The sequence below is a fragment of the Natrinema sp. H-ect4 genome (assembly GCF_041894845.1).
Classification (GTDB): Archaea; Halobacteriota; Halobacteria; order Halobacteriales; family Natrialbaceae; genus Natrinema.
Window position 1 is genome coordinate 1 of the sequence record NZ_JBHDYC010000017.1, and the last position, 55,258, is coordinate 55,258.

Sequence of the window (55,258 nt, forward strand, 5' to 3'; positions counted from 1 at the left end):
CACCACAGGTCCCCCACGCTTTTGGCCTCCGACGACTCGAGTCACCGTATGGAAGGTGCCGACCGCGAGCGCACGGAGGCCGGGTTCAAGGTGCGGACGCCGGTCGACGAGGCGCGTCGGATTCTACAGGAGGCGCTCGAGGGGCGCGGGGACGGCGATTCGGACGTGCCCTGCGGGACCGAGACCGTCGACGTCGACCGCGCGGACGGCCGCGTCCTCGCCGCGCCCGTCGCCTCGGCTCGAGACGTGCCACACTACCGGCGGGCGGCGATGGACGGCTACGCGGTTCGGGCCGCGGACACGTTCGGGGCCAGCGATCGGTCGCCCGAAGTGCTACGAATCACCGAACCCGCTGTGAGTTCCGACGACGAGCACGCTACCGCCGACCGGATCGAGCCCGGAACGGCCGCCCGGGTCCACACCGGCAGCGCGCTCCCCGAAGGAGCCAACGCCGTCGTCGTGATCGAACGGGTGACCGAACTCGAGTCGGCCGGCGAACTCGAGGTCGGAGACGCCGTTGCGGAGGGGGAAAACGTTGCACCCGTGGGAGAGGACGTCGAGGAGGGCCAGCACCTGTACGACGCCGGCCACCGGCTCCGACCGTCGGATCTGGGGCTCCTGCGATCGGCGGGCTACGGTCGCGTCGCGGTGGCCCAGCAACCCACAGTCGGTGTCGTGCCGACCGGCGAGGAACTCGTCGCGGGCGACCCGGACCCCGGCGAAGTCGTCGAAACCAACGGGCTCACCGTCTCGCGACTGGCCCAGCGCTGGGGCGCTCGAGCCACCGACCGCGACGTGGTCACCGACGATCCCGAGTCCCTTCGCGTGGCAATCCAGCGGGATCTGACGAAGGACGTGATCGTCACGACCGGCGGCTCCTCGGTCGGCGAGCGCGACCTCCTCCCGGAAGTGATCGACGACCTCGGCGAGGTGCTCGTCCACGGCGTCGGGCTCAAACCCGGCCACCCCGTCTGTCTCGGAATCGTCGAGGACACTCCCGTGCTCGCGCTACCGGGCTACCCCGTCGCCTGCATCGTCAACGCCGTCCAGTTCCTCCGACCGACCCTGCGCTGGCTCGAGGGGACGACGGCCGATCCCCATCCAACGACACGGGCGACCCTCGAGCGCAAGATCCCGAGCGAACCCGGGAGCCGGACGTTCGCGCGGGTTCGGCTCGAGGCGCGCGACGAGGACGAGGGTGATCGGGAGCGTGACGAACCCGAGTACGCGGCGATTCCGACGCGCGCGAGCGGTTCGGGCGTCCTCTCGAGCGTCGCGCTGGCGGACGGCTGGGTGGTCGTCGACGACGACCGCGAGGGGATTCCGGCCGGCGAGACGGTCGCGGTTGAGAACTGGGAACCGAACATGTGATCCAAGACGCCGACGAGGAGCGCTGAAACGGGTTCAGGAGGGGCGTTCGTCCCGGCGATGCCGCAGGAGGAACCACGTCCCGATCGCGAGCGCGAGGAGCGCAATCACACCGCTGAGGGCCGGCCGATCGGTGACGACGGCACCGGCGGCCCCGAACAGGGACTCCCAGTGGCCGTAGTAGACGACGGCACCGATGGCCGCGTAGAACAGGACGGTACCGACCGCCGTGTAGACGCCGAACCGAACCCGCCGCATCCCCGCGAGCGCCGCCGGGATGGAGACGACGGAGCGTAGCGCCGGCAGAAATCGTCCCCAAAAGACCGAGGACGCGCCCCAGCGACGGAACCAGCGCCGACCGCGTTCGGTCGTTTCCTCGGAGACGTTGATCCGCTCTCGAAGTCTGCCGAGCCCTCGTGACCCGGGGCCGCGAAACGCGTAAAAGGGGACGAACGCGCCGAGGGTTCCTCCGATACCCGCCGCCGCGACGAAGACGAGAAACGAGACGGGATCGGTGATCAACACCGCAGCCGCGGCCGGAACGACGACCTCGCTCGGGAAGAACGGAAAGAGCATCGACGCCTCGAGAAACGTGAAGACCAGCAGTGCGAGCGGGCCGTACAACTGAATGAATCGCAGTGCGGCCGTCCCGAGATCCGCCATGGGCGGGCTATGAATGGGCGACGTATTACTGTTCGGACGGCATTCTCGAGGCGGTTGTCAAAGTCGGACGGCTGCGACTGCCTCACCGAAGCGCCTGCCGAACTGCGTCAGCCAGCGCGTTCACGCGGGCGACGTGCTCGTACGAGCCGTCGCGAACGCCGTTCGTCACGTACGAGAAGCCGATATTTTCCTCGGGGTCGGCCCAGCCCACGCTACTCCCGAGGCCGGCGTGGCCGAAGACGTGCTCGGGCGAGAGCGAGCCGTAGGGCGCGACCGTGGTGCCGCCTTTCCAGAAGCCGAGCGCGAACCGTCCCTCGCGGCCGATCGTGCCGTCGGCGTCCGTCTCGGCCTGTACCGTGGCCATTTGCTCGACGGTCTCGGGCTCGAGGAGCTGCGTTCCCTCGAGTTCGCCGCCATTCGCGAGACAGGCGTAGAACCGGGCCATGTCGCCGGCGGTCCCGATGCCGTTGGCAGCGGGGATCACGGCGCGGTGGACCTCCTCCGAATTGAACGGGGCCGCGACCTGTGTGTGATCGCCCAACCCCTCGCCGGGGTCGCGACAGCGGTCGAATTCCTCGAACCCGACGAGCGTCGCCACGTCGTCCTCTTCGTCCTCGCGGAGGCCGATGCCGGTGTCGTCCATCCCGAGCGGATCGAACACGCGCTCGGCCGCGGCCGCTTCGATCGGCGTTCCCGAAACGCGACGGACGAGTTCCCCGACGAGCCAGCCGAACGTTAGGGCGTGATAGGCCGGCGTCTCCCCCGGCGGAAAGTTCGGCTCCATCGCCTCGAGTTGCTCCACCACGGCGTCCCAATCACCCCAGAGGTCGGGCCGGTCGTCGATCTCGCCGCGGTTCAGTCCCGACGTGTGGCTGAGCACCTGTCGCACCGTTATGTCGGCCTTCTCGGATCCCTCAGCGGCGAACTCGGGCCAGTGATCGACCACTCGGTCGTCGTACGCGAGTTCCCCCTCCTCGACGAGCGAGTGCAACGTAACGGCCGCGTAGGGTTTCGTACTCGAGAAGAGGACGTGGCGCGTCTCGCGGGTCTCTTCCGGGCCGTCCGGTGCTTCGACGCCGCCCGCGAGGTCGATCACCGACTCGCCGTCGATGTAGACCGCTAGCTGCGCCCCGTGGTGGAGTCCGACCTCGAGGTGACGATCGAAGAGGGCTGCGATGCGCTCGCGATCCGATTGGGCAAGTCGTGACATACCACAACCATCCAGCGGCGGGGTTGTAACCGTTCCCCTCGCGATCCGAGCGCGCCAGCAGGCTGTGCTGGGGTTCCGGGCGATTCGAACCCGATCGCGTCCGTGTCGAGGGCTAATCCCCGGGCGATGACCCGGGACGATACGATCGACTGATAGCCTTCCAGTGGCCGGTCGAAAACCGGTAGTACGTGACGACGGCGGGAACGAACGTCTCGAGGACCAACGCGGCGTAGAGCGCGCCGATCCCCAGCGGCGTGACGGCCTCGAGGAACGGGAGCGGAACCGAGACTGCACCGAGGAAGGCCACGGGGAGTGCGGCGCCGTAGAGACCGAGTACCTGCCCGTAGAACGGCCAGCGGGTGTCGCCGCTGGCGCGGAGCGGCCCGGTCGCACCGCTGCTCACGCCGCGGAAAACGACGCTGACGCAGGCGACCGCGATGAACGCGGTCACGAGCGGCAGGATCGACGGGTCGGCGACGAAGATGCGACCGACCTGTTCGGCGAAGACGAGGACGATCGCCCCGCTGACGACGTAGACGCCGGTCCCGAACCAGAGAACCTCGCGGCCGTACGTGTCGGCGTCCCGTTCGTCGCCGGTACCCAGTTCCTGTCCGACGAGACTGCTCGAGGCGAGCGAGAAGCCCCAGCCGGGCGTGTCCATCAGATCCCGGACACGGCGAGCGACGACGTAGGCGGCGAGCACGTTCGGCCCGAAGAGGGCGACGATCGCAAGCATCGGAAACTGCGCCGCTCGCCGGGCGATGTTCGTGAAGACGAGCGGCGTTCCGATGTCTAGGACGGTCCGGAGTTCACCGATCGTCGGACGCGGCCACGCCACGTCGATAGTAATGGGGAACTCACCGATCAGCGGGAGCCGACCGACGGTGAACCCGGTGACGAACGCAGCCAGGACGAGCACGTTCGCGACGACGGTCCCGATGGCCGCGCCGACGACGCCCAGCTCGAGGCCAAAGATCAACACCGCGTTAATGGTCACGTTGACCACCGCACCGCCCGCTCGAAGCATCATCGGCGTCCACGCGTCGTCGGCACCGACGAGCGCCCGACTGCCGATGAGATTCAGCCCCGCGAACGGAACCCCGATCGCGACGACCCGGAGGTAGTCCGCACCGTAGGCGATCGACGCGGGGTCGTTACCGACGAGCGCGATCAATCGCTCGGGAACCGTACCGTACAGCGCGGCGAGCGGAAGCAGCAATGTGAGGACGATAACGCCGCTCGTCGTGACCGCCAGCGTGACGCCTTTCGCCGTCCCCCCGCTGTAGCGCTGGGAGACCAGGCCGATCGTCGCGCCGGCGATCCCGCCACCGATCGCGAACGCGATCGCCCAGTAGGGAGTCGCGAGCCCGACGCCCGCGATCGCCGCCGGTCCGAGGGCGATTCCGACCATCGCAATGTCCGCCGCGGACTTCGACATCCGGGCGATCCCCGTGACGATCCGCGGCCAGGCGAGATCGGTCGTCCGCTCGACGCGTCGGGGATCGATGACCCCGAGCCGTGCGAGCAGGTAGCCGACCGCCAGCAGGAACCACCGGAAGGGGTTCGGGACGGTACTCAATCGGAAAGACACGGACGACGGTCAGTGATCCGGCGCTAAAACACTTCACATTCCGACATTTATAATTAAAAATCGGCCTGTTAGAGAGTGTCAATTGCCACATATCGGTTGTTTCGTCACAATCGTTCGGTAGTGAGTAACGAATACCGAACGACGTGATGGAAGCCACTGTTGTCGAAGTGGTCACCGAGCCGGCGGGACCATCGAACTGGTGAGCGCATCCCCCGGTGGGATCGCAGGCTCGTTCGACCGACGTTTTTACCCTCGGCACGCGAAGTGTCGCTATGAACCGCAAGGAGTTTCGCGATCTCGCCTCTCCCGACGAGGCCCGCGAGGCGATCGACTCGCTCTCGCTCGAGGGCGGCATCGAGCGCGTCTCGCTCGAGGACGCTCGCGGTCGGGTGCTCGTCGCACGACTCGACGCCGAACTCGACGTGCCGGGGTTCGACCGGGCGAGCCTCGACGGCTACGCCCTCCGGGCACGGGACACGTTCGGCGCGGACGAAGCCGATCCCGCTCGCCTCGAGCTCGTCGGCGAGGTCCACGCCGGCGCGAAACCCGACGTGGGGCTCGAGGCGGGACAGGCGGCAGAGATTTCGACCGGCGCGGTGATGCCCGACGGAGCCGACGCGATGGTTCCGGTGGAGCGAACTGATACGGACGCAGACGGCGACGAGGTGCTGATCCGCACCGCGGTCGCACCCGGCGACAACGTCATGTTCGCGGGGGCGGACATCGCCGCGGGTGAACGCGCGCTCGGTCCCGGGACCGTGATCACGCCTCGAGACATCGGCCTCCTGTCCGCGCTGGGCATCGATGAGGTGCCGGTCCGGGCGAAGCCGCGCGTCGGCATCGTTTCGACCGGCGACGAACTGGTGCGACCGGGCGAGAAACTGCACAGCGAGCGCGGGGAGATCTACGACGTCAACAGCTACACGATCGCCGCGGGGGTCGAAGATGCGGGCGGCGAGGCGGTCCTCTACCCCCACGCCGGCGACGAACAAGAGGAGATGGAGCGGATTCTTCGGAGCGCGGCCGAGGAGTGCGACCTCGTGCTCTCCTCGGGGTCGACCAGCGCCAGCGCGGTCGACGTCATCTACCGGGTCATCGAGGAGCAGGGCGAATTGCTGCTCCACGGCGTCAGCGTCAAGCCGGGGAAGCCGATGCTGATCGGCCGGTTGGAAGACTCCGCATACGTGGGTCTACCGGGCTATCCCGTCTCCGCGATGATGGTCTTTCGAACGTTCGTCGCACCGGCGATCCGTCAGGCTGCCGGCGTGCCGGAGCCCGCATCCGCAACGGTTTCCGGCCGGCTCGCCCGGCAAGAGCGGTACGAGGAAGGCCGTCATCGGCTCATGCCCGTCGGGTTGGTTACTGACAGTGCAGGCGAGACGCTCGTCTACCCCGTCGACAAGGGCAGCGGTGCGACGACCAGTCTCGCCGACGCCGACGGGGTCGTTGAAGTCGGCCCCGAGACCGATTACCTCGAGGCGGGCGAACCCATGACGGTCACGCTGTTCTCGCCGGACGTCCGGCCGCCGACGCTGTTCGGCGTCGGCGAGGGCGATCCGACGGTCGCTCGGCTGCTCGACGGTCTCGACAACCCCCGCTATCTCTCCGTCGGAACTCGGCCCGGTCTCCGGCGACTCCGCGAGCGCGTCCCCGACGTGGCCGTGGCCGCAGGGCCGCTCGAGTACGAGGGGGCGACGACAGCCGCTGAATCGGAGCGCGCCGACGGGCGCGCGAACGACGCGACCGAACTGGGCCACTGGGAGCGCGAGTGGGGGCTGGTCGTCCGGCCCGGGAACCCCGACGAGATCGAGGGACTCGAGGACCTGATCGATCGCGATCTGCGCTTCGTCAATCGGACGACGGACTCCGGACTGCGCTCGAGTCTGGATGCTGCGACCGCCAGCCTCGCCGAGGAGCGGGGAGCGGATCGCCACGAGATCGTGGACGCGATCGACGGCTATGACCTCGGACTGCGGGCCCACGAGAGCCCCGCTCGCAAGGTTATCGCGAGCGATGCCGACGCCGGCCTCGGTCTGCGCGAGACCGCCGACCGGCTGGACCTCGGCTTCGTCTCCCTCGGCGAGCAACCGGTTCGCGTCCTCGCGAACCCCGACCGGACGGAGAAGGACGGAGTTCGCGAACTCGAGGCGGCGCTCGCAGACGTCTCGTCGGCGCAGCGATAGCAGCGAGACGCTAGTCAACACCATAGTATGCCGTTCCATTCGCGCTTCGTTCCTCGAGGCCGCCGTTTTTGGTCACCCGCTCCCTACGAGCAGCCATGCGAATCGTCACGACGCTCCCCTCGGCGACCGAGACGGTGGCCGCGCTCGACTGCGAACCGGTCGGCGTCTCCCACGAGTGCGACCACCCGCCGAACGCCGCGGACGCGCCCGCCGTCACACGCTCGCGGATCGATACGTCGGGCTCGAGCGGCGAGATCGATCGACAGGTCCTCGAGACCGCCGACACCGAGGGCGGCGTCTACGATGTTGACGTCGAAACGCTCGCCGACCTCGAGCCGGACGTCATCGTCACGCAGGGGATGTGTGACGTCTGTGCGGTCGACGTGGCGGTCATCGAAGACGCCGTCGACCGGATTTCGGCCGAGCCGGAAATCGTCCCGACCGATCCCCACGGCGTCGCGGACGTACTGGACGACCTCGAGCGGATCGGCCGGGCGATCGGGCGCGAAGAGCGCGCCCGTTCGGTGCGCGCCGACCTCGAGTCGCGGCTCGACGCGATCCGGGAGCGGACCGCCGACGCCGACCTCGCGGCCGACGAGCGCCCCCGCGTCGCCGTCTTCGACTGGACCGACCCCGTCATGGTCGCGGGCCACTGGACCGCCGAACTAGTCGAGTGGGCCGGCGGTGAGTACGGGCTGGCCGACGTCGGCGAGGCCTCGAGTCCCCGGGAGTGGGAGGAGATCCGCGAGTACGACCCCGAACTGATCGTCGTCGGGCCCTGCGGATTCAGCCTCGAGCAGATCGCGCGGAACGGAACCGATCTCACCGAACGCGAGGAGTGGAGCGAGCTGACGGCGGTCCGGGAGGGTCGCGTCTGGGCGATGGACGGCGATCACTACCTCAACCGGCCCGGGCCGCGACTGGTGGACACGCTCGAGGCGCTGGCGCCGATTATCCAGCCGGAGCTGTTCGACGGGCCGGCTGCGGATATCGCGGTCCCGTTCGACGAGCTCGAGGGACTCGAGGCCCTCGAGACGGAGGACGAACCCATCGCTCCCGACTCGCGAGCCGAAATCGACTCAAGCCCGTGATCGTCCTCCCGACCGCCGCCCGCGAGGCGATTCTCGAGCGCGCTCGCGAGGGGATGCCCGACGAAGTCTGTGGCGTCCTCGGCGGCGCGTACGAGCCCGACGGGCGGAGCCGCGTGCGGTCGCAGTATCCGGCCGAAAACGTCGCCGAAACGCCTCGGACGCGCTACGAGATCGATTCCGAACAGCAGCTTCGGATCTTCGAGCGCCTCGAGGACCGCGGCGAGGAAATCGTCGGCTTCTATCACTCCCATCCCCGCGGCCCGCCGCGACCGAGCGCGACCGACGCCGCCCGAGCGACCTGGCCCGATCGGTCATATCTGATCGTCTCGCTGGAGCCACTCGAGGTGGGGTCGTGGCGGTGGCGGACCGGCGGGGACGGAGCCAACGCTCCCGGCGATCGGTTCGAACGAGAGGAACTCGTCGTCGAGTGAGAGCCGATTTCACGGCGAACGAGGGGCCCTCACGGAGAGACTCGTCGTCCGAACTCGGACGGGACGCGAAAAGACGTGACGGGCCTGCCCCCGCTGGCCCGGCACGTCGACGATTCCCGGGAACCGTCACTCGAGGGTTGGCGCTAGTCGAATGTCATTCTTTCGCAGGTCGCGAGAGACAGTCGCGACAGAGTGACGGTATCGGCGGGCGTAATCTTCGTCGTTCGAACACCGTACGCGAGCAGTACGCTGCGATCCATATCACTCGTCGCCGGCGTTCTCGAGTTCGTCGGCCCGCTCTCGGGCCTCCGCTGCCCGCTCGCGGAACTCCTCGATCCGCTGGGTCAGCTTCTTACCGGCGGTGTAGGCGAACTCGTCGGGCATCATCCCGTACTCGATCTCGAGGGTGATCATCGTGTCACAGCCCTCGACGATCTCGGGGGCCCAGCTGCCCTGTGCCAGTTTCGACTCGTCCGCGATCACCGCCTCGCCGTCCTCGACGTCGATGAACGCGCTCACGATGTTCCAGATGTTCGGATCGCTCGAGCTCACCTCGTCGAACAGGCCCTCGAGGCGCGAGCCCTTGATGTCCTCGTCGCGCAGTTCTGCGAGGAGGTCCTCGAGGGCGTCGGCGATCTCCTCGTCGCGGGCGGCCCGCTCGCGGAGGTCGGCGGGCGAGTCGTCGGTGTCGCGCGTCATTGCTGTCCCCCCGTCTCGTCGGTGGCGGCAGTCATGGACGATGGTATCGGCTTCGGCACCGTAAACGTACGCTTCCGTCTCGGCATCGTGTCGCGGAGTCGTCTTGAGAGGTGCTTCTTCGAACGAAAGCGCCACCAAGCGCTCTGCTCTCGGTACGGACGATAGTAACGGTGAGCGCTCTGCTATCGTGGCAACACGGAGAAGCCACACCCTCCCCAACCGATTTCTACTCACGGGCCGAAGGCCCGTTCGTATGGTTCGCGGGACCGACGGTCCCGCGCTAACGCTCACTCACTCCGTTCGTTCGCTCATCCCTCGCACGAGGGTATCAGCCGCTCTCGCTAGCGCTCGACCGGCAGACAGCGCGCGCCACTGCACGTTCCAAAACGGCCGAAAGCTACGACGCGTTTTCCAACACGCCGCTCACCCACATCCGGTTCGGATCCGCCGTCTCGTCCATCCACTCGATCAGCCGCTCGCGCATTTCTCTCCGGGCGTCCGCGTACTCGGGATGATCGATCAGATTTTGCAGCTCGTCGGGGTCGGCCTCGAGGTCGTACAATTCGTCGATATCGGGGCCGTTGTAGACGTACTTGTACCGGTCCGTGCGGACCATCCGCTGGCTGTAGAGGCCGAACTCGTCGCCGTGGTACTGGGCGAATGTGGAGTCCCGCCAGTCGTGCCCCTCGGGCAGATCGCCTCGGTTCTCGAGCAGGGGGACCAGGCTTCGCGAATCGAAGTCGTCGGGAACCGGCACGTCCGCGATCTCGAGGAACGTCGCCGCGAGATCATGCAGGTGGACTGGGACCTCGCACCTCGAGCCACCGTCGGCCACGCCCGGCCAGCGCACCTGCAGCGGGATGCGGTAGGTGTCGTCGTACATCAGCGGCCCCTTGTTGAACTGACGGTGGCTCCCGGCGAAATCGCCGTGATCCGAGGCGTGGACTACGACCGTATCATCGGCCAGTCCCCGATTCTCGAGGGTCTCGAGGATCCGCTCGAGTTGGTGATCGATCAGCGTGATGAACCCCCAGTACTTCGCGAGGGCTTCGGCCCAGAGATCCCAGTCGAAGCCGGTCACGCCGCGGTAGGCGAGGTAGTTCTCGTGGACCTGTGGCTTCCCGTCGTAGGTCTCGGCGTAGCTCTCGGGGGGCTCGATCTCGTCGGGATCGTACATTGAGGCGTAGGGTTCCGGGACGACGTAGGGGTGGTGGGGTCCGTAGAAGTCCGTCCGGTGGAAGAACGGACCGTCTCGGTCGCCGTCCGCGTGCGATTCGATCGCGTCGATCGTCCGTTCGGCGAGAAAGTAGGCTCGCGTGTCCTCGACATCGACGGACGTTTTCGCGGCGACGAACGTCCCCTCGTCGGCGTTTCGGGGATCGTCTCCGGTATAAATCTCCTCCTCGAGGTCGGCCTCGCCAACCGGGACGCCTCGCTCCTCGCGGTACTCGCGGAACGCCTCGTCGATGTCGTCGTGGTGTTTGTCGCTGCCCCCGAGATACGAGAACCCGAAATCGGCGGGGGTCTGGTCGCGGCCGGCGTGCCACTTCCCCGTATAGGTGAGGTCGTAGCCGGCCGCTACGAGTTCCTCCGAGAACGTCGACAGGTCCGCGGGCAGGTTCGTCCGAATCGCGTCCGGCTCGTGGCAGTTGTTCAACATCCCGTGACCGTGGGGGAACCGGCCGGTCAGTAACGACGCGCGAGCGCTCGAGCAGATACTGATCGGTGTGAACGCCTGCTCGAAGCGGACGCCCTCGCTCGAGAGCCGATCGATCGCCGGCGTTTCGATCGGGGGACCCTCGGGTGCGCTAGCGTCGTATCGCTCCTGGTCGGTGAGCACGAGCAGGACGTTCGGGCGGGTATCGGCGTCAGCGTCAGCCATCGGGTAAGGTACGCCGCCGCCGCAGTTAATAGTGAGACTTGCGCCTCGGAGCCGCCAGTACCCGGATAGAGGAGAAACCAACATGTGAACCCGACCGTTGATTAGCCCCCCGTTCGACGGTCCACGCGTGCCTATTGCGTACTGTGGTGAGTGTGAATGGCAGTGCCGAGTCGATGGGGACGACCCGGGCGATCTCAGCCGCGCGATGATCGATCACTTCGTTGAGACCGGTCACTCGCCCGTCGAACGATGTGATACCGACGAGCGCCTCGAGAATCACGTTGCCGAGTGAACGACGGAAACGGAGTCCGAACAGCCGTCAGCGTCGGTGTCGGAACGGAATTCGAACCCGCGTCTCGAGTGACTCAGTCGAGGTCCGCGAACGTCGGCCGCTCGAGGTCGCCCGGGAACTCCTCGACCGGAACCTGCGTCTGCTCGCCCGATTCCATGTCCTTGATCGTCACCTCGTCGTTCGCGAGGTCCTGTTCGCCGACGATGACGACGGTTTCGGCGTTGATCGAGTCGGCGTAGTTCAACTGCGCGCCGAAGGAGCGGCCCGCGACGTCGGTTTCGACGACGTGGCCCCGGTCGCGTAACTCGCGTGAAATACGAGCCGCTTCGCTCCGGGTATCACCGATCTGCAGGACGTAGTAGTCCGTCGTGACTTCTTCCTCGGGCCAGACGCCCGCGCGCTGTAACAGGAGCGGCAGCGTCGCGTGACCGGGGGCGACGCCGACCGCGGGCGTCGGCTGGCCGCCGAAGCCCTCGATGAGATCGTCGTAACGGCCGCCACCGAAGATCGACCGGGAGACCTCGCCGGCGGAGTCGAAGCACTCGAAGACGACGCCGGTGTAGTAGTCCAGTCCGCGGGCCGTCTCGAGCGAGACGGTGCAGTACTCGCGCGCGCCGAAGTCCTCGGCGGCCGCGAGCACGTTCTGGAGGTTCTCGACGGCCGCGGTCACGCGCTCGGTGTCAGCGAACGCGTCGACAGCCTCGAGGTCGCCGTCCGCGATGAGGTCGTCAAACTCGGCAGCCTGATCGGCCGAGAGGCCGGCGTCGATCAGGAGGTCGTGGTACTCGACGGCCGAAATCTTGCCGGACTTGTCGACCGCGCGGATCGCCGCCTCGGTGTCGACGTCGGCGTCGTAGCTCTCGAGGACGCCACCGAGGATGTCCCGGTGGGAGATCCGAAACTCGAAGTGGTCGCCGGTGAGTCCGAGGCCAGTGAGGGCGTCGGCGGCCCACGCGAGGATCTCGGCGTCGGCTTCCGGGGCCGAGGAGCCGAAGATGTCGACGTTGGTCTGATAGAATTCGCGCTGGCGGCCCTGCTGGACCTGTTCGTAGCGCCAAAACGGCCGCGTCGAGACCCACTTGATCGGCTTCGACAGCTCCTGTTGCTTGGCGACGACCATCCGGGCGACGGTCGGCGTCAGTTCGGGCGTCATCGCGACGTGGCGGCCGCCCTGATCCTCGAAGGAGTAGAGTTCGTCGACGATCTCGTCGCCGCTCTTGTCGGTCCATAGCTCGGCGCGCTCGAGTGCCGGCGTTCCGATCTCGCGGAAGCCGTACTCGCGGGCGGTCTCCTCCAGTACGTCGATAGTCGCCCGCCTGGCGGACATTTCGCCGGGATAGAAGTCACGAAAGCCCTTGATCCGGTCGTACATGCGAATTCGTTCGGGGACGGCGAACTTCTATCCTTTCGTTCCGCCGTGCCCGTCGCGACCGTCGGCGGTCTCGACGAGCGGGCGACGGACGTTTTGGTTCACTGCTGATTACCGTTAGTTCGACAGTCACCGCCTTGAGACCGTCCCGTACATTGATTGCGACCTACGGCGAGTAGCCACTGTGCAACGCGTGGCCGACGACGATTGGGTCGCGGAGATCGGCGAGCGACTGCCGGTTTCGCCGCTCTCGGCGCTCGGTCTCTTTCTCGCCGTGATCATCGGGATCCGCATCGCTCTCGAGCACGTGACGACCAGAGCGCTCCTCGAGAGCGTCTTTCCGCTGCTCGCGGCGACCGCCGTCGTCTTCGCCGACCGATGGCTGGTCTCCCGGGACGTCTCGGTCCGAGACCGGCTCACCGTCTTCGGCTACGGGCTCGGCGGCTTCCTCGCTGCCGCCCTCGTGACGGCGCTGCATCTCTACGTGCTGTATCTCGAGGAGACCGGCGCGCAAGCGCCCCTGTACCTGCTCTTGATGGGTGGAACGGTCGGCGTCGGCGCGGGTACCGTCGCCGGCATCTACGAGATTCAACAGCGGGCCGCCGTCCGCGAGGCCGAACGGCAGAGCGAGCGCTTAGAGGAGTTCGCAAGCGTCGTCAGTCACGATCTCCGAAACCCGCTCAGCGTCGCCCAGGGCCGGCTCCGAGCGGCGTTCACCGACGGCGACCCGGAGCACTTGCAGGAGGTCGACGCGGCGCTGAATCGGATGGACGAACTGATCGAGGAGACGCTGTCGGTGGCCCGCAGCGGGACGCAGGTGGAAGATCCCTACGACGTGCCGCTGGTCGAACTCGCGAGCGACGCGTGGACGGTCGTCGAGACGGACGAGGCCACCTACGAGATAGTCGGGAACCGAACGCTGGAAGTCGACCCGCTTCGGGCGAAACAACTCTTCGAGAACCTCTATCGCAACGCGATCGAACACGGGCGCGAGGACGTCCACATCCGCGTCGGACCCTGTGACGGCGGCTTCTTCGTCGCCGACGACGGCCCCGGTATCCCCGAAGACGAGCGAGCGGAGGTGCTCGAACAGGGGTACTCAACGTCCGCTGAGGGGTCAGGGCTCGGCCTCGCGATCGTCCGCGCAATCGCCGACGCCCACGGCTGGCAGGTCGCGATCACCGAAAGCGAGGCTGGCGGGGCCCGGTTCGAGTTTACTCGCGGCGGCTGAGAACGAAGAATCGACCGTTCGAGCTCACCGTACCTTCGTCACGTACGTCTGGTCGTGATCAGGGAAACACTCCCCGATCGCCGCTGGACCGTCTTCGTCCGCGATGTGCGCGCGGAGCTCCGCCTCGTAATCGGCCCTGTCGATCTCCTCGCTCGGCCCGACGGTCACGTCCAGGCGCGCCTCGACGAGTCGGTCGACGGCCGACCGGCCAAAGCCCGACAGCGGCGCGATGTAATCGATGTCGTGACGGTCCTCGAGGCTCTGGGCCTGCGCCCGCGACACCGTCGGAACGCGATCGTCGCGGCGGGTGCCGTCGGCGATCGCGTCGAACGCTCGAGTCGCCAGCTGTTCCAAGGCGTGCGTGTGGACCAGCTGGATCCCGTTTCGCGGGAAGCCATCCTCGCGGATCCGATCGGCGGCCTCGCGGGCGACGTCCGGATCACACTCGAGGCGTTCGAACGCGAATCCGGCGGCGTCGGCCGTCTCGCGGGCGTGTTTCCAGTCGTCACTGATACCGAAGTGCGCCGTCAGCAGCGTCACGTCGTAGAACTCCTCGAGCAAGAGCGCGGCGAGCGTCGAGTCCTTCCCGCCGCTGTAGAGCAGTCCGAGTTCCATTACCGGCGCTGGATATCGAAGCTCTGGGAGTCCGGCTTCAGCTCCTTGAGGAGCTGTTTCATCTTGTCGTCGTCAATCTTGCCCTGAATGCGACCACTTCGGGCGAGACTGACGACCTGGCGCTCGACCTGCTCGCCGAACTGGGGCTTGCTCATCTTGACCGTGTTGAGCCGCTTGCGAGCCTCGTCGGTCAGGTGCTGGCGCAACACGGCTTTCTTCTGGGCATCGGCCTGCTGCTGGGCCGCCTCCTGATTGCCCTCGCCCTGTGCGTCGGTGCGGTCCTGTAGCTGCTCCATTTTCTTCTGGCGAAGCTCCTCGAGTTTTTCCTCGTCTGGTGAGCCACTCATCGTTGTCTCGTACTTGTCCGCCACGCGGGAAAATGATTACGGACAACAGTAGCGATGGCTCTGGGCGGGGAAACCGACACGAAAACGAACGCGTGAATTAGGCGTAGCGCTCGAGTTCCGGACGGTCGAGCTCTTCGAGAACCTGGCCGGCGGTGTCGTCGAGCAGGCTCCGACCCTCGGCGGTGATTCGGCGACCCTCGCCCTCGGCGGTCTCGACGAGGTCTTCCTCCTCGAGCTGCTGGAGGATGGTCCGGATCAGGTTCTTCGAGCCGTCGGTGCGCTTGTCGGGTGCGACCTGATAGCGGTTCGAACCGCCCTTCGCGCCGCCGTACTCCGTCGAGAGGCGCTCGACGCCAATCGGGCCGCGGTCGGCGACCTTGCGCAGGAGACTCGCAGCGCGGGTCGCCCAGAAGTCGTCCTGTTCGGGCGGGAGTTCGTTGGCGACACCGCTCTTGGCGAACGCTCCCCAGTCGGGTTCCTCGAGTCGATCCGCGAGATCGTCGGCGAGCGCCTCGATGAGGTCGTCCGCCGGAACGTCGTACATCGTAGCCATTGGCGTGTGATTCCCGGCGGCGGCATTTAAGACCATCGTATCCGCACAGCCCGGCGTCGGCCCGGACCGTTTTTCGCCCTCGAGTCGAAACGGTGAGTATGGACGAACGCGCCGCTCTGGGGCTGCTGTCGGATGAACTCGCGGCGGCCGGCGACGACGCGGCCGTCGTCGACGGGCTCGTGGTGACGACGGACATGCTCCACGAGCGGACGGACTTTCCGCCGGGAACAACCCGCTACACGGCTGGTTGGCGCGCCGTCGGCGCGTCCCTGTCGGACGTCGCGGCGATGGGTGCCGAGGCCACGGCTGCCGTCGCCGCCTACGCCGCGCCCGAATTCGACCGTGACGAACTGCTCGACTTCGTTCGCGGCGCGAGCGACGTCTGCGAGCGCGTCGACACCGAGTACGTCGGGGGCGATCTAGACGGCCACGACGAGTTCACCGTCGCGACGACCGCCATCGGGCGCACCGACGAGCCCGTTCCGCGGAGCGGCGCTCGGCCCGGCGACGTCGTCTGCGTGACTGGCACGCTCGGCCGGAGCGCGGCCGCGCTCGAGTACTTCGAACGCGCCGCCGAACTCGACGGCGACGGGGACCGGCTCCGCGAGCGGGCGAACGATCTCTTTCGGTTCGAGCCCCGAATCGCGACCGGCCGGGCACTGGCACCCCACGCGAGCGCGATGATGGACTCGAGCGACGGGCTCGCCCGCTCGCTCCACCAGCTCGCCGAGGCCAGCGACTGCGGGTTCGCGATCGACTCCGACCGGCTGCCGATCGACGACAGCGTCCGCGACGTGGCAGACGGCGACGACGAAGCGCTCGAGCTCGCGACCACCTTCGGCGAGGACTTCGAGCTCGTCGCGACGCTCCCCGAGGACGCGCTGGCGGCGGTACGAGAGACGGCCGACGTATCGCTGTCGGTGATCGGTGTCGTGTGCGAGGCCGAGGACGGACTCACGATGGACGGCGAGCCGCTCGCGGATCGCGGCTATACGCACGGCTGAGGGAGGGTAACGTCGAGTAGAGAGGCAGAGACGTGTCGAGCAGAGAGACGGAACGGGGACCGGGGCCGAATCACCCCACGATCACGACCGGAATTGGCATGAAACAGAGCAACCCGAGGCCGAACGTCACGGTTCCGAGGAGGAACCGACCGCGGCCGAGCGACTCGTCCCGTACCGGCGTGGCGGGCCCCTTCGAGGCGAGCAGCGCGGTCAAGAATCCCCAGATGACCCAGATCAGGACCGTGTTCACGCTGTAGCCGTCGACGTAGTAGAGGTACGCGGCGAGCGCGAACAGCGCGCCCGGGACGATCGCCGCGATCGTCTCCTGCAATTCGCCGGCCATCGCCCGGAGGATGTGGCCCCCGTCGAGCTGACCGACCGGAATCAGGTTGAGGAAAGTGACGAGCATCCCAACCCACGCGCCGATGACGACCGGGTTCACCCCGGTCGTCGGGTCGTTCCGGTACAGCGGCTGATCGAATCCCGCCGCGAGCAACTCGAGCAGCGGCGGATAGCCCAGTTCGATCCGAACCGCGTCGGGGTTCTGGAGTAACGCGGGGTCGACCGAAACCGGCGGCAGGTGCAGTCCGATCACGGTCGCAACGACCGTCGCGACCAGTCCGGCCAGCGGGCCGGCAGCGCCGATATCGAACAGCGCCTTTCGATCCGGCATTCGGCCTTTCAGGGTGATAACCGCCCCCATCGTCCCGATGAGCGTCGGCACCGGAATGAAGTAGGGTAACGAGGCGTCGACCTGATGGTACCGGCTCATGACGTAGTGGCCCATTTCGTGGACGCCGAGAACCCCCAGAATAGCTGCTGTGAACGGCCAGGCCTGCCAGATCACGCCCGGATCGGCAATCGGATCGAGCTGATACCAGAACGAGCCCGCGAACAGCGTCGATCCGACCGTCAACAGGAACAACACGATGTTCGTCCAGGGGATCCCGTCGATCCCCACGCTGGTCGGCTCCGCCACGATCGCGTACTCGCCGTGACGCCGCTCGAGGTCGGCGTCGTACCCGCGTTCGCGGAAGATCGGCCAGAGTTCACGGACCACCCGCTCCGGGTGTGTCAACGGATCGCCATAGTAGACGATCTGGCCGTCTTCCTGACGCGCTTCGTAGACCGCGAACACCGTCTCGATCCGATCGATCGGCGGCCCGTCCTCGAGCGAGCGGCCGCCCCGGTTCGCCGCGCCGAATCCGGACCGGTCGACGTCGTCCATTAGGTGTAATTCATTAGGGCCGGGTATAAATCGACTGCCGTTGGCAGGACGATCCGTTTCTCCCGATCACGGCCTCGTCGCAGTTCTGGACCTCGTCGGAAGTCGGTGAGGTGCTGCGGCGGTATCGAATACGACGGAAGGGGCCGTATAGTAGCCACTGCAAGTCATTGCACGCCCGATCGAACGACAGCTGTCCGATCAGTGTGTGAATCGTTTCAGTGGCGACTATAATAGGGCGTGGAAACACGACGAGACAGCGGAAACCGAATCGTCAGCGAGGGGGAGAAAATCAGGGGAATTGCGCCGGATCGCGTCGGTAACGTGCCAGCGCGGAGTGAGGGGCGGGGACTGTCGTCCAAGCGGTTCGGCCGGGCCGATCGAAACAGCCGTTAGGCGGGTGCGACGCGCCACGTCGTCGCGCTCGTGTACGACCACTTCTCGATCTCGAGGTCGGTGACGGAATCGGAGAGCTTGACCATCAGCGCGCCGATTTCCTTGGGGGACATCCCGACATCGTCCGCGATGAACTTGCCTTTGAAGTACAGCTCGCCGTCTTCGGCGCGTTCGCGCAGGTAGCGTTTCAGGCGGTGTTCTTTGCTTTCCGTGGAGGGTTGGGCAGTGGTGCTCATCGACAGATTCTCCTTGTGGGGGATATCTGTTATAAAGGACGGTTGGTTAGCGGCGTTTCGATTGTGTTCAGCGATCTGGGGGGTAAGAGACGTTTTATTCTCGATTACTAGACTGTTAATCGAGCGAGGAGAAGCGTCTAGATGTTTTAAAACCGCACGTAACGTATTATTTCCGATTATACTGTTCCGATCAATGCAATATCGTCTTTCCCGACCGTTTCACAGTTTCATCGCGAACGGCGAACGAAAAGAACAGTCACGGCCGATCGTGGACCCAGAACTCGTCCTCGACCGTGACTTCCTTCTTGAACAGCGGTACCTCGTCTTTCAGGCGGTTGATCCCGTCTTCGACGGTCCGAAACGCCTCCTCGCGGTGGCCGGCGAGGACGACGACGAAAACGATGTCCTCGCCGTCCTCGACGACACCTGTCCGGTGGTAGAGTTCGACGTCGGAGACGCCGTCTCGAGCCTCGAGATCCGCCTCGAGGGCAGCCATCCGCTCGTCGGCGACGCCCTCGTACTTCTCGAACTCGAGGTGCTGGGTGCGCGCGTCGTCCGAACTGTCTTTCGCGCGGACCCGGCCGGTGAAGGTCGCGATCGCGCCCGCCCTGTCGGCCCGCGGCGATCGTTTGATGCGGGCCACCAGCGACTCGAGCGTCTCGTGGGGCTCTGCCGACTCGACGGCCCCCACCACGGCATCGAGTTCGAGGTCGCCGGGGCCGTTGACGCTCGCGATAATGTCACCGGTCGGCTCGCGCTCGAGGTCGGCTGCTCCCACGACGATCGAGGGATAGCGAAGCGTTGGCGTGCCGACGGCGACCGCGTACTCGCAGTCGGTCGCCAGACTGTCGAGCGCGTCACCGACGGACATCCCCGTCCCCGAAGCGAGCCAGTCGCCGTCGACCCCGAGGTCGTAGGTGACGTCCCCGCCGAAGGTGATGGATTCGCGCGCGTACGCACCGTCGGCGATCGTCGAATCGTACCTGACGACCCCGACGCGGCCTCGCTCGGAGAGCCGATCGACGGTCCGATCGACAACCGCCTCGAGCGCGTCGCCATCCGCTCCCCCGTCGCGAACACCCAGTACGTGCATGTTCGAACGATGGGGCGGTTGGGCTTTGTAGCTGTCGCCGGAAAGCCCCGCGCTGGGCGGGCACTGCATGCCCGCCCAGCGCGCCCCTTTCAGTCCCACCCGGCAGAGCAAGCCCGGGTGGGTACCGTGTGACGGAACGCTGGTCGAGAATCAGTAGCCTGGGATTTTGGGCGTGCACCGCGAACGTTCGATATGCCCTTCCGAATCGGCTTCACGGGCGACGTGATGGTCGGTCGGCTCGTCGACGACCGTCAACGCAGTCGCTCCGTCAATGCGGTCTGGGGGAACGTCCTCGAGCGCCTTCACAAACTGGACGGGCTGGTGATAAACCTCGAGTGCGTGCTCTCGACGCGCGGCCGAGAGTGGCAACGCACGCACCGTCCGTTTCACTTCCGAGCCGATCCCGAGTGGGCAATTCCGGCCCTCGAACGGGCGGGCGTCGATATCTGTGCGCTGGCGAACAACCACGTCCTCGACTACGAGGAAGTCGGGTTGTGGGATACTATGGAAGCGCTCGATGAAACAGGGATCGCTCACGCGGGTGCCGGCGAGACGATCGACGAGGCGCTCGAGCCCGCGATTCGAACGGTCGGGGGCTCGAGTGCCGGCGATGACGAGCCGAACGCGGGCGGCGACAGTGGACTCGACGTGGCGGTCATCTCGGGTACCGACAACACGCCGGAATACGCGGCTGACGAGGAATCACCGGGGACGGCCCGAATCGAAATCGATATCGACGATTCGGATACGCGTCGGCTCGTGTCGGATGCGCTCGAGCGCGCACGTGAGACGAATCCCGATCTGCTAGTTGCCTCGCTGCACTGGGGACCGAACATGGTCACGGAGCCGCCCGAGTCGTTCCGGGAGTTCGGCCGCTGGCTGATCGAGGACGGCGTCGACATCGTCCACGGCCACAGCGCGCACGTCTTTCAGGGGATCGAAGTCCACGAGGGCCGACCGATCGTCTACGACGCGGGGGATTTCGTCGACGACTATCGGGTCGACGACGAGTTGCGAAACGACCGGAGCTTTCTGTTCGTCCTCGCGGTGACGCCCGACGGACAGCCGACCGAACTCCGATTACACCCCACCGAGATCGACGACTGTGTGGTCCGCGAGGCGAGCCCGGCGGCCGCCGCGTGGTCCCGCGAGCGGATGCGCGAACTCTCGAAACCCTTTGGCACCGAGTTCGACCGGGACGGCGACGGGCTCGTCCTGTCGCTCGAGGCGTAGTCCGCCCCTCGGTCCGATCGCGCCGTTTGCGGTCATCCGATTCGCTACTCGAGGGGTGTGTCACCACGTCATCCGGGCAGTTGGCAACCCTTAAGATAGCAACTCCGCTACACCGGTGTAGTATGAAAGTGGTCGTCTCTATCGGCGGGAGCGTCCTCGTTCCCGAGCCCGGCGGGGATCGGGTCGCCGAACACGCTGCCGTCATCGAAGAGCTCATCGCGGAGGGCTGTCGGATCGGTGCCGTCGTCGGCGGTGGCGGCGTCGCCCGGGAATACATCTCGGCCGCTCGAGAGCTCGGCGCAAACGAGATCGAACTCGATCAGCTGGGAATCGACGTGACGCGACTCAACGCTCGGCTGCTCATCGCGGCGCTAAGCGAGGAGTCCGTGACCGCACCGGCCCTCGATTACGAGGAAGCCAGCGAGGCGCTCCGCCGGGACGACATCTGCATTATGGGCGGGGTCGCACCGGCCCAGACCACCGACGCCGTCGGGGCCGCCCTCGCGGAGTACATCGACGCCGACCTGCTCGTCTACGCGACGAGCGTTCCCGGCGTCTACAGCGCCGACCCGAACGAAGACGACGACGCGACCAAGTACGACCACCTCTCCGCCGCGGAGCTGGTCGACGTCATCGCCGGCCTCGAGATGAACGCCGGCGCGTCCGCCCCCGTCGACCTGCTGGCGGCGAAGATCATCGAGCGCTCCGGAATGCGCACTATCGTCCTCGACGGCACGGACCCCGACCGAATCGCCCGCGCGGTTCGCCACGGCGATCACGAGGGGACGGACGTCATCCCCGACGGTGCCGGCGAAGAACCGACCTACTGGGCGAGCAACGAGCAATGAGTTCAGACGGCGACGCTGACGGAGACACGACCGATGCGCCGGAATCCGACGCGATCAGCCCCTATACGCTCCAGCGCGAGGAGGCGAGCGAGACGCGACACGCGTTCTGGGCGGACACGGTTGCTGACCGGGTAGCAAAGCGGAACCCGGACGAGCCGATCGTCGTCAAGGGCGGCATTTCGCCCTCTGGGGTCCCCCACCTCGGCAACGTTAACGAGATCATGCGCGGCTACTTCGTCGCCGAGGTGCTGCGCGACCGGGGCCACGAGGTCCGGCAGGTCTTCACCGCCGACGACCGCGACCCCCTTCGAAAGCTCCCGCGGACCCTCTGTGACCTCGAGGGGAACCTCGTCGATCTCGGCGAGGTCGACGCAGGCGCACTCGGCCGGAATCTGGGCGCGCCCTACACCGATATCCCGGATCCCTTCGGCTGCTGTGACTCCTATGGCGACCACTTTGCGACGATTATCCAGAACAGCGCCGACGCCGTCGACGTCCCGATCGAACTCGTCTCGAACACTGAGCTGTACGAGTCCGGCGAGTTCGAGGCGGTTACGCGGTTCGTCCTCGAGCACCAAGAGCGCGCACGCGAGGTTCTCTCGAAGTATCAGGACACAGTCGACGCGGACGGCGACTACGTCCCGTTTAACCCGATCTGCGAGGAGTGTGGCAAGATCACCGAGACGGTGACGAGCGTCGATCTGGATGGCGAGGCGCAACGCGCCTCGAATAGTCGAGCGGGGAGCGAAGCGACCCGCGAGACGGGCGGCACGCCGACCGTCGACTACCGCTGTACCGACATGGACGCGGGCAACCAGACGATCGACGGCTGCGGTCACGAGGGCACGGCAACGCTGCGCGAGGGCAAACTCCCCTGGCGCTTCGAGTGGCCCGCCCAGTGGCAGCTCCTCGGCGTCGATTTTGAGCCCTTCGGCAAGGACCACGCCGAGGGCTCCTGGCCCAGCGGACAGGACGTCGCGCGCAACGTCCTCGAGATCGAGCCGCCGGTGCCGATGGTCTACGAGTGGTTCACCCTCGAGGGCGAGCCCTTTTCCTCGTCGGAAGGGAACGTGATTCTCGTCTCCGACGTGCTGGAACTGCTCGAGCCCGAGGTCCTGCGCTACTTCTTCGCGAAGGACCCCGCGAAGGCCCGAGACTTCAGCATCGAACGGCTGGACCAGCTGGTCGACGAGTTCGACCGGCTCGAGGCGCTCTACTTCGGCGAGATCGAAGGCAGCGAGGACGAGCGGGCGTTCGCCGAGCGCGTCTACCCGTTCGTGGTCGATGACCCACGAGAAGAGCGGATTCGACTTCCCTACACCTTCGCCGCGGTGCTCGGGATGACCGACGATCCCGACCTGCGCGAGGAGATCGCGCGTCGTGAGGGTCACATTCCCGACGACGCGCCCGATTGGGCAGTCGACGGGGCGCTCGAGCGCGTCGAGCAGGCCCGCAACTGGGCGCGTCGGACGGGCAACGAGTTCGATTACGAGCTCAAGCGCAGCGAGATCCCCGACCACGAGTTCGACGCGGACACCGAGGCCGCGCTCGCGGAACTGGCCGACTTCATCGAGGCGGGCCACGATCCTGAGGAGATCCAGGGCGAGATATACGAGACCGCGCGACGCCACGACGTCGACGTCGGCGACTTCTTCGCGGCGGGCTACCGGCTGTTCTTCGACGAGACGCAGGGGCCGAAGCTCGGCTCCTTCCTCGCGAAGGTCGACCGGGAGTTCGTCGTCGACCGGCTTCGGCGGGAGCGCTGAGTCGACTCGGAGCGTTGGGTCGATAGACAAAAGCCATTTGAGACCGCCGCCCGGAGATACTATCGATGGATCACGGTCTCTTCGCCTTCGTTTCGCCCCCCGCAATCTACGGATCGGAACTCCTGACGTGGGTTCTGCTCGGTCTTTTGCTCTACTGGCTCGCGGTCGTCGGCCTCCGAAACGGCGGCTATCTGCCCGATTACATCGGCACGCAAGGGCCGATTCTCACCTTCCACACCAAACGCGGCCGCGTGCTCCTCGACCGACTCGCCCGTCCGAAGCGGTTCTGGCGGGCGTGGTCGAACATCGGCGTCGGCATCGCACTGGTCGTGATGGTGGCCATGTTCGCGTTCCTCATTCAAGCGGCGATTTCCTCGCTTTCGACGCCGCAGATGGCGAACTCCGCGGTTCGACAGCCGCGCAACGTCCTCGTCATCCCTGGGGTTAACGACTTCCTGCCGCTGGCGGCGACGCCCGGAATCGTCGTCGGACTGCTCGTCGGACTCGTCGTCCACGAGGGCGGTCACGGCCTGCTCTGTCGCGTCGAAGACATCGACATCGACTCGATGGGGGTCGCGATGCTCGCCGTCCTTCCCGTCGGCGCGTTCGTCGAGCCCGATCAGGAGAGCAGTAAATCCGCGTCCCGCGGCGGGCAGACGCGGATGTTCGCCGCCGGCGTGACGAACAACTTCGCGATTACGATCCTCGCCTTCGCGCTGCTGTTCGGCCCGGTCGTCGGCGCGATCGGCGTCGCACCCGGAGCCGCCGTCGGCGGTGTGGCACAGGACTCCCCCGCGGCCGATGCCGGCATCGAACCCAACGACCGCATCACGGCGATCAACGGCACCGCGGTCGAGGGCAACGACGACCTCGCGGATCGGCTCGAGGCCGTCGACGGTGAGCAGGTCGCCGTCGAACTCGACGGTGAGGAGACGGTGACGGTCGACAGATCACTGATCGTGACCGCGGCGATGGACGACGGCCCCACGGGGCTCTCCGCCGGTGACGAGATTCGCGCGGTCAACGGCCAGACGGTGGCGACCGAGCGCGGCTTCTTCGACGCCGTCGGCGACGACGAACGAGTCACTCTCACGATCGAACCCGCGGACAGCGAGGAGGGTATCGAACGAGCGGTGACGATCGGCGCTGCGGTCTCGATCGCCGAGGACGAGCCGCTCGAGGCCGAAACCGGCCCGACTGACGAGACGTTCGTCATCACCCGCTTTGACGGCGACCGGGTGCACAGCTACGAGGATCTCGCTCCCCTGCTGGCGGACACCGAGCCCGGCCAGCAGGTCGAGGTGGCGGGCTACATCGGTGACGACCGACAGACGCACACCGTCACTCTCGACGAGAACCCGCGCTCCGAGAGCGGATTCCTCGGGATTCAACCGTATCCGGGAACGTCCGGCGTCGACGTCAGCGACATCGGCGTCCAGCTCTATCCCGCCGGCGAGTATCTGGGGCTGCTCGGCGGGGACGGCGAGACGCGCTTCGGTGGCGTCACCGACACCTTCCTCGGAAAAATGGGACTCGCACTCCTGTTGCCGGTCATCGGCGTCAGCGGTGCCTTACCGTTCAACTTCGCCGGGTTCACCGGCGGAATCCAGAACTTCTACGAGGTGCAGGGTGCACTCGGCGCGTTCGGAGACGGGTCCGTCTTCCTGCTGGCGAACCTGCTGTTCTGGACCGGCTGGATCAACGTCCAGCTCGGCTTCTTCAACTGTGTCCCGGCGTTCCCGCTCGACGGTGGGCACATCCTCCGGACGAGCACCGAGGCGATCGTCTCGCGGCTCCCCATCATCAACCCGACCCGGGGGATGGTCCGTCTGGTAACGACGACGGTCGGCGTGACGATGCTCGTCAGCTTCCTCATGATGCTGTTCGGGCCGCAACTGTTCTCGGGGTAGTCGTCCCCGCAGCCGGTCTGCTGTACCCACATATCGGCGCACCCGTATGGGTGGGTCGCGGGTGTGCCGGAACTGACGGAGCGTAGCCCGTCTCAGTCTTCCATATCGACGCCGTGGCGCTCGGAGAACTCCTCGGGCGTCGCCTCGAGGCGTTCGAACTCGGTATCGAAGTAGTGTTCGTGGTGACGGACGACCTGCTCGACGACCCAGTGGCTGAACACCTCGTCGAATCGCCACTCACCGTCCATCTCGGGGATCTCGAAGCGGTCGTCAGTCGAAAAGGTCGCGTAGACGTGGAAGAAGCCGAGGATGACGTCCGCGAAGTCACGGGCCTTCTCCGAACCGCTCTCGCGGCGCTCTTCGAGTTCGGCGAGACCGTCGGCAGTGAGTTCGAAGTACTTCCGATCGGGTTCGTCCTCGCGCTCGATGCGCTCGGCCCAGCCCTTCTCCTCGAACTTGTAGAGGATCGGATACACCGAGCCGTACGACGGCTCCCAGTGACCACCGCTGATCTCGCGAATCTCCTTGAGGATCTCGTAGCCGTACCGGGGCTTCTCCTCGAGGAGTTCGAGCACGAGGTAGGCGATGAGTCCCTTCGGCGGCCCACTTTTCCGCATATACGTCGTGGATAAAACGGACGCACGTAAAGGGTTTCGGTCGCGCTCGAGACGGGCGACTCAGGGCCTGGGAACCTAACAGCGGCGGTTCCCAGCCGATGGATGAACGCCGGAGCGAAGCCGATCGAAACCCGGTCCTTCTTAGCGTCCCCGTCCCAACCGACGAGCATGGAACGACGACGACCGCCACAGACCGAAGAGGGCTGGTACGTCCTCCACGACTTCCGGTCGATCGACTGGGATGCCTGGCGAGACGCACCCGATCGACGGCGCTCGCAAGCGATCGAGGAAGGAATCGACTACCTCGCGTCCAGCGAGGCCGTCGATGACGCCGACGAGGGCGAGTCGGCGACGTTCGCGGTGCTCGGGCACAAGGCCGACCTGCTCGTGCTCCACCTGCGACCGACGCTCGCCGACATCGACACGCTCGAGCGGCAGTTCGAACACACCGCGCTCGCCGAGTTCACCGAGCGGGCCGACTCCTACCTCTCGGTGACGGAGGTCTCGGGCTACATGTCCGAGGACTACTTCGACGAGGATGCGGAGGTCGAGGACACCGGCCTGGCGCGCTACATCGAAACGCGACTCACGCCGGAGATCCCCGACAGCGAGTTCCTGAGCTTCTATCCGATGGACAAACGTCGCGGTCCGGAGGACAACTGGTACGACCTGCCCTTTGACGAGCGCGCGGAGCACCTGTCCTCCCACGGCGACATCGGCCGGGAGTACGCCGGCCGCGTCACGCAGATCATCTCCGGCAGCGTCGGCCTCGACGACTTCGAGTGGGGCGTGACGCTGTTCGCCGACGATCCGACCGACGTGAAGGAACTCCTCTACGAGATGCGCTTCGATCCCTCGAGTTCCCGCTTCGCCGAGTTCGGCCGATTCCTCTCGGCCCGGCGCTTCCCGCCCGAACACCTCGGTGCGTTCCTCGCGGGCGAACCGGTTCCACAGGAGGGCGACACCGAGAGCGCCCACGGCGAGCACGGTCACTCACACGCCGAGAGCGACTCCGGCGACCATCATCACGGCGACTCGAGCGGCCACCACGACGGCTCCGGCGGTCCTCACGGCGACGAAGGCGACGATGACGAGGGCGTTCGCAGCGAACTCGAGGAACTGGGCGTCTACGCGGGCCAGCCACACGGCGAGGACGTCCACGCGGTCGTGCTCTACTCCGCGGCCGACCCCGACGAACTGTTCGAAGAGGTCGACGGGCTGCGAGGGAACTTCGATCACTACGATACGCACGTGAAGACGGCCGTGTATGAACCTCGAGACGGCGGTGACGATGCGGAAACAGCAATCGTCAGCCTCTGGGACACCGAACGCGCCGCGAACACGGCTGCCGGGTTCCTCGCCGATCTCCCCGAGATCGTCCGGCAAGCGGGCGACGATGAGGGCGATTCCTGGGGCACGATGGGGATGTTCTACACGGTCAAGCCCGAACATCGCGGTGACTTTACCGGCGCGTTCGAGGACGCCGCCGGCCTGCTCGCGGAGATGGACGGCCACCGAAAGACGGACCTGCTGATCAACCGCGAGGACGAAAACGACATGTTCATCGCCAGCCGCTGGGACTCCCGCGAGGACGCCATGCAGTTCTTCCGGAGCGACGCCTTCTCGGAGGCCGTCGAGTTCGGTCGCGACGTCCTCGTCGACCGACCGCGACACGTCTTCCTGGCCTGACGCTGCCGGCGCAGCCTCTCCACGATGGGGCGCCGATCGCCCGTCACAGGTGCAGGTTACTCTCACCGGTAGCGACACGTGTTGGTAGGCCCCGTTCATAGATCGGCGCCATGAGCGCAACTCAGGAATCGACGATGCGATCTGCCTGGAACCGATACCGGTCCGTCCCGATCGTCTACCGCATCGCGGTCGCGTTCGCCCTCGGAACCGCAGTCGGCGCGATCGGCGGTGAGCGAGCCGGCGTCCTCGGCCCGCTGGGCGACCTCTTCTTGCGCTTGCTCGAGATGCTGATCATCCCACTGATCGTCTTTACCCTGTTAGGCGGGATGCGCAAGCTGACACCGTCGAAACTCGGTAAGGTCGGCGGCCTCACCGTCGCGCTTTACGCCGCGACGACAACGGTGGCGGCCGTGATCGGTCTCGCGGTCGCGAATCTGTTCAATCCGGGGACAGCCGTGGAGTTTACCAGTGGCGAGGCGCAGGAAGCACAGCCGCCGTCCGTCTCGGAAGTCGTCCTCGGCATTGTCCCAGAGAACCCGCTGGCGGCGATGGTCGAAGGAAATATCCTCGCGACGATCTTCGTCGTGATCGTCTTCGGACTGGCGCTGACGATGGTCCGCGAGTCGACAACCGAGGATTCGATCGCGGACGCAATCGACGGCTTCTTCGCGTTCGTCGACGCCGGCACCGAGGCGCTATTCAAGATCGTCTGGGGCGTCATGGAGTACGGTGTGATCGGCGTCTTCGCGCTGATGGCGACCGCCATCGGTACCGAAGGGCTGGGTGCGATCGTCCAGCTTGGCGCGCTCGTCGCCGTCATCGCGGTCGGGATCACGATTCACATGTCGGTTACGTATCTCGGCGTGATGACTCTGGGGATCCTCGGGCAGTCACCGCTGGCGTTCCTGCGCGGCGCGAAAGACGCCATGTTGACGGCCTTTACGATCCGCACCTCGAGCGGTACCCTGCCGGTGACGATCGCTGACGCGGAGACGAACATGCGGATCGACGAGTCGGTCTACGGCTTTGGACTGCCCCTCGGCGCAACGATCAACATGGACGGGGCGGCGATCAGGCAGGCCGTGACGGTCGTCTTCGCCGCGAACATGGTCGGCGTCTCGTTGGGGCTGGCCGATCAGGTACTCGTCCTTGCAACTGTGATCCTGATCAGCATCGGCACAGCCGGCGTCCCCGGTGCCGGCCTGATCATGCTCACCGTCATCCTGAGCGCCGTCGGTCTTCCCCTCGAGATCGTCGGATTCGTCGCGGGCGTCGACCCGATCCTCGGCCGGATCGCGACAACGAACAACGTGACCGGCGATCTCGCCGTCGCATCGGTCGTCGGCAAGTGGACCGGTGGAATCGATCTCTCCGGGGGTGTCTGGAGCGACGGCTCGAGGACGGATACCGACCAACCCGTCTCGGTAACCGACTGAACTTAGATCTGGCCCGACTCCGTCGAGTCGTAAAAGAAGTAGGCCGCGATCCCTGCTAGTCCGAACGCCAGCGTCACGAACGGCCATTTGCCGGCGTCACGATCGGTCGCGAACGCGTGGACGGTGACGAAGATCGCGAACCCGATATGGCCGACGAGCGTCGCGGCGAGAAACGCCTGAAATTCCATTACCGAGAGATTCGACGCGGCGATGAAAGCCGTTACGAAGCCATTCGGCGGAGCCACAACCAACAGCCGCAACAGTCGGTGCGGTGGCCGAGAAGGTGGCTCACCGCACTCGCGGAGCCGCCTGACCCGACGGAAGAGCAAGCTCTTCCGAGCGGCGAGGGACCAGAGGTCCCTCGAGCAGTCGGCGCGAAGCGCCAACGACCTCGCGGACGCAAAGCGTCCGCTCAACGGGGGAAGGCAGGCGGTTCACCGATACGACCGCGAGCGAGTGAAACGAGCGAGCGGGCCGACGACCGACGTGGAAGGCGCTCGAGAGCGCCTGAAACGGAGGGAGGAGTGCTTTTGATCGACCTTTTACCGAGGGACGTTGCGAACGCGGCGCTCAGCGCCGCGCTCGCAACAGACCGCAGCGTAAAAGGTCGTTAGAAGTCGTGATCCGGATCGTCTTCGACCGTCCGCTTCATGGATTCACGACGGGACTTGGCGTCGCGACCGGTCGCCTCGAGCAGGAAGTCGTTTTTGGCGTCGACGGCGTCGCCCGCGGCCTCGAGTTCGTCGGGACCGAGTTCGGTGGGGTCACGCTCGTAGAACTCGACGCCGAGTTTGTCCTTCTTGCCGGAGTACTCGATGGTGCCGACGACGACTTTCTCGAAGACGGGGTTGTCGGGTTCGCCGATGACAAAGAGATCGCTTCCCTTGTACTCCTCGAACCCCGTGATCGAACCGAAGTAGTCCTCGACGGTCGACTCCATGTCCGGAATTCGCTCCTCGAGATATTCGCCGCGGCGCATCTTGTACTCCTTCATGGATTGGGAGAAACACGGCGGACCGTTTACCTCTTTTCATAGGGAACGTTTCGACCCGCTGATCGGTTTCGGTGGGAGAACGGATCACTGAGACAACTGCAATAGTATTCGAACTCGCTTCGGCCAGAACACTGACCGATCGACTTACGGACGGCGGATCGACCAGCGGACGGAGGCGTGAGTGAGCGGGAACACAACCACTCGAAAGAGATCGGGGTCGTGAGGGGGCTACTGGCGCTCGCGCTCGCTGATATACCCCTTTCGGCAGTCGGGACAGATGTCGCCGGCCCGCAGCGACGCGCGGTCGCCTGCGGCCACGTAGTCACACCGCGGGCAGTAGAACTCGGTCGGCACGGTAGTCGCAGGAGCGTCGTCGCTTTCGGCGGGCGTCGCGACCGATTCGGCCCGCTCGATACCGGTGCCCGACTCCGACGCGGCGTCACCCTGCTCCGCGGCCGGGGCCTCCGCGGTCACCGATCGGGCGTCGCCCGCCCCGCCCGCCGGCGCGTCGTTCTCGAGGACGACGGCGTCGTCATCTGGCGGAATCGGGTCGGCCTCGTCGTCTGCAGCGTCGGAGACCCCCTCGGCGTCGTCGGTCCCGGTGAGGATCTCGCCGCCGTCGCCACCGTCGTCACCGTCGTCGCCGTCGCCACCGTCATCGCCGTCGTCGGGCCACTCGGTCGGGTCGGCGTCCGCGCCGACCGGCGGGCCAACATCGCTCGAGTCGGGCCACTCGCCGTGTTCGCGGTCCCGATCGGTGGCCGAGTCGTCATCGTCGTCCTCGAGGATCTCGCCGTCATCGGTGACGGGATCGCCGTTCTCGTCGGTCGGAAGCTCGATCTCGTCGGCTGCGTCGTCGAAGCCATCGTCGTCGGTCGCGTCAGCTGTGGCGGCCACATCGTCCGCCGGGTCGGCCTCGCTTCCGGCGGTCGAGTTCGGAGCGGTGGACGCATCGAGATCGGAGTCGACGAGTTCGGCGTCTTCGGACGCGGGATCGGCGTCATCGGCGTCGATGAACGCGGCGTCCGAGTCGACGGCGGCGGCGCTATCGGCCGCGGCGTCTCGTTCGATGGGCGGTTCAGTCGGTTGGGGGTCGTGATCGTCGGAGAGCGAGTCGGCTCCCGTCCCGGCGGAGAGGCTGGTTACTTCGGTGTTCTCGCTGATGACGTTGCGCTGGCCACAGCGGGAACACTCCTCGTACTCCTGGACGGTAACGACGACCTCACTGCCCCGTTCTTCGCGCTCGCGTTCGACATCGGTCTCGCCGAAGTCGTGCCCGAGCAGCGAGCATCGCAGGACCATTGTCCCACCGTACCGACCCGGTCCATAAAAAACGTACTGCCTGTCAGTCGCCGAATTATGACAGTCATTCTACCACGAACGTACTGCGTCGGGAAACGACTCGTCGCTGACTCCTCGTGGCGGACCAACGCCGACGGTCGTCGGAACGACAAACGTCAAATCCCGGGTCGTCGAATGGGTAGACGGATGAGAGCAAAGCGGGAGTACCGGAACCGGGAGGGAACGGAGGTGGCGGTACTCGACGCGCTGGTCGATCGCACCGAGGATGGGATGACCGTCTTCGAACTCCGAGCGGCCGTCGAGGTCGATATCGACGAACTCGAGGACGCCCTGTCGACGCTCAAGGCGGACGACCTGATCGTCGTCGAATCGGGGTCGGAAACGGTGATCAAGCCCGCCGAGCGGGTGGTCCCCGACCGGAGCGCCGACGAGGACGACGACCAGTCGGTCGGGGAGTGGCTGCGCGAGCGGCTCCCTTTTTGAATCGAAACGCCTGAGAGGATCAGGCACCAGTGAGTACGCATGAGTGTCATCGAGTCGGTCCACGAGGATCACGGAGCGACGTTCGGCGAGCGCGCCGATCGACGGATCGTCGAACACTACGGGCGACCCGAGCGGACCCATCGCGCGGTCCGCAACGGCGTCGGCCTGCTCGAGTTCGCCTACGGCGTGATCGTCGTCGAGGGCGGGGACCGCGTCGAGTACGTCGATAACGTGGTATCGAATCGCGTCCCCACGGAAGACGGACAGGGGTGTTACGCGCTCGTGCTCGATCCCCAGGGCGGGATCGACGTGGAACTGTACGTCTACAACGCTGGCGAGCGACTGCTGCTCTTCACGCAGCCCGAGGCCGCCAAACCGCTCGCCGAGGAGTGGGGCGAGAAGGTGTTCATTCAGGACGTCGACATTCGGGTCGCGACGGACGACTATGCGGTCTTCGGGATCCACGGGCCACACGCCACCGAGAAAATCGCGAGCGTGCTCAACGGTGCCGGCTCGCCCGACCGACGCTACTCCTTCGTCCGCGGGACGATGGGCGACGAGGGCGTCTCCGTCATCCGGACCGACGCGCTCACCGGCGAGGAGAGCTACGAGGTGATCTGCGCCGCAGACGACGCCGCAGCCGTCCACGACACGCTGCTCAACCAGGGGCTCAACGCCGCCCCCTTCGGCTATCGCACCTTCGAGAGCCTCGCGCTCGAGGCCGGCTCGCCGCTCTTTCACACCGAACTCGAGGGGACGCTCCCGAACGTGCTCGGCCTCCGAAACGCGCTGGATTTCGAGAAAGGGTGTTACGTGGGTCAGGAGGTCGTCTCCCGCGTCGAGAATCGCGGCCAGCCCAGCCGGCGACTCGTCGGGCTGACGCTCACAGGAGACGGCAAGAGCGGGGACCGACCAGTTCCCGACGCCGGCGCGGCGGTCTTCGACGGCGACGCATCGGTCGGCGAGGTGACCCGCGCGGGCGAGAGCCCGATGCTCGGGGACGTCATCGCGCTGGCGATCGTCGACTACGACCTCGAGAGCGACGACCTGACGGTCCGAGTCGGGGGCAAGGAGGTAGCTGCGACTCGCACCGAACTGCCGTTCGTCGAGGGGTCGGATCGGTCGGATCGGCTCCCCGAGTATCAGTAGTCCGAGAGCGGCGTCGCGGCTCGTTCAGCGGTCGCTCCTCGTCCGCGGCGGCCGAGAAAACGGAGTCACGTTCCCGGATCCTTGATCTGGGGCAATCCGGCGGTCACCAGCCGACGAAGCAGAACGACGATCCCGTTCTCGAGACCGCGGGCGAAGATCGCCTGTTCTTTCGCGCTGCCGGCGGCGTTGGGATAGTACGATCCAACCAGGAGCGTTTCGCGGTCGACGAGGAGGATTCGACTGATCGCAACTTCGTTGTCGCTCTCGAACCCGGTGAGCCAGTCGAGACCGGTTTCGAACACGCGGGTGTTGGGGAGTTCAGTGCCGAGCGCGCCCGTAATCGCGTCCGTCTGCCCGCCCAGGATCATCGAGAGATCCCTATCGACTGCCCGCTGTAAGCTATCGAACATCGTCTCGGAAAGAATGTCCTCGTCGACGACGAGCAGCGCGATCTCTGACTCCGCCTCGTCGATGAGATCGATCGTTCGCGACTCGATCGCTTCGTGACCGGCGAGCGACCACACCTCCTGGACGTGTTCGTTCTCTGTAGCGTCCTGAATTTCCGTGCTCTCGAGGTAGCTCTCGAGTGTTTCGATCCGGTTGTCGTACTTCTGTCGCAGGGTCTGCGTCGCCTCGGTGACGCTGACGGCGCGGTACACCTGCGGACTGGTGTGTTGTACTTCGACCAGCCCCTGCGATTCCAGCACCCGAATGGCGTCGTACACCCTCGTTCGGGGCACCTCGGAAATCTCGTGTATTTCCTTTGCCGTTCCATTGGGGAGTTGGTTCAACGCCATAAAGCAGCGCGCTTCGTATTCCTGTAGCCCGAGGTCCTGCAACAGGCTAATCGCCTCTCTTGTAGTTTCGTTCTCTGTCATGGCCCAACCACGAGTCCGGATAGCCGAACACGTAGGATAACGCGCGAGGATGGAAAAGGATTCGTGTCTTCCACCGCAGTCACTGGCGTCACGTTGGACTCTCTCCGCGAATTGCCGTTTCACTCAGATTATCACACAAGCTACTTGAGTGCACGGGCGAAATGAGGGAGTGGTGAGTCCTGTTACGGCCCAACCACAATAGGGCTCGCCATTTACTACGAAACAAGATGGGAGAGGCTTCACTGGTTCCGCCAAATCGTACGGTCGGATGCGGACTGACTGTTAGTAGACAGATAGCTGTTCGCTCGTGCCAATCACGACGATTCGGTTCCTGTCAGTAAGCGTGGTAGGCAGAACCGACTCGAGTCCCAAGAGTGCAGGAGAGTACGCCGAACTCGGTGGAAGCTGTGCGTGTTAGAGCCAGAACGCTTCGAGTGCCGTGACGAACGAGACGACTCCTCGAGCGTCGACGGCTTCGGTACGTGGGCGTTGGCGTGGGTGCGATAACAGGTCACGATATCCACGCTCCTGTTCGAACCCGTCAGAACGATCACCGGAAGTCGCCTGAGTTGTGGCGTGTCCTCGATCGCTTCCAGGTACGTCGTGTCCATCCCTTCCGGGGAGGTTCAAATCGAGAAGACGAGATCCGGTCGAGGTGCTGAGTCGTACTGGCCCCGCCGCCGCAAGAAGTCCACGATGTCGTCCCCGTCGTCGACGACGTGCAGCGTCGTCTCCCGATCGATCGCCGTAAACGCTTCTCGCGTGAGACGGACGTCCCCATCGTAGTCTTCGACGTGGAGAACGTCTATCTACTCGTCGGGGTACCGCTGGTGGGCGAAATTCGGCACGAGAGATCAGTGGGACGTGGAAGAAACGATGTCTGTGGAAATTACACGCTATCGGCGGGCAATTCCTCCCGATTGTCGCGTAGCAGTTCCAGTGTCGGCGCGATTTCCTCGAACCGATTCCCCACTTCGACGGTGTTCGAACCCGGTTCCCAGTCGATGAAATCGCGGTCGTCTAACTTCGGTAGATGAACGTGATGCTGCTCGATACTGGCCGTTTCGCCGTCATCAGTCGTATCGGATGGTGCGTCGATATAGATCGGTGAGTTGTCCCGTAGATTTCGCTCCGCGAGGTCGAATAGTATTCGTCGTCGCTGCTCGTTCGCTAATGCGTCGAATAATTTATCAGAAATTTGCTCCATCAATATACAGTGATTGTGTATCTGTATCTATGAATCCAGCTCATTTTCACGAGAGTGTGAGTTTTGATTAACTGAGTGACAGTCGGTCTCAGCGTCGAATGACGGAGGCACGCCCGCGCAGCGAACGCGACACACCCCCTCGAAAACTCGCTGAGAGCTACTGTTATGTATCGGGCCTCCATCGGTGTAGTCATGTCACGCGACGTCCTCGAGCACGACTTGTTCGATCGGGCACCGGACGATCGAATCCGGGTGCTCGACGCCGACGGGACCGTCGTCGCACCCGAACTGGAACCGGACCTCGAGCCGGAGACCCTGCGATCGATGTACCGGGACATGCGGTTCTCCCGGCGCTTCGACGAGCGGATGATCAGCCTCCAGCGGCAGGGTCGACTGGGGACGTACTCCTCGCTGGCCGGTCAGGAGGGGTCGCAGATCGGGTCGACGTACGCGCTGGCTGACGACGACATGCTCTCCTTCCAGTACCGGGAGCACGGCGCGCTGGCCGCGCGGGGACTCCCCTGGGAGTACCTGCTGTACTGGATGGGCCACGAGGACGGGAACGCCGCGCTGGCGGACATCGAGGTCTTTCCGCTGAACATCTCGATCGCCAGCCACCTCCCCCACGCGGTGGGCTGGTCGTGGGCGGCGAAACTGAGCGGGGACGAGCGCGTGGGCGTCGTCCACTTCGGCGACGGGTCGACCTCCGAGGGGGACTTCCACGAGGCGATGAACTTCGCGGGCGTGTTCGACACGCCGACGATCTTTTTCTGTAACAACAACCAGTGGGCCATTTCGGTCCCGCGCGAACGCCAGACCGCGAGCGCGACGATCGCCCAGAAGGCCCACGCCTACGGCTTCACGGGCGTTCAGGTCGACGGCATGGACCCGCTCGCGACCTACGTCGTTACGGAAGCCGCGCGGGAGAACGCGCTCGAGGCAGACGGCGACCGGTTGCGGCCGACACTGATCGAGGCGGTTCAGTACCGGTACGGTGCACACACGACGGCGGACGATCCCAGCGTCTACCGGGACGACGAGGAAGTCGAGCGCTGGCGCGAGCGCGATCCGATCGACCGGTTCGAGGCGTACCTGCGGAACAACGGTGTCCTCGACGACGACGACCGAATCGACGCGATCGAAACTGAGATCGAGGAGACGCTCGAGACGCTGGTCGAGCGCGCCGAAGGCGTCGGCGGGGACCCCAGCGAGATGTTCGAGTACACCTACGCGGAGCCGACCTCGCGACTCGAGGACCAACGCGATTATCTGGAATCCCTGCGAGAAACCCACGGCGACGAGGCGTTACTCGAGGACGAGTGAGTTCCAGAATGGGCGTATAAAGCCGGTCGGTAGACAGGCGAACGACTATCCGACCATCGTGTCGAGGTGCAGTCGATATGCAACTCGAGCAGTCGTCCCGGGGTGCGACATCGACCTGGAGTGGCACGGTGCCGAGCGCGGTCGACGCGCGCGTGCTCGGGCTGGTCGTCGTGACGGCCGCGCTCGCGGCGTCGATAAACGTGCCCTACGGCGGCCTCCCGATGGCGGCCGCCGCGTTCGTCCTGCTGGCGAGCGGCGGCGTCGCGCTTCACCTGCTTGGCGAACGGAAACTCCGCCGGATTACCGACGAACTCGTCGGGAAGTGGGTCGCGGCCGGCGGGCAGGTCGATGACGTCACCCGGTCGTCGAACGGGATGCAGACGGAGTGGCGGGTCCACACCCCCGACGGCGAGATCGTCATCGGCGGCATCGCACTCGTCCCGATCGCTCGGTTGGCCGTCGAGTGGCAAGGGATCGGCGACACGATGGCCGCCAGCGAAGCCGAAGCGGACATCGATCGCCTCGCCGAGAGTCTCTACCGAGAGATCTTCGAGATCGGGGACGCGACCCAGCAGGCTTGACGCCGGGGCCCTCGACGTTCCCTCCTCGAGCGGTATCGGGAGCCGTCACTCGAACAGTTCTTCGTGGCGCTGGGCCAGATTCGTGTAGTCACCCGAGGAAAACGCCTCGAGGACCGCCGCCGCGTCGATCCCCGTCTCCGCGAGCGGCGTGATCTCCGCCGGGACGCCGCGGACGAACGATTCGGGCGGGATCGAGTAGCCGTCGGGAACGACGGTCCCCGCGGCGACGATGCTCCCGCTACCGATCGTGACGTCGGAATTAATCGTCGCGTTGAACCCGACCAGCGCCCGCTCCTCGACGGTCGTCTCGTTGAGCACTGCGCCGTGTCCCACCATGACCTCGTCCTCGAGCCGTGACACGTGAATCGTGGCGTTGTCGCCGACGTGTGTCTCCCGGCCGATACGGACGGGGCCGATATCTCCTCGAAGGACAACGCCGGGCCAGACGCTCGCGTCCGCTTCGACTCGGACGTCGCCGACGAGAGTCGCCTCCCTGCTCACCCGTGCCCCGTCGTCGATCATCGGTCGCTCCCCCTCGAATTCGTAGCGTCTGCTGTCGTCCATGCGTGAAACGACCACGATCGGACGGATAATACCGCGGTACCGCACTCGTGACAGTCTCTTTCGAGTCAAACTGCTCCTGGACGAAATCGAAGCGAGTGATTACACAGGTCACGAGACCGATTAATACCATTCAGAACCATTCAGTGGTATGCAAGGCCATTACTTATCCCGTATCGAACCGGACGGCTAGTCGAAGACAATGAGTCACTCAGAATCCCCCATCCGAGCGATGTTCGACGCACAGCGAACCGCAGTCAAACAGAGCCAGCAGCTGTTCAAGCAGGGAATGGCCACGCAACGAACCGTCGACACGATGGCCCTCACCGGGATCAAAGGCCAGAAATCGCTCCAGCGCCAGCAACTCGAGCTCGCGCAGGCGGCGACCCATGGCTACCTCAGTGCGACGGCCGCGATGCTGCCGAGCGACGACGCTCCCGAGGTCCACCGGACCATCGACGAGACATTCGACCAGCTGAAATCGACTCACGCGGAGTTCTACGACGCACTCGAGCGCGAACTCGAGCGAGATGTTGACTCTGCCAACGAGCTTTCCGAAGAGTTCGTCGACGCGCTCGACGAGCAGACCGACCAGTTCCTCGAGATTACGCGCTCCGTCGAGGACCAGACGGTCCAGAACGTCGACGAACTCTCGGGACAACTCCGCGAGCAACTCGAGCGGACCCAGGAGCTACAGGACCGACTCGAGGACCAACTCGAGGAACAGACCGGCGGCGTCGAGGAACTCCTTGAGCAGCAGGCCGACCAGATCGAGCAGTTCCAGCGGCAACTCGAAGCACAGACCGAGGCAGTCACCCAGCAGATTCCGGTTCAGGGGGCCAACGAGCCACACACGAAGATCGAAACCGATCCGGAGCACACCCTCGAGTCCGTCGAGGGAATCGACGCGGACGTCCGCGAACAGCTCTCGGAGGCCGGCATCGCGACGATCGACGACCTCACGCGCGCCGGTGCCGAAGCCGTCGCCGAGGCCGCCGATATTTCGGAGAGCCAGGCCGAAGAGTGGATCGAGCAGGCCGAAGCCTGATGGACTCGGCATAGCCGAGACTCCCAGCGCGAGGAAACCCCGGCGTTCACGCCGGGGAGGATGTCATAATCGGTGACGGTGCGACCGACAGGAACGGAACGCAGTTCAGGACTGAATTTTGTCGACGATCTCACGGGCCTGCTCCGTCGCTTTGTCCTCGCCGACGTGTTTCTCGATCAGGACGCTGGTGACCTCCCAGTCGTCTTCGCCTTCGACCTTTCCGGTCCGGACTTCGCTCCCTTCGGAGACCGACTCCGCCGGCTGCTCCGCCCAGTCGGGCGTCCGTATCTCGTCGTACCGATCCGGATCCCGGAACCGGACGTGGACGTAGTCGTCTTCCGTCTCTACCGTATTGATGTCTGGCGTGTCGGTCATACTCGGTTCTCCGACAGCCGTATGACTAAATCACGTCCCTGAATGTCCCGGGTACGCAGTCAATCACTCGACACCCAGTTTTGCGATCCGAAACGCAGCGAATCGGTAAGGCTCGGCGTGGATACTATCCGGGGCACCCACCTATGTGGTACCATGCTCGTCCTCGGTGACGCCCACGCGTCCGACCCCGACCGGTGTGAAATCCTGCTCGAGCTCTATCGAACCCTCGAGCCCGACCGGGTGCTCCAGCTCGGCGACCTCGAGCGATACGATCTGCCGGCGCCGACGTGGTTCATCGCGGGCAACAACGAGGACTTCGACGTGATCGACGCGCTACGGGCGGGCGAGCACCCCGCGGAAACGAACGACAACGTGCATCTCCTCGCGAGCACGGCGGCGACGGTCGACGGCCTTCGCGTGGCCGGTCTCTCGGGCAACTTCGCCCCCACGAGGTACGACCTGCCGCGAGACGAACTCGCCGGCGAGCGCCGGCGGCACTTTACCCACGAGGACATCGACCGAGCCGCCGACCTCGAGGATATCGATGTCTTCCTCACCCACGAGGCCCCGAACGGTCTGTTGTCCTACGGCTACGATCCCGGCTGTACGTACGTCGACGACGTTCTCGAGACGCTCTCGCCAGAACTCTGTCTGGTCGGCCACCACCACCGCCATCGCGAAGCCGAGATCTCGGGAACCAGGGTCGTGAGTCTCGCGCCTGCCTGGGAGCGCTACTACACGCTCGAGCCCGAGACGCTAGCACTCGAGAGCTACGAGCACGACCTGTCGGTCGGTGACTGAACGCAAAAGAACGGAGAAGAACGGATGCTACCGGCGGCGACCGTCTCAGAACGTCTCGAGGTAGCGGTCGAGTTCCCACTGGGAGACGTCGACGAGGTAGTCCTCGAACTCCTGGCGCTTGGCCTCGACGAACTTGGAACTGACGTGGTCGCCGAGCGCGTTGTAGATCGCGTCGTCTTCCTCGAGGGCGTCGACGGCCTCGCCGAGGTTCGCCGGCAGCGTGTCGATGCCGTACTCCTCGCGTTTCGCCTCGTCGAAGTCGTAGATGTTCTCGCGAACCGGGTCGGGACAGTCGAGGTCCTTCTCGATGCCGTCGAGTCCGGCGTGGATCATGACGGCGAGCGCGAGGTAGGCGTTACAGGACGGGTCCGGCGAGCGCAGTTCGACGCGCGAGGCCGCAGGCGTTCGTGCGGCCGGCTTGCGGATCAGTGACGAGCGGTTGCGGTCGGACCAGGCGACGTAGACCGGTGCCTCGTAGCCTGGCACCAGCCGCTTGTAGCTGTTGACCGTGGGGTTGGCGATCGCCGTGATCGCCGGCGCGTGCTCGAGGATGCCGGCGGTAAACGCGTGGGCCTCGTCGCTCAGGTTGAACTCGTCGTCGTCGTCGTGGAAGGCGTTCTCGCCGTCCTCGGTGAACAGGGAGAGATGCGTGTGCATTCCCGAGCCGTTGATTCGCGGAATCGGCTTGGGCATGAACGTCGCGTGGAGGTCGTGCTGGGCGGCGATCGCGCGGACGACGGTGCGGAAGGTGCCGACGTTGTCCGCCGTCGAGAGCGCGTCGTCGTAGGTGAAGTTGATCTCGTGTTGGCCCTCGGCGACCTCGTGGTGGCTCGCCTCGACCTCGAAGCCCATGCTCTCGAGGCCGTAGATGATGTCGCGACGAACGTCGCTCGCGAGGTCTTTCGGCGCGAGGTCGAAGTAGCCGCCGGCGTCGTTCGTCTTGGTCGTTGCGCGGCCATCCTCGTCTTCTTCGAAGAGGAAGAACTCCGGTTCGGGGGCGGCGTTGACGGTATAGCCCATCTCGTCGGCGCGGTCGAGCGCGTTCTTGAGGACGCGGCGCGGGTCGCCCTCGAAGGGCTCGCCCGTGGAGGTGTCGTAGACGTCACAGATCATTCGGGCGGCTGCGCTCTCTTCTTTCTGGCGCCACGGGAGAACCGCGAACGTGTCCGGATCGGGCTTGAGCCGCATGTCCGACTCCTGAATGCGAACGAAGCCTTCGATGGACGACCCGTCGAAGTAGATCCCTTCGGCGAACGCCTTCTCGGCCTGTCGGGCCGGAACGGAGACGTTCTTGACCGTTCCCAGAATGTCGGTGAACTGCAGTCGGAGGAAGTCGACGTCTTGCTCCTCGATCTCGTCGAGTACCGCCTGTTCGGCGTCAGTGAGGTTTCCGCTTGTCATTGTTCTCGTGGTCGTATCCTCGGAACTCACCTATTAAAACACTACTGTTCTAAGCAAATCTTCTCTCTCCCCGTCCAAACTGTATATTCGTAAAGTTCTAAAGGCCCCAATGAGTGGGTAGATGTGATGACGTACGAAAATCTCGACGCAAAACTAGTGAATTCACTCCTTGGCGATGGCCGAGCGAGCCTGCGAAGCCTCGCCGAAGAACTCGACGTCTCGGTGACGACCGTCTCGAATCACCTTTCCACGCTGGAGGACGAGGGCGTCATCCAGGGCTACACCCCCCGCGTCGATTACGGCGCAGCCGGGTTCGACGTGACCGCAGTCATCCAGTTACAAGTCGAGGGGAACGCGCTGCCCGACGTCACGGAAACCCTGCGCGACCACCGCCAGATGACCAGCGTCTACGAGGTCACCGGTGACTACGACGTAATCGCCATCGGCAAGTTCGAAGACACCGACGGCATGAACGACCAGATCAAACAGCTGCTGACCGACCCTGACATCAAGGCCTCGAACACCAGCGTCGTCCTCAACGCCGTGAGCGAGAACGAACAGTTCGACCTCGAGGTCGACGAGAACGAGTAATCGGACGGCTCTTTTCGAATACTATGCATCGCGAGCAGTGGCGACACCGATCAGACCACTGGAGGAGCGATAGTTATTCCCTCAACCAGATGTCGGCGAGCGAGCGGTTCGAAGAACCCGAGCGACGCCGTTCACCGCGAGCGAACGCAGTGAGCGAGCGGGCCGACGACTGATGTGAAGACCCGCGTAGCGGGTCGGAACGGAAGGAGGAGTGCTTTTATACTAAATTTTGCCGAGGGCCAGCTTCGCTGGCCCGCAGAGGAAAATTTAGTTTTACATCATGCCGCCCATGCCGCCGCCCATGCCGCCCATGCCGCCGGGGGCACCACCGGGGCCGCCGGCCTCGTCGTCGCCCTTGTCGGTCGACAGATCGCCGGCGGAGATGATGTCGTCGATTTTGAGCACGAGGTTGGCCGCTTCGGCGGCGGAAGTGACGGCCTGCTCCTTGGCGTGGGCCGGTTCGACGACGCCTGCCTCGAACGTGTCTTCGACGTCGCCCGAGAAGACGTTCAGGCCGGCCGTAATCTGGCCGTCGTCGTGGGCCGCGCGCAGGTCGACCAGCGTGTCGATCGAGTCGAGACCCGCGTTCCCGGCGAGGACGCGCGGGACGAGCTCGAGCGAGTCGGCGAACGCCTCGACGGCCAGCTGCTCGCGGCCGGAGACGGAGTCGGCGAAGTCGCGCAGACGCGAGGCGAGTTCGACCTCGATCGCACCGCCGCCCGCGAGGACGCGGCCGTCGGAGACGGTCTGTGCGACGACGTCGAGCGCGTCGTTGACGCCGCGTTCGAGTTCGTCGACGACGTGGTCGGTCGAGCCACGAAGGAGGAGGGTGACGCCGTGGGCGTCCTCGCCCTCGACGTAGAACAGTTCGTCCTCGTCGTCGCGCGTGACGTCACCGAAGCCGAGGTCCTCGGAAGTCGCGCTCTCGAGGTCGGAGACGAGCGACGCGCCGACGACCTCCTGCAGGAATTCCAGGTCGCTCTTCTTGGCGCGGCGCACTGCGAGGATGCCCTCTTTGGCGAGGTAGTGCTGGGCGAGGTCGTCGATGCCCTTCTGGCAGAAGACGACATCCGCGCCGAGATCGACGATGCGCTGGACCTTCTCCTTGAGCTGTTTCTCCTCGCGGTCGAGGAATTTCTGGAGTTGGTCGGGGTCGGTGACGGAGACCTCGGTGTCGACGTCGGCCTCTTCGACTTCGATGGCCTCGTTCAGCAGCAGGATGTCCGCGTCCGTCGCCTCGGTGGGCATGTTGTCGTGGACGGGATCCTTGTCGATGATGCCGCCCTCGAGGAGGTCGGACTCGCCGGCGCTGCGGCCGGTCTGGGTCTCGATGTTGAGGAACTCGAGGTCGACGACGTTGTTGCCCTCATTGTCCTCGACGGTGACCTGACGGATGGCCTCGACGATCAGCTGGGCGAGGTGCTCCTTGTTGACCTCGGTACCCTTGCCGGTCATCGAGGTTTCGGCGGTCTTCCGGAGGAGGTCCTCGTCGCTGGTGTCGATGTCGGTCGCGATGTCGTCGATCTCCTCGCGGGCCTGCTCGCTGGCGAGGTGGAAGCCCTTGATGATCGCCGTCGGGTGAATGTCCTGCTCGAGGAGGTCCTCGGCGTTTTTGAGGAGTTCGCCGGCGATCGCGACGGCCGTCGTGGTGCCGTCGCCAGCCTCGTCCTCCTGGGTCTCGGCGACCTCGATGATCATCTCGGCCGTCGGGTTGTCGATGTCCATCTCCTTGAGGATGGTGACGCCGTCGTTGGTGATCGTCACCGATCCCATGGAGTCGACGAGCATCTTGTCCATTCCCTTCGGACCGAGCGTGGACTGGACGGCTTCAGCGACCGCACGGGCGGCGCTGATGTTGTAATCCTGCGCGTCCTTGTCCTTGACGCGCTGGGAGTCCTCGCTCATTACGATCATCGGCTGACCCTGCTGCATTCGCTGACTCATAGTCGAGCGGATGATTGTTTGTGATTCTATATAAATCTTTCCCAATCCTCGCGAGCGGCGATGTCGAACGGTTCGATCAATAAACGAGAAAAACCGAGGGAGTGCGGGACGATCCCCTGGGTTTGCTTCGATGGGATCCGATCGTCAATCGTTCCCATTCGATCGGCGACACGGCGTTTTTATATTAGGTGATGGCCGAAGCGACGGCGGCGGCACTCGCGAGACCACCCCGATCTCGAGGGGGACTGACGATCGAGATCGGACTCGAGACAGTACCAGTAATACGCACTTTGAACGACTGAAACGGATTTCTGTCCGGCGTCGCTCGCTCGATATACTTCTGACTCGGTTCCGAGTCAAGACAACAGAAGGGTTATGCCGGTAGTCACGTATTACCACTCGAGCAATGGACGAGTCCCCGTCCGTTTCCGAATCGTTCGACGACCCCCGGATTACCCCCCAGTTCTGCCGCCGGCTCACCGACTCGACCGGCGATCTGGTGTTGGTGGGCGTCGTCCACGACCACCCCGCGAGTATCGCGCGCGTCGAGCGCATCCTCCAGCGCGTCGAGCCGGAGACGCTCGCACTCGAGTTACCGCCCATCGCGATGCCCCTGTATCGCATCTATGCCCGCAACGGTGACGCCGACGACCCGACGCCGCCTCGCTTTGGCGGCGAAATGAGCGCGGCGATCCGCGCCGCACCCGACGCGGATCCCGTCGGCATCGACGCCCCCAACTGGTCGTTCTGCCGCCGACTGGTCGCGCGGCTGGTCGCCGATCGCGTCTCGCCCGGGACGGCCCGGCGCGTCATCTCGAGCGTCGGCGGCGCGACCCGCGAGGCGCTCGCCTGTCGGGTGGCCGCGACGCTGACCCACGCGACGTCAATGACGGTCGTCCCCGGCGAGCGGGTCGAGTACGACATCGATCCCGAGGACCCGCCGGACCGACAGGCCGCTCACGAGCGCTCGCACGTCGCCGGTGTTCAGGCGCTGCTGGGCAGCGTCGAGACGGAGGGCAGCGCGTTGTCTTACCGTGACGACACGCGCGAAGGGTGTATGGTCGATCGCCTCGAGACGATTCGATCGGAGCCGGGCGACGCCGTCGCCGTCGTCGGCGTCGATCACCTCGAGCGGCTCGCGACGGAGCTGTCGGCGTAAGAGCGGTCGGTTTTGCTGGAACGAGTCGCGTGAAAATAGGAGGGTTGGACGGTCTCGGACAGCGGGACGCGGCTGTCGGTCACGTCGACGCCCAGACAGTCGGTCAGCGCGTGAATTACTGTTCGTCCCCTTCCCTTCTCCGTCTGAAGACGAAAAGCGTAATCATTTGTTACCGCAGGAACCAGGAAGATATAACGGATAGTGTCGGTTAGTACTGGAGAATCTCGCAGCGGTCTGAGCGAACTGGGAACCGACTGTCGCATCGCTTCGGTCGGATCCGCGAGCCGGTTCGTGAGGGGCAGTTCCGAAACCTGCGCGCCCATCGGCGACGGTCACTGCCGAAGCCCAGAGATACAGTTCCAGCAGTAGGTGAACGTCTGATCGGCTTCGTTGGGTGCACCACAGTGAGGGCATCGAATCGTCTCCCCCTCGATCTCGAGGTCGGGATCTTCGTACTCGGGATCGGTGTCTCCAATATCGTCGGTCGCGCGCGGGTACCGATCGGAACCCGGCGAGGATCGAGCGCTCGCGCGATTCGGGTCGGCGAAAGAGGGAGTGCGCTCGCCGTCGTCATCGTCACCTCGGGCGTAGATGTAGTACAGTAGCAGGTGGAGCAGGGCGAACAGCACGACGTAACCGATGAGCCAACCCCAGAGCGCCATCGGCATGTGGTACGTTCTCGAGGCACTTGGATATTCCCCGATTTCCGACGCGAAGAGAGTCACGGAGCGGGGAACTAGCAGAACAGCTACAGGTCTCGGCCGAACTCGTCGAAGTCCGTGAAATCGTCGGGGAGGTCGTACTCGAGGTGGCGCTGTTCCTGTCGGTTGGTGCCGGCGTCGTCGACGGGCGTTGCGATGTCTTCCCAGCCGGGTTTGATCTTGACGCTCTGGGCGGGCATCCCGACGGCGATGTGGTGGGCGGGAATATCGTACTGGACAACGCCGCGCGCGCCGACGATTGCGTTCTCGCCGACCTTGTTGCCCGCCTGAACCATCGAGTCGTAGGTGAGTCGAACGTCGTCCTCGACGATCGTGTGATAGTTGCGGACCTCGGTCTGATCGACGACGTCGTGGTCGTGGCTGTAGATGTGGACGCCGTCGGAGATCGAGACGCGGTCGCCGATCGTGAGTTCGCCCCGATCGTCGAGGTGAACGTCGTCGTGGACGACGGTGTTGTCGCCGATCGTGATGTTGTGACCGTAGGTGAACGAGATTCCCTTGAAGAAGCGACAGTCGTCCCCGCAATCCGCGAAGAGGTGGTCGGCGAGCATCCGCCGGAATCGCAGCGCGAACTCGACGTTGTCCGCGATGGGAAGGCTGTCGAACTGCCGCCAGAGCCACTGGAGGTGCTTGGAGCGGCGGAACTTCGCTTCGTCCTTCTCGGCGTAGTACTCGCTCTCGAGGGTCGTGTTACAGGGATCGTAGCTCTGCAGGCGGACGCGTTCGGCCGGGGAAACCGACTCGCCGGCCTGCCAGCGCTCGTAGGCTTTACGGTCGCCCGAGAGGTCGATCAGGACGTCTTCGACGACCGAGCAGGTATCCTCGTCGCTCGCAAGCCGTCGATCGACCTCGTCGATGAACTCGCGCATCCCCGCTTCGGCCTCCTCGGGGAGCGACACGTACCGCTTTGTCATACTTCGAGGTATTGCCCGCCGAGTTGATAGTGGTTCGGTTGTCCAACGGCGGTTGCCGGACCCACTGGCATATGGGTTACCTAGATTCCCTCTCGGATTGCCACCGGGCCAGGAGCAATGCAGGGAGCGCGATCGCCCCGACGAACAGGAGAACACCGACCGCGACCGCACCGACCGTGACTCGGTCGCCTGGAAACTCGAACACCTTCGCAGCGAGGAATCCCAGCGGAACGATGACGACGAGAACCGCCAGCAGGAGATGACTCGGCCGGAAGGTGCGGAAACGGCGGTCGTCCATACGCATACGTGTCAGGCGAGTACCCAAGAGCGGTTCGACTCGCAGGGACGGGTCGACTCGGGCACGGGGGTCAACACGCGGGCTCACAGTTCGCAGTTCGACCTTCGGGGCGGTCACGACCGAACGGATTCGGGCGGCATCTCGAGCGTTCCGTTCACCCTAAGTTCCCCCGCTTCGAAGGAGCGTGTATGCAACACAGCGAACTGGGCGACTCGGGCGTCGAGGTCAGCGAGGTGGGCTTTGGCGCGTGGGTCGTCGGGACCGACTGGTGGGGCGACCGCTCGGAAGACGACGCCATCGAGATGGTCCGGTACGCCGTCGAGCAGGGAATTACGTACTTCGACACGGGCGATGTCTACGGTCACGGCCGGAGCGAGGAATTACTCGGCGAGGCCCTCTCGGACGTTCGCGACGAGGTCACGATCGCCACCAAAGTCGGCTACGACTTCTACAACAACCCGCAGGCCGGCCACGGCGAACTCCCCAAGGAGATGGATCCGGAGTACCTGCGCGAGGCCGTCCACAAGAGCCTCGAGCGCCTCGAAATCGACTCAGTCGACGTACTCCAGCTCCACAACGCCGACGTCGACGAGATCACGCCGGACGTCCTCGAGTTGCTGGACGAACTCGAGGAGGACGGGCTGATCGACGCCACCGGCCTCGCGCTCGGTCCCTCGATCGGCTGGCTCGCGGAAGGCGACCTCGCGATCGAGGAGGAGTTCGACTCCGTCCAGCTCGTCTGGAACGTGCTCGAGCAGGAGGTGGGCAACCACTTCCTCGAGACGATCGAACGCACGGGCTCGTCAACTAGCCTCATCCCCCGCGTCCCGCACTCCTCGGGGATCCTCAACGAGCAGGTCACGCCCGACACCGAACTCGGCGAGGGCGACCATCGCGGATTCCGGCCCGAAGAGTGGTACGAGACCGGCTGGGAGAAACTCGAGAAGCTTCGATTCCTTGAACGAGACGGCGAGCGGACGATGGGCCAGGCCTCGATCGCGTGGCTCCTGAGTCACGAGTCCGTCGCGACCGTGACGCCGACGTTCCGCACCACGGACGACATCGACGAGTGGGCGGCCGCCAGCGACGTGCCCAAACTCTCAGACGAGGAGATGGCTCGCGTCGCGGAACTCTACGAGAACGACTTCGAGATCGATCGCGACGACGGGATGGACTCGCTGCGCTCGTCGGTCGACGGCGAAGACATCGAATCGGCCGGGCTGGACAAACTCGCGGCCGACTGATCGGGCCGACCGCCGGTTCGAGCAGCATCGACGGCCGACCGGTTCGCTTATTCTGATTCTGATTGGGGGTCCGTGAGCCTGAATTCGAACTCCAGTTTCCCGTCGGTCTTGACGGTCACGCCGCCGAGTTCGTCCGAGAGCTGCTCTCGCGCTCGAGAGCTCGGTTCGACGGTGACGGAGACGCTGTTGGTGTTCGCGTTGTACGTGATGTTCCCGACGGCGACGTCGAACGCGAAGAACTCCGGAACGTCCTCCCTGAGCTGTGTTTGCACGTCGTCGACGTCCGACCGAACGTCGGCCATCTCTTCGTTTAACGTGCTCATCCCCATTGGTAGCGGGTAGCATACCTTAACGGTTCCCCCTGAACTGTCCGGAGTACCGGCGAGACCTCGAGAGGTCTCGAGCGCGCCAACGTATTCGACCAAGATCACGTCCGCGTGGGCTACGAATGCTGTGTCCTGGCGACCCTGACGGTGCTCGTGGTCGTACAGGTCGCGTTCGTCGTCGCGAATCTCCTGTAAGAACGGACAGAAGCTCGCAGCGATCAGTCGAACGTCGATGCGACCCACTCGTTCCACGTCACCGTTCCGACGGTCCGGTCCGGGCAGATCGCCCCACCGGCTCGAAAAGCGGCGGCGATCTTCCCGGGAATCGGGAGGCGAACGATCGGTCGGCGGAGCCCTCTCGCGTCGCGGTAGGTCCGCGCGAGGTCGCCGACGGTTCGCACCTCGGGACCGCCGATATCGGGCACCCGACCGGCCGCGTCGAGCGTCGCGTGGTCGACGATCGCGTCTGCCACCTCACCCACGTCGATCGGCTGGAGCCGAATGCCGGTGGGCAACGGCCAGACCGGCAACCGGGAGGCCGTCTCGAGAAGGTCGGCGACGAACGAGTGAAACTGCGTCGCGCGGACCATCGTCGACGGGATGTCGCTCTCCGCGACGGTCTGTTCGACGGCGTGTTTCTGTTCGTAGTACGAGTACGGAATCTCGTCGACGCCGACGATGGAGACGTACACGACGTTCGAGACGTCGGCGTCGGCGGCCGCCTCGAGCAGTCGTTCGGTACCGCGGACATCGACGGCCTCAGTGTCCCCCTGCGGCGCAGTCGCCGTGTGGACGACGATGTCGACGTCGGCGACGGCCTCGCGGATCCCCGTTCCCTCGGCCAGGTCCATCGCGACCCAGTCGATGTCGTCGCTATCTGTCGGCGGCGATCGACTCGTCGCGCGAACGTCGTCGCCCGCGTCTCGTAGCCGGGGGCGCAGTGCCGTCCCGAGCGTCCCGGTCCCTCCCGTCAGCAGCGTTCGATTGGTCATGGCAGAGACGGCTTCTCACCGGGGAACCGAATCATGAGTGCCGCATTCGTCTGGGGGGTTTAAGTGAGGTTCGAGAACAGTACAGCTATGAAACACGTTCGAGCACTGCTCGACGGGGGCGGTCGCGAGGCCGAGATTCACCCGGTGTACGACGTTCTCATCAACGCATCCTACGTTGATCGCGCGACCGCGATGCAGTGGAGCTTCTCCGGCGATGAACTCGGGATCCTGCACTACGTCGAGGGCGACCGCGAACGGTTCGCGGACGCGATGGAGTCGATTCCGGCGGTGCTGGCGTACGAACTGACTGCGGCCGATTCGGGCTCCTTCTATGCGTACATCAGAGACGAGACCACCGAGCCCATGCGGGAGCTGCTCGACTCCGTGACGGGGAATCCGGTCGTTGTGATTCCGCCGGCCGAGTTCACCGACGACGGGACAGTGGCGTACTCGATGGTCGGCCCGCCGGCGGAGATCCAGTCCGCCCTCGAGGAGATTCCAGATCCGATCGGGGTAACGGTCACCGAAATCAGCGGACTGTCGGCAGCGCCGGGGATCCTCGAATCGCTGCTGAGCGAGCGCCAGCGCGAGGCGATTGCCGTCGCCGTCGACCGCGGTTACTACGAGATCCCGCGCCAGATGAGCCATGAAGACGTCGCAGCGGCGATCGACTGCGCGCCGAGCACAGCAGCCGAACACCTGCGGAAGGCCGAGTCCAAACTCCTGCAATCGGTTGTCGGCGACTGAGCGAGAGCGTCACCGCGTCCGCTTTTATATGTCCCTCTATATCTGGGTTCGATCTCTATTCGGAACGGGATCGAACGACTAGTCGGCGAGCGCACGATTCAGACCCATGAAACCGTACGAATTTACCTGCCCCGACTGTCGCCGAGAGATCGCTGTGACCGACCCGATACGCGAGGCGACACTGGCGAACGGCTGTCCCGTTTGCGGACAGTCGGTCGCCGAGGACAACTTCGCGACCTAATCCGTTCCGTTTCCGGACCACGCCCGGTTCGACGACTACGGCTCGCGGCTCGAGTGGTCTCAATTCGGAGCCACCCACACCGAACACGTCGCAGCGAGCGCACGCTGCTGTCACCCGTTCTATAGTAACAACTGCAACGAGTTACACACTGATCGCACAGCTGCCATGCGATCAGGTGTGCAGTGACTTGCAGTGCTACTATACTTCAGCGCGAGCACAGCGCTGATCCCGGCCCTGTTCAGCGTCTGGCACAACGTCTCCGGACCAGCGCTTGCGACGGTGTTCACGCACCTCGACGACGAGGAACCGATCGACAGCGAGGAACCGACTGCCGTCACCAACTGATCCCGTCCAGCGTTCGCGGCCGCCGAAACGGTCCGAGCCGAATGCACAATCCCCTTAATGTCATTTAACACCCCCTATGATAGGTTTTTACGTCGGAACGGTGTGCCACATTGTATCATGACTGGCGTCACGTACGTCCAGAAGGCGTGCGCGTACATCACTCGCACAACGGGCGAGTTACTGGTATTCGAGGGACCGGGACACGACGGCCTCCAGATCCCGAAGGGAACGCTCGAGTCGGGCGAATCTCCGCGAGAGGCACTGTTCAGGGAAGTTCTCGAGGAGAGCGGCCTCGGAACGCTGAGCGGGACCCAACATCTGACGACCGACATCTGGACGCGCCGCGAGGAGCCGCCGAAGCGCTACGTCCGGCACTTCTTCCACGCGACGGTGCACGAACCCCGCGACCGGTGGACGCACACCGTCACCGACGGCGGGGAGGAACACGGTGCTGAGTTCGAGTTCCGCTGGATCCGGCCGCCAACCGGGCGGGAGTTCGCGCTCGACCTCGACGAGTACGTCGACCTGCTCCCCACCACCGCCGGTCCGGACCCGGTCACCAGCGCTTCGGATTGAGCGAGTGACTGCGTCTGCCACTCGAGTGCGCGGCCCCGACCGCGGTCGCGCCAGTAAATCGTTACAGCAAACCGTATCAGGCCACGATCGGCCCGCGCTGAGTGATACCATCGATATACGTCGATCACGGACTCGAGAGAGGAGAGGAGACGGGTTCCGGCGAGCACCGATCGAGTGCACTGGCCCGCGCGGCCAGAAAAGCTATGCTCGGATCGGCGCGTCCCCGGGTATGGCCCTCCACCATCGGGAATATCTCAGCGTCACTGCCGAGGCGCTCCACCCCGGAACGATCGTTCGCTACTCCTACCGAACCGGACGCTCGCTGGCCACCGTCGTCGAACGAACCGACCGCTTCGTCACCTTCGTCGGCGAGGACTGCGACGGGAAATTCACGCACGGCCAGATCGATCGGCTATTCGCAGATGAGCGTCTCGAGATCGTCCTCGACGACGAGATACACACGCCGGACGACCAGGCCGAATAAGTCGCCGTCAGTAGACATCTCCCATCTCACACCAGACCAACCAACCGGTATGCGGTGGCGCGCGCTGTCGGCCGACCGAGGGCCTCGGAAAGCGAACGGTGACCGCAGGGAACCGTGAGCACAGCGAGGACGGCCGACGATATTGCGCGAGGTCGTCGCGAGTGAAACGAGCGACTGCTTGGAAGACGCTTGCGTCTTCCAGTGGATGAGCGAGGGAAGCATGACCGAGCGAATCGGTTGGGAAGGGCGTGGCGATTCCCTGTTGCCACCATAGCAGGACGCTTTGTCCCGCTCATTCCCATCAGAGGCCACTGCAGAATTCGTGTCCCTTTCTATTGCGATATGCGATGAGAGTGTAGAGAACGTCCCTCTGTTATTTCGAAAGCGCGCGCTCGACGGCTTCCGCCACGTTCATCGCCTTCTCGGCCAGTTCGTCGGAGACGAATCCGTCAGAAACGGCGTCCTCGAGTTCCTCGGCGTCTACGATCTCGACCGTCCCGTCGCGCTGCCGGATGACGTCGACGTAGAGGTCGACGTACCGAACGGTATCCGGAAAGAGCTCGACGGGCGTACAGACGTTGACGTAGGTCCCTTTCGACGTGCCGTCGGCGGCCGTGTACGTCGTCGGATACCACCACCGGCCCTCGCGGAACTTCGTCACGGCGACGTCGCCCGACTCCTTGGAGACGCCGAGCGCGTCGTAGCTCCCGCCGCCGCGCATGGAGCGCTCGAGAGTCACCTTCCCCTCGGGGTCCCACTCGGTCACCTCGCCGCGACCGAGCGAGATGAGTCGGCCGTCGGGTTTGCCGTGACCGATCTCGAGGCGGTCGCCCGTCGTCGGGCCGAACTGCCGAGCGACCGCCGCGAAGGGAAACTCGCCGGTTGCGTCAGCACCGCCGTCACCGGTTCCGGTCGACTCGCAGACGGCCTCCGCGAAGTCGACCGCCGCGCTCGCGGCCCGATCGGCCGCCTTCGTTCGATGGTGGCCCGGCATCGTGGTCTCCACCCGACGCCGCACGCTGTCCAGCGCGAACCGGGCCTCGCGACCGAACCAGCACCACTCGGTCCGGCGGGGCGCGGCCAGCAGTCCCGGCTCGCCGGGTTCGTCCGGTGCGTCGGCCAGCGCGGTCTCGAGCGACCGCGCCCGATTCGCGACGTCTTCGAGCGCGGTTCCCATCGCCTCGAGGTCAGCGTCGGCCGCGGCGTGTTGCCAGCGGACACCCCATCCCTCGGGCACATCGACCGAGAGAAGGTCGGTCATGCCGACCAGTTCCTCCGCTCGCTCGCCGCGAAGCGCCGCCGAGACGCCGGTTCGATCCCGGGACAGGGTACAGAGCCCGCCCTGAACTTCGAGCGTCGGCCCCACGAGGGGGCGGTCGTCGTCCCACGGCGGCGCGGGCTCGTGGACCTGTACCCGGTACCGATTTCCGGCGTCGACGTAGCCGTCAGCGTCGTCGTATTTCAGAAAGCCGCGCCGACCGTCGCCGAGGTCGACGACCGCGCCGCTGCCGCCGCCCGCCTCGAGCACGTCCGCGTCGAAGACTGCACCGCGGGACACGTCGTCCGGCCACCGAAACGTATCGATCGCGAGGTCCTCGAGTTCGCTCGCGACCGGCTCGACCGCGTCCGGCGTACCCGAAATCTCGACGCCCTGTCGATCACGGGTCGTCTCGATCGAGACGTCGGCCGGCGCGGCGTCGAACGATCGCTCGAATCGCTCCCGAATCGGTTCGGAGGCCTGTACGACCTCGCGGCCGGTCTCGCTCAGCAACCGGGTGATCGCCGTCGTGTAGATGCCGCGGACTCGAGCCGTCGTCATCGCGCTCCCTCCGCGAGCGCTCGCCGCACCGCCGTCGACGGCCGCTGTCGCTCGTCGATCCCTCGTCGCGGCTCTCGTCGCAACTCTCGCTCGAGCGATCCGAACCCCGCCTCGCAGGCAGACATCATCAGAGCGTGTCGCGGTCGGCTGCGAACCGCACCCGATCGTCGATCGTCGGCCCGAGTGAGAGTTCGACGTGTCCGTCTCCCAGAATTCGGCCGTCCTCGACGGAGACGCCCCACGTCTCGAATCGGAGCCAGCCGCGCATCTCGTCGGCGTGAGTCGGGATGTCGGCGTAGTCGACGTCGTGTTCGGGGTAGTCCGAACTCGAGTGGGCCATCTCCATGTCGGAGTAGACGGTGTCGTGCTCGTCGAAGAACGCCTCGAGCGCTGCCGCGTCTTCGGCGACGGCGTCGACGACCGCCTCTGAGGCGGCCCGAAGCTCGTCGGTCTCGAGGCCGACATCGCGAAGCGCTCGCTGAGTTCGCTGGTCGAAGTGCATACGTGCCGGTTGGGCCGGGACGCCTTTGATAATTCCGAGTTCGCGCTGGCGGTCTCGACTCCATGCCGGTCGTCCTGACGTCGCGTCGTCACTCGAACGGTCGCGAAGTCAGTTTCCGACACCGACCCGTCCCGTCGGATGTATACGTCGCAGCCGACTCGATCGAATACGGTTTCGGCAAGAGGCTCCTCCAAGAGGCACGCGAACGGTAGTTTCCAGCGGCCGGTTCCCCTGGGTGTCACCGCCAGTCCGATCGCACAGCCGTCCGCCCGAGTACGCAACCGTCTGTCGATCGGTGTGAAAACCGTTGCAGTCGGTCCAGATCGTCGCTGAGTACCAACCTATACCGGGCAGGCGATCATATGGCCGCCCATGGAACGTAGGCGCGACCCGGTCGAACGGGCCGAGGAGCGGACCGGTGACGGGTCGGTCGACCTCTACGACGTCTCGACGTGGGAGCCGCGATCGATCGGCGACCTGGTGGCGTACACGCTCTACAACGCCGTGAGCTACGGATTCCGTGCGCTCGTCTTGCTGATCGCGATCGCGATCACCCTCGTCTTACTCGTCTCGCCGGCCGCGGTCGTCCTCGAGGATCCGTTCGTCGCCCTCTTCTTCGGACTCTCGATCGTCCCCGCGGGGTTGCTCGCGGCGTACATCTGGTATGCGGACATCACGACGAGCGAACCGCTCTGGTTGCTCGTCGTAACCTTCCTGCTCGCGGTCCTGTTCGCGACGTTCGCGGCGCTTGTCAACTCGTACAGTCGGGCACTGCTCGGGATCAGTGGAGTTCTCTTTTTCTACCTGATCGTCGGCCCGATCGAGGAGACAGTAAAGCTACTCGCCGTGCAGGTGTTCGCCTACCGGAACGACAGTTTCAACGCCGTCATCGACGGCGCAGTGTACGGTGCCGTCGCCGGGTTAGGGTTCGCCGCCATCGAAAACGCGCTCTACATCAGCCGCGTCATCGGCGAGGCGAACCCCGAGACCAACATTTTCGTCACCGCCAGCGGGATCGCGACGGTCCGTGCGCTGGCCGGACCGGGCCACGTCATTTACTCGGCGATCGCGGGCTACTACCTCGGACTGGCGAAGTTCAACCGCGACTACGCCGGTCCGATCGTCCTCAAGGGACTGCTCGTCGCCGCGTTCGTCCACGGGACGTATAACGTCACAGTCGGGATCGTTCCGGGGATCGTCACCGACCTCCTCCCCATCGGCTACGGAATCGCGTTCGTCGGCTACGTCGTTCTCTACGACCTCGCGATCGGCT

At 65.2% G+C, this 55,258-nt stretch carries 55 protein-coding genes and 1 pseudogene (1 of these 56 cut by a window edge); 27 read left to right on the forward strand and 29 right to left on the reverse strand.

Annotation, left to right across the window (positions count from 1 at the left end):
• Positions 1-48 precede the first annotated feature (48 nt).
• Positions 49-1,371 carry a gephyrin-like molybdotransferase Glp gene (gene glp, locus ACEWFR_RS18690; RefSeq protein ID WP_374062477.1) on the forward strand — a complete coding sequence of 441 codons (1,323 nt, stop codon included), beginning with the start codon at positions 49-51 and terminating at the stop codon, positions 1,369-1,371.
• Between the two features lie 33 nt (positions 1,372-1,404).
• Here glp and ACEWFR_RS18695 read toward each other — a convergent pair whose 3' ends face one another.
• The 3 genes from ACEWFR_RS18695 to ACEWFR_RS18705 form a co-directional block, all read right to left on the reverse strand.
• Positions 1,405-2,031, reverse strand: a complete 627-nt coding sequence (locus ACEWFR_RS18695) for a DedA family protein (RefSeq protein WP_374062478.1) — start codon at positions 2,029-2,031, stop codon at positions 1,405-1,407.
• An 82-nt stretch (positions 2,032-2,113) separates the two neighbouring features.
• The gene (locus ACEWFR_RS18700) at positions 2,114-3,241 is read right to left on the reverse strand and encodes a serine hydrolase domain-containing protein (RefSeq protein WP_374062479.1); all 1,128 of its coding nucleotides are present in this window, start codon (positions 3,239-3,241) and stop codon (positions 2,114-2,116) included.
• Positions 3,242-3,353: 112 nt separating this feature from the next.
• The gene (locus tag ACEWFR_RS18705; protein WP_374062480.1) at positions 3,354-4,832 is read right to left on the reverse strand and encodes an MATE family efflux transporter; all 1,479 of its coding nucleotides are present in this window, start codon (positions 4,830-4,832) and stop codon (positions 3,354-3,356) included.
• A 272-nt stretch (positions 4,833-5,104) separates the two neighbouring features.
• Here ACEWFR_RS18705 and ACEWFR_RS18710 point away from each other — a divergent pair, with 272 nt between their 5' ends.
• The 3 genes from ACEWFR_RS18710 (at position 5,105) to ACEWFR_RS18720 (ending at position 8,537) form a co-directional block, all read left to right on the forward strand.
• The gene (locus tag ACEWFR_RS18710) at positions 5,105-7,015 is read left to right on the forward strand and encodes a molybdopterin biosynthesis protein (protein ID WP_374062481.1); all 1,911 of its coding nucleotides are present in this window, start codon (positions 5,105-5,107) and stop codon (positions 7,013-7,015) included.
• A 95-nt stretch (positions 7,016-7,110) separates the two neighbouring features.
• Complete coding sequence (locus ACEWFR_RS18715; protein ID WP_374062482.1) at positions 7,111-8,106, forward strand: ABC transporter substrate-binding protein; 996 nt, start codon at positions 7,111-7,113, stop codon at positions 8,104-8,106.
• The gene (locus ACEWFR_RS18720) at positions 8,103-8,537 is read left to right on the forward strand and encodes a desampylase (RefSeq protein ID WP_374062483.1); all 435 of its coding nucleotides are present in this window, start codon (positions 8,103-8,105) and stop codon (positions 8,535-8,537) included. The genes ACEWFR_RS18715 and ACEWFR_RS18720 overlap by 4 nt, the downstream gene beginning before the upstream one ends.
• Positions 8,538-8,798: 261 nt before the next feature.
• Here the strand turns inward: ACEWFR_RS18720 and ACEWFR_RS18725 are convergent, their stop codons facing one another.
• From ACEWFR_RS18725 to hisS, 3 genes are all read right to left on the reverse strand, one after another.
• Positions 8,799-9,236 (reverse strand): hypothetical protein, encoded by a 438-nt coding sequence (locus ACEWFR_RS18725; protein ID WP_374062561.1) that lies wholly within the window; start codon positions 9,234-9,236, stop codon positions 8,799-8,801.
• 397 nt (positions 9,237-9,633) lie between these two features.
• Positions 9,634-11,118 carry a sulfatase-like hydrolase/transferase gene (locus tag ACEWFR_RS18730; protein WP_374062484.1) on the reverse strand — a complete coding sequence of 495 codons (1,485 nt, stop codon included), beginning with the start codon at positions 11,116-11,118 and terminating at the stop codon, positions 9,634-9,636.
• Positions 11,119-11,483: 365 nt separating this feature from the next.
• Positions 11,484-12,782, reverse strand: coding sequence for a histidine--tRNA ligase (gene hisS / locus ACEWFR_RS18735; protein WP_374062485.1), 1,299 nt, complete (start codon positions 12,780-12,782; stop codon positions 11,484-11,486).
• A gap of 181 nt (positions 12,783-12,963) precedes the next feature.
• Here hisS and ACEWFR_RS18740 point away from each other — a divergent pair, with 181 nt between their 5' ends.
• Complete coding sequence (locus tag ACEWFR_RS18740; protein WP_374062486.1) at positions 12,964-14,010, forward strand: sensor histidine kinase; 1,047 nt, start codon at positions 12,964-12,966, stop codon at positions 14,008-14,010.
• 24 nt (positions 14,011-14,034) lie between these two features.
• Here the strand turns inward: ACEWFR_RS18740 and ACEWFR_RS18745 are convergent, their stop codons facing one another.
• From ACEWFR_RS18745 to ACEWFR_RS18755, 3 genes are all read right to left on the reverse strand, one after another.
• Complete coding sequence (locus ACEWFR_RS18745; RefSeq protein ID WP_374062487.1) at positions 14,035-14,625, reverse strand: asparagine synthase-related protein; 591 nt, start codon at positions 14,623-14,625, stop codon at positions 14,035-14,037.
• Positions 14,625-14,972, reverse strand: a complete 348-nt coding sequence (locus tag ACEWFR_RS18750; RefSeq protein ID WP_098727355.1) for a DNA-binding protein — start codon at positions 14,970-14,972, stop codon at positions 14,625-14,627. Before ACEWFR_RS18750 ends, ACEWFR_RS18745 begins: the two co-directional genes overlap by 1 nt.
• Positions 14,973-15,069: 97 nt before the next feature.
• The gene (locus tag ACEWFR_RS18755) at positions 15,070-15,525 is read right to left on the reverse strand and encodes a 30S ribosomal protein S19e (protein ID WP_098725451.1); all 456 of its coding nucleotides are present in this window, start codon (positions 15,523-15,525) and stop codon (positions 15,070-15,072) included.
• Between the two features lie 98 nt (positions 15,526-15,623).
• On the opposite strand from ACEWFR_RS18755, the gene thiL reads away from it, so the two are divergent.
• Positions 15,624-16,529, forward strand: coding sequence for a thiamine-phosphate kinase (gene thiL / locus ACEWFR_RS18760; protein ID WP_374062488.1), 906 nt, complete (start codon positions 15,624-15,626; stop codon positions 16,527-16,529).
• 70 nt (positions 16,530-16,599) lie between these two features.
• Here thiL and ACEWFR_RS18765 read toward each other — a convergent pair whose 3' ends face one another.
• From ACEWFR_RS18765 to ACEWFR_RS18775, 3 genes are all read right to left on the reverse strand, one after another.
• Positions 16,600-17,757 carry a site-2 protease family protein gene (locus ACEWFR_RS18765; protein ID WP_374062489.1) on the reverse strand — a complete coding sequence of 386 codons (1,158 nt, stop codon included), beginning with the start codon at positions 17,755-17,757 and terminating at the stop codon, positions 16,600-16,602.
• A 389-nt stretch (positions 17,758-18,146) separates the two neighbouring features.
• Positions 18,147-18,386: a hypothetical protein gene (locus ACEWFR_RS18770; RefSeq protein ID WP_098725448.1), complete on the reverse strand. Its 240-nt coding sequence runs from the start codon at positions 18,384-18,386 to the stop codon at positions 18,147-18,149.
• Positions 18,387-18,642: 256 nt separating this feature from the next.
• Positions 18,643-19,479, reverse strand: a complete 837-nt coding sequence (locus ACEWFR_RS18775; protein ID WP_374062490.1) for a molybdopterin synthase — start codon at positions 19,477-19,479, stop codon at positions 18,643-18,645.
• A 192-nt stretch (positions 19,480-19,671) separates the two neighbouring features.
• Here ACEWFR_RS18775 and ACEWFR_RS18780 point away from each other — a divergent pair, with 192 nt between their 5' ends.
• The 4 genes from ACEWFR_RS18780 (at position 19,672) to ACEWFR_RS18795 (ending at position 25,236) form a co-directional block, all read left to right on the forward strand.
• A complete protein-coding gene (locus ACEWFR_RS18780; RefSeq protein WP_374062491.1) occupies positions 19,672-20,712 on the forward strand; it encodes a CapA family protein in 1,041 nt (346 codons plus the stop codon).
• A 122-nt stretch (positions 20,713-20,834) separates the two neighbouring features.
• A complete protein-coding gene (gene pyrH / locus ACEWFR_RS18785; protein ID WP_374062492.1) occupies positions 20,835-21,560 on the forward strand; it encodes a UMP kinase in 726 nt (241 codons plus the stop codon).
• A complete protein-coding gene (gene lysS, locus ACEWFR_RS18790) occupies positions 21,557-23,326 on the forward strand; it encodes a lysine--tRNA ligase (protein WP_374062493.1) in 1,770 nt (589 codons plus the stop codon). Before pyrH ends, lysS begins: the two co-directional genes overlap by 4 nt.
• Positions 23,327-23,391: 65 nt before the next feature.
• Entirely contained in the window at positions 23,392-25,236 is a 1,845-nt protein-coding gene (locus ACEWFR_RS18795; protein WP_374062494.1) for a site-2 protease family protein, read from the forward strand.
• A gap of 92 nt (positions 25,237-25,328) precedes the next feature.
• Here ACEWFR_RS18795 and ACEWFR_RS18800 read toward each other — a convergent pair whose 3' ends face one another.
• A complete protein-coding gene (locus tag ACEWFR_RS18800) occupies positions 25,329-25,853 on the reverse strand; it encodes a PadR family transcriptional regulator (protein WP_374062495.1) in 525 nt (174 codons plus the stop codon).
• 168 nt (positions 25,854-26,021) lie between these two features.
• On the opposite strand from ACEWFR_RS18800, the gene ACEWFR_RS18805 reads away from it, so the two are divergent.
• Together ACEWFR_RS18805 and ACEWFR_RS18810 are read left to right on the forward strand one after the other, a co-directional pair.
• Positions 26,022-27,542 carry a heme-binding protein gene (locus ACEWFR_RS18805; RefSeq protein ID WP_374062496.1) on the forward strand — a complete coding sequence of 507 codons (1,521 nt, stop codon included), beginning with the start codon at positions 26,022-26,024 and terminating at the stop codon, positions 27,540-27,542.
• Between the two features lie 110 nt (positions 27,543-27,652).
• Entirely contained in the window at positions 27,653-28,978 is a 1,326-nt protein-coding gene (locus ACEWFR_RS18810) for a dicarboxylate/amino acid:cation symporter (protein ID WP_374062497.1), read from the forward strand.
• 2 nt (positions 28,979-28,980) lie between these two features.
• Here the strand turns inward: ACEWFR_RS18810 and ACEWFR_RS18815 are convergent, their stop codons facing one another.
• The 3 genes from ACEWFR_RS18815 to ACEWFR_RS18825 all read right to left on the reverse strand — a co-directional run bounded on the left by ACEWFR_RS18815 (position 28,981) and on the right by ACEWFR_RS18825 (position 31,274).
• Positions 28,981-29,166 (reverse strand): hypothetical protein, encoded by a 186-nt coding sequence (locus ACEWFR_RS18815; RefSeq protein WP_374062498.1) that lies wholly within the window; start codon positions 29,164-29,166, stop codon positions 28,981-28,983.
• 422 nt (positions 29,167-29,588) lie between these two features.
• Complete coding sequence (locus ACEWFR_RS18820; RefSeq protein WP_374062499.1) at positions 29,589-29,972, reverse strand: DUF5611 family protein; 384 nt, start codon at positions 29,970-29,972, stop codon at positions 29,589-29,591.
• A gap of 228 nt (positions 29,973-30,200) precedes the next feature.
• On the reverse strand, positions 30,201-31,274 hold the full coding sequence (locus ACEWFR_RS18825) for a hypothetical protein (RefSeq protein WP_374062500.1): 1,074 nt from the start codon (positions 31,272-31,274) through the stop codon (positions 30,201-30,203).
• A 186-nt stretch (positions 31,275-31,460) separates the two neighbouring features.
• Here ACEWFR_RS18825 and ACEWFR_RS18830 point away from each other — a divergent pair, with 186 nt between their 5' ends.
• Together ACEWFR_RS18830 and ACEWFR_RS18835 are read left to right on the forward strand one after the other, a co-directional pair.
• Positions 31,461-31,757 carry a DUF6432 family protein gene (locus ACEWFR_RS18830; RefSeq protein WP_374062501.1) on the forward strand — a complete coding sequence of 99 codons (297 nt, stop codon included), beginning with the start codon at positions 31,461-31,463 and terminating at the stop codon, positions 31,755-31,757.
• Positions 31,758-31,796: 39 nt separating this feature from the next.
• Positions 31,797-32,906, forward strand: coding sequence for an aminomethyltransferase family protein (locus ACEWFR_RS18835; RefSeq protein ID WP_374062502.1), 1,110 nt, complete (start codon positions 31,797-31,799; stop codon positions 32,904-32,906).
• 65 nt (positions 32,907-32,971) lie between these two features.
• Here the strand turns inward: ACEWFR_RS18835 and ACEWFR_RS18840 are convergent, their stop codons facing one another.
• Positions 32,972-33,784, reverse strand: coding sequence for a TrmB family transcriptional regulator (locus tag ACEWFR_RS18840; RefSeq protein ID WP_374062503.1), 813 nt, complete (start codon positions 33,782-33,784; stop codon positions 32,972-32,974).
• 1,399 nt (positions 33,785-35,183) lie between these two features.
• On the opposite strand from ACEWFR_RS18840, the gene pdhA reads away from it, so the two are divergent.
• The gene (gene pdhA / locus ACEWFR_RS18845; RefSeq protein WP_374062504.1) at positions 35,184-36,314 is read left to right on the forward strand and encodes a pyruvate dehydrogenase (acetyl-transferring) E1 component subunit alpha; all 1,131 of its coding nucleotides are present in this window, start codon (positions 35,184-35,186) and stop codon (positions 36,312-36,314) included.
• 77 nt (positions 36,315-36,391) lie between these two features.
• The gene (locus ACEWFR_RS18850; protein ID WP_374062505.1) at positions 36,392-36,895 is read left to right on the forward strand and encodes a hypothetical protein; all 504 of its coding nucleotides are present in this window, start codon (positions 36,392-36,394) and stop codon (positions 36,893-36,895) included.
• Positions 36,896-36,940: 45 nt separating this feature from the next.
• On the opposite strand, the gene ACEWFR_RS18855 is transcribed toward ACEWFR_RS18850, so the two are convergent.
• Positions 36,941-37,459 (reverse strand): gamma carbonic anhydrase family protein, encoded by a 519-nt coding sequence (locus ACEWFR_RS18855; protein ID WP_374062506.1) that lies wholly within the window; start codon positions 37,457-37,459, stop codon positions 36,941-36,943.
• Positions 37,460-37,658: 199 nt separating this feature from the next.
• On the opposite strand from ACEWFR_RS18855, the gene ACEWFR_RS18860 reads away from it, so the two are divergent.
• Positions 37,659-38,504: a helix-hairpin-helix domain-containing protein gene (locus tag ACEWFR_RS18860; RefSeq protein ID WP_374062507.1), complete on the forward strand. Its 846-nt coding sequence runs from the start codon at positions 37,659-37,661 to the stop codon at positions 38,502-38,504.
• 105 nt (positions 38,505-38,609) lie between these two features.
• Here the strand turns inward: ACEWFR_RS18860 and ACEWFR_RS18865 are convergent, their stop codons facing one another.
• The gene (locus tag ACEWFR_RS18865; protein WP_374062508.1) at positions 38,610-38,879 is read right to left on the reverse strand and encodes a hypothetical protein; all 270 of its coding nucleotides are present in this window, start codon (positions 38,877-38,879) and stop codon (positions 38,610-38,612) included.
• Between the two features lie 153 nt (positions 38,880-39,032).
• Between ACEWFR_RS18865 and ACEWFR_RS18870 the strand changes: the two genes are divergently transcribed.
• Positions 39,033-39,680 (forward strand): metallophosphoesterase, encoded by a 648-nt coding sequence (locus ACEWFR_RS18870; RefSeq protein WP_374062509.1) that lies wholly within the window; start codon positions 39,033-39,035, stop codon positions 39,678-39,680.
• 45 nt (positions 39,681-39,725) lie between these two features.
• Here the strand turns inward: ACEWFR_RS18870 and glnA are convergent, their stop codons facing one another.
• Positions 39,726-41,081, reverse strand: coding sequence for a type I glutamate--ammonia ligase (gene glnA / locus ACEWFR_RS18875; RefSeq protein WP_374062510.1), 1,356 nt, complete (start codon positions 41,079-41,081; stop codon positions 39,726-39,728).
• Between the two features lie 126 nt (positions 41,082-41,207).
• Here glnA and lrp point away from each other — a divergent pair, with 126 nt between their 5' ends.
• Positions 41,208-41,672 (forward strand): HTH-type transcriptional regulator Lrp, encoded by a 465-nt coding sequence (gene lrp / locus ACEWFR_RS18880; protein ID WP_098725428.1) that lies wholly within the window; start codon positions 41,208-41,210, stop codon positions 41,670-41,672.
• 273 nt (positions 41,673-41,945) lie between these two features.
• Here the strand turns inward: lrp and thsB are convergent, their stop codons facing one another.
• Positions 41,946-43,616 carry a thermosome subunit beta gene (gene thsB, locus ACEWFR_RS18885; protein ID WP_374062511.1) on the reverse strand — a complete coding sequence of 557 codons (1,671 nt, stop codon included), beginning with the start codon at positions 43,614-43,616 and terminating at the stop codon, positions 41,946-41,948.
• Positions 43,617-44,022: 406 nt separating this feature from the next.
• On the opposite strand from thsB, the gene ACEWFR_RS18890 reads away from it, so the two are divergent.
• Positions 44,023-44,775: a hypothetical protein gene (locus tag ACEWFR_RS18890; protein ID WP_374062512.1), complete on the forward strand. Its 753-nt coding sequence runs from the start codon at positions 44,023-44,025 to the stop codon at positions 44,773-44,775.
• Between the two features lie 332 nt (positions 44,776-45,107).
• Here the strand turns inward: ACEWFR_RS18890 and ACEWFR_RS18895 are convergent, their stop codons facing one another.
• The 3 genes from ACEWFR_RS18895 to ACEWFR_RS18905 form a co-directional block, all read right to left on the reverse strand.
• On the reverse strand, positions 45,108-45,437 hold the full coding sequence (locus ACEWFR_RS18895) for a hypothetical protein (protein WP_374062513.1): 330 nt from the start codon (positions 45,435-45,437) through the stop codon (positions 45,108-45,110).
• Between the two features lie 86 nt (positions 45,438-45,523).
• Positions 45,524-46,411 carry an acyltransferase gene (locus ACEWFR_RS18900; protein WP_374062514.1) on the reverse strand — a complete coding sequence of 296 codons (888 nt, stop codon included), beginning with the start codon at positions 46,409-46,411 and terminating at the stop codon, positions 45,524-45,526.
• Between the two features lie 76 nt (positions 46,412-46,487).
• Complete coding sequence (locus ACEWFR_RS18905) at positions 46,488-46,709, reverse strand: hypothetical protein (protein WP_374062515.1); 222 nt, start codon at positions 46,707-46,709, stop codon at positions 46,488-46,490.
• A 188-nt stretch (positions 46,710-46,897) separates the two neighbouring features.
• Between ACEWFR_RS18905 and ACEWFR_RS18910 the strand changes: the two genes are divergently transcribed.
• Entirely contained in the window at positions 46,898-47,953 is a 1,056-nt protein-coding gene (locus ACEWFR_RS18910) for an aldo/keto reductase (protein ID WP_374062516.1), read from the forward strand.
• A gap of 47 nt (positions 47,954-48,000) precedes the next feature.
• Here the strand turns inward: ACEWFR_RS18910 and ACEWFR_RS18915 are convergent, their stop codons facing one another.
• The gene (locus ACEWFR_RS18915) at positions 48,001-48,276 is read right to left on the reverse strand and encodes a hypothetical protein (RefSeq protein WP_226039484.1); all 276 of its coding nucleotides are present in this window, start codon (positions 48,274-48,276) and stop codon (positions 48,001-48,003) included.
• Positions 48,277-48,497: 221 nt separating this feature from the next.
• Positions 48,498-49,271: an SDR family oxidoreductase gene (locus ACEWFR_RS18920; protein WP_374062517.1), complete on the reverse strand. Its 774-nt coding sequence runs from the start codon at positions 49,269-49,271 to the stop codon at positions 48,498-48,500.
• A gap of 87 nt (positions 49,272-49,358) precedes the next feature.
• Between ACEWFR_RS18920 and ACEWFR_RS18925 the strand changes: the two genes are divergently transcribed.
• The 5 genes and pseudogenes from ACEWFR_RS18925 (at position 49,359) to ACEWFR_RS18945 (ending at position 51,664) form a co-directional block, all read left to right on the forward strand.
• A complete protein-coding gene (locus tag ACEWFR_RS18925; protein WP_374062518.1) occupies positions 49,359-50,018 on the forward strand; it encodes a helix-turn-helix domain-containing protein in 660 nt (219 codons plus the stop codon).
• Positions 50,019-50,124: 106 nt separating this feature from the next.
• Positions 50,125-50,259 carry a zinc ribbon domain-containing protein gene (locus ACEWFR_RS18930; RefSeq protein ID WP_374062519.1) on the forward strand — a complete coding sequence of 45 codons (135 nt, stop codon included), beginning with the start codon at positions 50,125-50,127 and terminating at the stop codon, positions 50,257-50,259.
• A 186-nt stretch (positions 50,260-50,445) separates the two neighbouring features.
• Positions 50,446-50,604 (forward strand): annotated as a pseudogene (locus tag ACEWFR_RS18935) (bile acid:sodium symporter family protein); the annotation flags it as partial.
• A gap of 117 nt (positions 50,605-50,721) precedes the next feature.
• Positions 50,722-51,180 (forward strand): NUDIX domain-containing protein, encoded by a 459-nt coding sequence (locus ACEWFR_RS18940; protein ID WP_374062520.1) that lies wholly within the window; start codon positions 50,722-50,724, stop codon positions 51,178-51,180.
• A 229-nt stretch (positions 51,181-51,409) separates the two neighbouring features.
• Positions 51,410-51,664, forward strand: coding sequence for a hypothetical protein (locus tag ACEWFR_RS18945; RefSeq protein ID WP_374062521.1), 255 nt, complete (start codon positions 51,410-51,412; stop codon positions 51,662-51,664).
• Positions 51,665-52,037: 373 nt separating this feature from the next.
• On the opposite strand, the gene ACEWFR_RS18950 is transcribed toward ACEWFR_RS18945, so the two are convergent.
• From ACEWFR_RS18950 to ACEWFR_RS18960, 3 genes are read right to left on the reverse strand one after another with little or no spacing between them, the layout of a single operon-like run.
• Positions 52,038-53,483 (reverse strand): DUF402 domain-containing protein, encoded by a 1,446-nt coding sequence (locus ACEWFR_RS18950; protein ID WP_374062522.1) that lies wholly within the window; start codon positions 53,481-53,483, stop codon positions 52,038-52,040.
• A complete protein-coding gene (locus ACEWFR_RS18955) occupies positions 53,480-53,608 on the reverse strand; it encodes a hypothetical protein (RefSeq protein ID WP_374062523.1) in 129 nt (42 codons plus the stop codon). The genes ACEWFR_RS18950 and ACEWFR_RS18955 overlap by 4 nt, the downstream gene beginning before the upstream one ends.
• Positions 53,609-53,610: 2 nt before the next feature.
• On the reverse strand, positions 53,611-53,985 hold the full coding sequence (locus ACEWFR_RS18960; RefSeq protein ID WP_374062524.1) for a hypothetical protein: 375 nt from the start codon (positions 53,983-53,985) through the stop codon (positions 53,611-53,613).
• Between the two features lie 372 nt (positions 53,986-54,357).
• On the opposite strand from ACEWFR_RS18960, the gene ACEWFR_RS18965 reads away from it, so the two are divergent.
• Positions 54,358-55,258: the 5' portion of a PrsW family intramembrane metalloprotease gene (locus tag ACEWFR_RS18965; protein ID WP_374062525.1), read on the forward strand. The gene runs 113 nt beyond the window's last position; only the first 901 of its 1,014 coding nucleotides appear in the window; its start codon is at positions 54,358-54,360; the stop codon falls past the right edge of the window.

Bases quoted from the DNA above. Each gene is read 5' to 3' on its own strand.
- glp (WP_374062477.1), top strand. From the start codon at position 49: ATGGAAGGTGCCGACCGCGAGCGCACGGAGGCCGGGTTCAAGGTGCGG.
- ACEWFR_RS18695 (WP_374062478.1), bottom strand. From the start codon at position 2,031: ATGGCGGATCTCGGGACGGCCGCACTGCGATTCATTCAGTTGTACGGC.
- ACEWFR_RS18700 (WP_374062479.1), bottom strand. From the start codon at position 3,241: ATGTCACGACTTGCCCAATCGGATCGCGAGCGCATCGCAGCCCTCTTC.
- ACEWFR_RS18710 (WP_374062481.1), top strand. From the start codon at position 5,105: ATGAACCGCAAGGAGTTTCGCGATCTCGCCTCTCCCGACGAGGCCCGC.
- ACEWFR_RS18715 (WP_374062482.1), top strand. From the start codon at position 7,111: ATGCGAATCGTCACGACGCTCCCCTCGGCGACCGAGACGGTGGCCGCG.
- ACEWFR_RS18725 (WP_374062561.1), bottom strand. From the start codon at position 9,236: ATGACGCGCGACACCGACGACTCGCCCGCCGACCTCCGCGAGCGGGCC.
- ACEWFR_RS18730 (WP_374062484.1), bottom strand. From the start codon at position 11,118: ATGGCTGACGCTGACGCCGATACCCGCCCGAACGTCCTGCTCGTGCTC.
- hisS (WP_374062485.1), bottom strand. From the start codon at position 12,782: ATGTACGACCGGATCAAGGGCTTTCGTGACTTCTATCCCGGCGAAATG.
- ACEWFR_RS18745 (WP_374062487.1), bottom strand. From the start codon at position 14,625: ATGGAACTCGGACTGCTCTACAGCGGCGGGAAGGACTCGACGCTCGCC.
- ACEWFR_RS18750 (WP_098727355.1), bottom strand. From the start codon at position 14,972: ATGAGTGGCTCACCAGACGAGGAAAAACTCGAGGAGCTTCGCCAGAAG.
- ACEWFR_RS18755 (WP_098725451.1), bottom strand. From the start codon at position 15,525: ATGGCTACGATGTACGACGTTCCGGCGGACGACCTCATCGAGGCGCTC.
- thiL (WP_374062488.1), top strand. From the start codon at position 15,624: ATGGACGAACGCGCCGCTCTGGGGCTGCTGTCGGATGAACTCGCGGCG.
- ACEWFR_RS18765 (WP_374062489.1), bottom strand. From the start codon at position 17,757: ATGGACGACGTCGACCGGTCCGGATTCGGCGCGGCGAACCGGGGCGGC.
- ACEWFR_RS18770 (WP_098725448.1), bottom strand. From the start codon at position 18,386: ATGAGCACCACTGCCCAACCCTCCACGGAAAGCAAAGAACACCGCCTG.
- ACEWFR_RS18775 (WP_374062490.1), bottom strand. From the start codon at position 19,479: ATGCACGTACTGGGTGTTCGCGACGGGGGAGCGGATGGCGACGCGCTC.
- ACEWFR_RS18780 (WP_374062491.1), top strand. From the start codon at position 19,672: ATGCCCTTCCGAATCGGCTTCACGGGCGACGTGATGGTCGGTCGGCTC.
- pyrH (WP_374062492.1), top strand. From the start codon at position 20,835: ATGAAAGTGGTCGTCTCTATCGGCGGGAGCGTCCTCGTTCCCGAGCCC.
- lysS (WP_374062493.1), top strand. From the start codon at position 21,557: ATGAGTTCAGACGGCGACGCTGACGGAGACACGACCGATGCGCCGGAA.
- ACEWFR_RS18795 (WP_374062494.1), top strand. From the start codon at position 23,392: ATGGATCACGGTCTCTTCGCCTTCGTTTCGCCCCCCGCAATCTACGGA.
- ACEWFR_RS18800 (WP_374062495.1), bottom strand. From the start codon at position 25,853: ATGCGGAAAAGTGGGCCGCCGAAGGGACTCATCGCCTACCTCGTGCTC.
- ACEWFR_RS18805 (WP_374062496.1), top strand. From the start codon at position 26,022: ATGGAACGACGACGACCGCCACAGACCGAAGAGGGCTGGTACGTCCTC.
- ACEWFR_RS18810 (WP_374062497.1), top strand. From the start codon at position 27,653: ATGAGCGCAACTCAGGAATCGACGATGCGATCTGCCTGGAACCGATAC.
- ACEWFR_RS18815 (WP_374062498.1), bottom strand. From the start codon at position 29,166: ATGGAATTTCAGGCGTTTCTCGCCGCGACGCTCGTCGGCCATATCGGG.
- ACEWFR_RS18820 (WP_374062499.1), bottom strand. From the start codon at position 29,972: ATGAAGGAGTACAAGATGCGCCGCGGCGAATATCTCGAGGAGCGAATT.
- ACEWFR_RS18825 (WP_374062500.1), bottom strand. From the start codon at position 31,274: ATGGTCCTGCGATGCTCGCTGCTCGGGCACGACTTCGGCGAGACCGAT.
- ACEWFR_RS18830 (WP_374062501.1), top strand. From the start codon at position 31,461: ATGAGAGCAAAGCGGGAGTACCGGAACCGGGAGGGAACGGAGGTGGCG.
- ACEWFR_RS18835 (WP_374062502.1), top strand. From the start codon at position 31,797: ATGAGTGTCATCGAGTCGGTCCACGAGGATCACGGAGCGACGTTCGGC.
- ACEWFR_RS18840 (WP_374062503.1), bottom strand. From the start codon at position 33,784: ATGACAGAGAACGAAACTACAAGAGAGGCGATTAGCCTGTTGCAGGAC.
- pdhA (WP_374062504.1), top strand. From the start codon at position 35,184: ATGTCACGCGACGTCCTCGAGCACGACTTGTTCGATCGGGCACCGGAC.
- ACEWFR_RS18850 (WP_374062505.1), top strand. From the start codon at position 36,392: ATGCAACTCGAGCAGTCGTCCCGGGGTGCGACATCGACCTGGAGTGGC.
- ACEWFR_RS18855 (WP_374062506.1), bottom strand. From the start codon at position 37,459: ATGGACGACAGCAGACGCTACGAATTCGAGGGGGAGCGACCGATGATC.
- ACEWFR_RS18860 (WP_374062507.1), top strand. From the start codon at position 37,659: ATGAGTCACTCAGAATCCCCCATCCGAGCGATGTTCGACGCACAGCGA.
- ACEWFR_RS18865 (WP_374062508.1), bottom strand. From the start codon at position 38,879: ATGACCGACACGCCAGACATCAATACGGTAGAGACGGAAGACGACTAC.
- ACEWFR_RS18870 (WP_374062509.1), top strand. From the start codon at position 39,033: ATGCTCGTCCTCGGTGACGCCCACGCGTCCGACCCCGACCGGTGTGAA.
- glnA (WP_374062510.1), bottom strand. From the start codon at position 41,081: ATGACAAGCGGAAACCTCACTGACGCCGAACAGGCGGTACTCGACGAG.
- lrp (WP_098725428.1), top strand. From the start codon at position 41,208: ATGACGTACGAAAATCTCGACGCAAAACTAGTGAATTCACTCCTTGGC.
- thsB (WP_374062511.1), bottom strand. From the start codon at position 43,616: ATGAGTCAGCGAATGCAGCAGGGTCAGCCGATGATCGTAATGAGCGAG.
- ACEWFR_RS18890 (WP_374062512.1), top strand. From the start codon at position 44,023: ATGGACGAGTCCCCGTCCGTTTCCGAATCGTTCGACGACCCCCGGATT.
- ACEWFR_RS18895 (WP_374062513.1), bottom strand. From the start codon at position 45,437: ATGGCGCTCTGGGGTTGGCTCATCGGTTACGTCGTGCTGTTCGCCCTG.
- ACEWFR_RS18900 (WP_374062514.1), bottom strand. From the start codon at position 46,411: ATGACAAAGCGGTACGTGTCGCTCCCCGAGGAGGCCGAAGCGGGGATG.
- ACEWFR_RS18905 (WP_374062515.1), bottom strand. From the start codon at position 46,709: ATGGACGACCGCCGTTTCCGCACCTTCCGGCCGAGTCATCTCCTGCTG.
- ACEWFR_RS18910 (WP_374062516.1), top strand. From the start codon at position 46,898: ATGCAACACAGCGAACTGGGCGACTCGGGCGTCGAGGTCAGCGAGGTG.
- ACEWFR_RS18915 (WP_226039484.1), bottom strand. From the start codon at position 48,276: ATGAGCACGTTAAACGAAGAGATGGCCGACGTTCGGTCGGACGTCGAC.
- ACEWFR_RS18920 (WP_374062517.1), bottom strand. From the start codon at position 49,271: ATGACCAATCGAACGCTGCTGACGGGAGGGACCGGGACGCTCGGGACG.
- ACEWFR_RS18925 (WP_374062518.1), top strand. From the start codon at position 49,359: ATGAAACACGTTCGAGCACTGCTCGACGGGGGCGGTCGCGAGGCCGAG.
- ACEWFR_RS18930 (WP_374062519.1), top strand. From the start codon at position 50,125: ATGAAACCGTACGAATTTACCTGCCCCGACTGTCGCCGAGAGATCGCT.
- ACEWFR_RS18940 (WP_374062520.1), top strand. From the start codon at position 50,722: ATGACTGGCGTCACGTACGTCCAGAAGGCGTGCGCGTACATCACTCGC.
- ACEWFR_RS18945 (WP_374062521.1), top strand. From the start codon at position 51,410: ATGGCCCTCCACCATCGGGAATATCTCAGCGTCACTGCCGAGGCGCTC.
- ACEWFR_RS18950 (WP_374062522.1), bottom strand. From the start codon at position 53,483: ATGACGACGGCTCGAGTCCGCGGCATCTACACGACGGCGATCACCCGG.
- ACEWFR_RS18955 (WP_374062523.1), bottom strand. From the start codon at position 53,608: ATGTCTGCCTGCGAGGCGGGGTTCGGATCGCTCGAGCGAGAGTTGCGA.
- ACEWFR_RS18960 (WP_374062524.1), bottom strand. From the start codon at position 53,985: ATGCACTTCGACCAGCGAACTCAGCGAGCGCTTCGCGATGTCGGCCTC.